Annotated in this window: 50 protein-coding genes, 1 pseudogene and 1 riboswitch (1 of these 52 running past the window's edge); of the genes and pseudogenes, 40 read left to right on the top strand and 11 right to left on the bottom strand. The window is 72.0% G+C overall.

All coding sequences use genetic code 11. The features are described from left to right. Together smc and ACFVYK_RS21105 are read left to right on the top strand one after the other, a co-directional pair. Positions 1–3200 carry the 3' portion of a chromosome segregation protein SMC gene (gene smc, locus ACFVYK_RS21110; RefSeq protein WP_389776118.1) on the top strand. 355 nt of this gene lie to the left of the window's left edge, so the window shows 3200 of its 3555 coding nt (coding positions 356–3555); its start codon lies off the left edge, out of view; it ends in the stop codon at positions 3198–3200. 240 nt (positions 3201–3440) lie between these two features. Continuing rightward, positions 3441–4859: a sugar porter family MFS transporter gene (locus ACFVYK_RS21105; protein WP_389776115.1), complete on the top strand. Its 1419-nt coding sequence runs from the start codon at positions 3441–3443 to the stop codon at positions 4857–4859. Positions 4860–4974: 115 nt separating this feature from the next. Here ACFVYK_RS21105 and ACFVYK_RS21100 read toward each other — a convergent pair whose 3' ends face one another. Further along, a complete protein-coding gene (locus ACFVYK_RS21100; RefSeq protein WP_389776112.1) occupies positions 4975–5946 on the bottom strand; it encodes an LLM class flavin-dependent oxidoreductase in 972 nt (323 codons plus the stop codon). Between the two features lie 206 nt (positions 5947–6152). Here ACFVYK_RS21100 and ACFVYK_RS21095 point away from each other — a divergent pair, with 206 nt between their 5' ends. Continuing rightward, positions 6153–6599, top strand: a complete 447-nt coding sequence (locus ACFVYK_RS21095) for a hypothetical protein (RefSeq protein WP_389776109.1) — start codon at positions 6153–6155, stop codon at positions 6597–6599. 231 nt (positions 6600–6830) lie between these two features. Further along, positions 6831–8036 (top strand): signal recognition particle-docking protein FtsY, encoded by a 1206-nt coding sequence (gene ftsY / locus ACFVYK_RS21090; RefSeq protein ID WP_389776107.1) that lies wholly within the window; start codon positions 6831–6833, stop codon positions 8034–8036. A 260-nt stretch (positions 8037–8296) separates the two neighbouring features. Here the strand turns inward: ftsY and ACFVYK_RS21085 are convergent, their stop codons facing one another. Then, on the bottom strand, positions 8297–8953 hold the full coding sequence (locus ACFVYK_RS21085) for a bifunctional DNA primase/polymerase (RefSeq protein WP_389776104.1): 657 nt from the start codon (positions 8951–8953) through the stop codon (positions 8297–8299). Positions 8954–9422: 469 nt separating this feature from the next. Between ACFVYK_RS21085 and ACFVYK_RS21080 the strand changes: the two genes are divergently transcribed. The 6 genes from ACFVYK_RS21080 (at position 9423) to ftsH (ending at position 19100) form a co-directional block, all read left to right on the top strand. Further along, entirely contained in the window at positions 9423–10907 is a 1485-nt protein-coding gene (locus ACFVYK_RS21080) for a hypothetical protein (protein ID WP_389776102.1), read from the top strand. A gap of 329 nt (positions 10908–11236) precedes the next feature. Further along, on the top strand, positions 11237–12580 hold the full coding sequence (locus tag ACFVYK_RS21075) for an ammonium transporter (protein WP_389776099.1): 1344 nt from the start codon (positions 11237–11239) through the stop codon (positions 12578–12580). Further along, positions 12577–12915 carry a P-II family nitrogen regulator gene (locus ACFVYK_RS21070; RefSeq protein ID WP_003997576.1) on the top strand — a complete coding sequence of 113 codons (339 nt, stop codon included), beginning with the start codon at positions 12577–12579 and terminating at the stop codon, positions 12913–12915. Before ACFVYK_RS21075 ends, ACFVYK_RS21070 begins: the two co-directional genes overlap by 4 nt. 25 nt (positions 12916–12940) lie before the next feature. After that, positions 12941–15388, top strand: coding sequence for a [protein-PII] uridylyltransferase (locus tag ACFVYK_RS21065; protein ID WP_389776096.1), 2448 nt, complete (start codon positions 12941–12943; stop codon positions 15386–15388). 122 nt (positions 15389–15510) lie between these two features. Continuing rightward, on the top strand, positions 15511–17061 hold the full coding sequence (gene ffh, locus ACFVYK_RS21060) for a signal recognition particle protein (RefSeq protein ID WP_329414052.1): 1551 nt from the start codon (positions 15511–15513) through the stop codon (positions 17059–17061). A 95-nt stretch (positions 17062–17156) separates the two neighbouring features. Beyond that, positions 17157–19100 (top strand): ATP-dependent zinc metalloprotease FtsH, encoded by a 1944-nt coding sequence (ftsH, locus tag ACFVYK_RS21055; RefSeq protein ID WP_389776093.1) that lies wholly within the window; start codon positions 17157–17159, stop codon positions 19098–19100. A gap of 60 nt (positions 19101–19160) precedes the next feature. Here the strand turns inward: ftsH and ACFVYK_RS21050 are convergent, their stop codons facing one another. Then, complete coding sequence (locus ACFVYK_RS21050; RefSeq protein WP_389776090.1) at positions 19161–20018, bottom strand: SAM-dependent methyltransferase; 858 nt, start codon at positions 20016–20018, stop codon at positions 19161–19163. A 201-nt stretch (positions 20019–20219) separates the two neighbouring features. On the opposite strand from ACFVYK_RS21050, the gene proS reads away from it, so the two are divergent. The 18 genes and pseudogenes from proS (at position 20220) to ACFVYK_RS20960 (ending at position 35198) form a co-directional block, all read left to right on the top strand. Then, positions 20220–21635, top strand: coding sequence for a proline--tRNA ligase (gene proS, locus ACFVYK_RS21045; protein ID WP_389776087.1), 1416 nt, complete (start codon positions 20220–20222; stop codon positions 21633–21635). A 260-nt stretch (positions 21636–21895) separates the two neighbouring features. Then, positions 21896–22492, top strand: coding sequence for a hypothetical protein (locus ACFVYK_RS21040; protein ID WP_389776085.1), 597 nt, complete (start codon positions 21896–21898; stop codon positions 22490–22492). A gap of 393 nt (positions 22493–22885) precedes the next feature. Further along, the gene (gene rpsP, locus ACFVYK_RS21035; protein ID WP_389776082.1) at positions 22886–23305 is read left to right on the top strand and encodes a 30S ribosomal protein S16; all 420 of its coding nucleotides are present in this window, start codon (positions 22886–22888) and stop codon (positions 23303–23305) included. A 5-nt stretch (positions 23306–23310) separates the two neighbouring features. After that, on the top strand, positions 23311–23550 hold the full coding sequence (locus tag ACFVYK_RS21030; RefSeq protein ID WP_005479813.1) for an RNA-binding protein: 240 nt from the start codon (positions 23311–23313) through the stop codon (positions 23548–23550). 133 nt (positions 23551–23683) lie between these two features. Beyond that, a complete protein-coding gene (rimM, locus tag ACFVYK_RS21025) occupies positions 23684–24247 on the top strand; it encodes a ribosome maturation factor RimM (RefSeq protein ID WP_389776079.1) in 564 nt (187 codons plus the stop codon). Further along, positions 24247–25080, top strand: a complete 834-nt coding sequence (gene trmD / locus ACFVYK_RS21020) for a tRNA (guanosine(37)-N1)-methyltransferase TrmD (RefSeq protein ID WP_389776076.1) — start codon at positions 24247–24249, stop codon at positions 25078–25080. The genes rimM and trmD overlap by 1 nt, the downstream gene beginning before the upstream one ends. A gap of 137 nt (positions 25081–25217) precedes the next feature. After that, positions 25218–25568 carry a 50S ribosomal protein L19 gene (gene rplS, locus ACFVYK_RS21015; protein WP_152892233.1) on the top strand — a complete coding sequence of 117 codons (351 nt, stop codon included), beginning with the start codon at positions 25218–25220 and terminating at the stop codon, positions 25566–25568. A 45-nt stretch (positions 25569–25613) separates the two neighbouring features. Then, complete coding sequence (lepB, locus tag ACFVYK_RS21010; protein WP_389776074.1) at positions 25614–26345, top strand: signal peptidase I; 732 nt, start codon at positions 25614–25616, stop codon at positions 26343–26345. Then, positions 26338–27435: a signal peptidase I gene (lepB, locus tag ACFVYK_RS21005; RefSeq protein ID WP_389776071.1), complete on the top strand. Its 1098-nt coding sequence runs from the start codon at positions 26338–26340 to the stop codon at positions 27433–27435. Before lepB (ACFVYK_RS21010) ends, lepB (ACFVYK_RS21005) begins: the two co-directional genes overlap by 8 nt. Continuing rightward, complete coding sequence (gene lepB, locus ACFVYK_RS21000; protein WP_389776068.1) at positions 27323–28300, top strand: signal peptidase I; 978 nt, start codon at positions 27323–27325, stop codon at positions 28298–28300. Before lepB (ACFVYK_RS21005) ends, lepB (ACFVYK_RS21000) begins: the two co-directional genes overlap by 113 nt. A 110-nt stretch (positions 28301–28410) precedes the next feature. After that, positions 28411–29193 carry a signal peptidase I gene (lepB, locus tag ACFVYK_RS20995; RefSeq protein ID WP_389776065.1) on the top strand — a complete coding sequence of 261 codons (783 nt, stop codon included), beginning with the start codon at positions 28411–28413 and terminating at the stop codon, positions 29191–29193. Next, positions 29183–29719, top strand: a complete 537-nt coding sequence (locus ACFVYK_RS20990; protein WP_389776062.1) for an NUDIX hydrolase — start codon at positions 29183–29185, stop codon at positions 29717–29719. Before lepB (ACFVYK_RS20995) ends, ACFVYK_RS20990 begins: the two co-directional genes overlap by 11 nt. A gap of 56 nt (positions 29720–29775) precedes the next feature. Beyond that, positions 29776–30084 (top strand): DUF2469 domain-containing protein, encoded by a 309-nt coding sequence (locus tag ACFVYK_RS20985; protein ID WP_055510545.1) that lies wholly within the window; start codon positions 29776–29778, stop codon positions 30082–30084. A gap of 162 nt (positions 30085–30246) precedes the next feature. Continuing rightward, a pseudogene (locus tag ACFVYK_RS20980) lies at positions 30247–30653 on the top strand (YraN family protein). Between the two features lies 1 nt (position 30654). Then, positions 30655–32280, top strand: coding sequence for a YifB family Mg chelatase-like AAA ATPase (locus ACFVYK_RS20975; RefSeq protein ID WP_389776059.1), 1626 nt, complete (start codon positions 30655–30657; stop codon positions 32278–32280). Then, positions 32277–33437 carry a DNA-processing protein DprA gene (dprA, locus tag ACFVYK_RS20970; protein ID WP_389776056.1) on the top strand — a complete coding sequence of 387 codons (1161 nt, stop codon included), beginning with the start codon at positions 32277–32279 and terminating at the stop codon, positions 33435–33437. Before ACFVYK_RS20975 ends, dprA begins: the two co-directional genes overlap by 4 nt. A gap of 263 nt (positions 33438–33700) precedes the next feature. Then, entirely contained in the window at positions 33701–34546 is an 846-nt protein-coding gene (gene whiG / locus ACFVYK_RS20965) for an RNA polymerase sigma factor WhiG (RefSeq protein WP_389776054.1), read from the top strand. A gap of 94 nt (positions 34547–34640) precedes the next feature. Beyond that, on the top strand, positions 34641–35198 hold the full coding sequence (locus tag ACFVYK_RS20960; protein WP_389776147.1) for a helix-turn-helix domain-containing protein: 558 nt from the start codon (positions 34641–34643) through the stop codon (positions 35196–35198). A 268-nt stretch (positions 35199–35466) separates the two neighbouring features. Here ACFVYK_RS20960 and ACFVYK_RS20955 read toward each other — a convergent pair whose 3' ends face one another. Further along, positions 35467–36066, bottom strand: coding sequence for a peptidoglycan DD-metalloendopeptidase family protein (locus ACFVYK_RS20955; protein ID WP_389776052.1), 600 nt, complete (start codon positions 36064–36066; stop codon positions 35467–35469). 279 nt (positions 36067–36345) lie between these two features. Here ACFVYK_RS20955 and rpsB point away from each other — a divergent pair, with 279 nt between their 5' ends. The 11 genes from rpsB to ACFVYK_RS20900 all read left to right on the top strand — a co-directional run bounded on the left by rpsB (position 36346) and on the right by ACFVYK_RS20900 (position 48563). Next, complete coding sequence (gene rpsB / locus ACFVYK_RS20950; RefSeq protein WP_389776049.1) at positions 36346–37287, top strand: 30S ribosomal protein S2; 942 nt, start codon at positions 36346–36348, stop codon at positions 37285–37287. A gap of 156 nt (positions 37288–37443) precedes the next feature. Next, a complete protein-coding gene (gene tsf / locus ACFVYK_RS20945) occupies positions 37444–38280 on the top strand; it encodes a translation elongation factor Ts (RefSeq protein WP_389776047.1) in 837 nt (278 codons plus the stop codon). Between the two features lie 189 nt (positions 38281–38469). Further along, complete coding sequence (gene pyrH / locus ACFVYK_RS20940; RefSeq protein WP_389776045.1) at positions 38470–39228, top strand: UMP kinase; 759 nt, start codon at positions 38470–38472, stop codon at positions 39226–39228. A 173-nt stretch (positions 39229–39401) separates the two neighbouring features. Continuing rightward, the gene (gene frr, locus ACFVYK_RS20935; protein ID WP_389776042.1) at positions 39402–39959 is read left to right on the top strand and encodes a ribosome recycling factor; all 558 of its coding nucleotides are present in this window, start codon (positions 39402–39404) and stop codon (positions 39957–39959) included. Beyond that, the gene (locus ACFVYK_RS20930) at positions 39959–41155 is read left to right on the top strand and encodes a phosphatidate cytidylyltransferase (RefSeq protein ID WP_389776039.1); all 1197 of its coding nucleotides are present in this window, start codon (positions 39959–39961) and stop codon (positions 41153–41155) included. The genes frr and ACFVYK_RS20930 overlap by 1 nt, the downstream gene beginning before the upstream one ends. A gap of 145 nt (positions 41156–41300) precedes the next feature. Continuing rightward, positions 41301–41750, top strand: coding sequence for an SRPBCC family protein (locus ACFVYK_RS20925; protein ID WP_389776036.1), 450 nt, complete (start codon positions 41301–41303; stop codon positions 41748–41750). Between the two features lie 886 nt (positions 41751–42636). Further along, on the top strand, positions 42637–43743 hold the full coding sequence (gene rlmN, locus ACFVYK_RS20920; protein WP_389776033.1) for a 23S rRNA (adenine(2503)-C(2))-methyltransferase RlmN: 1107 nt from the start codon (positions 42637–42639) through the stop codon (positions 43741–43743). Positions 43744–43765: 22 nt separating this feature from the next. After that, a riboswitch (TPP riboswitch) is annotated at positions 43766–43874 on the top strand. 78 nt (positions 43875–43952) lie between these two features. Next, on the top strand, positions 43953–45035 hold the full coding sequence (locus ACFVYK_RS20915) for a thiamine ABC transporter substrate binding subunit (protein ID WP_389776031.1): 1083 nt from the start codon (positions 43953–43955) through the stop codon (positions 45033–45035). Continuing rightward, positions 45011–46681, top strand: coding sequence for an ABC transporter permease (locus tag ACFVYK_RS20910; protein WP_389776028.1), 1671 nt, complete (start codon positions 45011–45013; stop codon positions 46679–46681). Before ACFVYK_RS20915 ends, ACFVYK_RS20910 begins: the two co-directional genes overlap by 25 nt. Next, positions 46681–47703 (top strand): ABC transporter ATP-binding protein, encoded by a 1023-nt coding sequence (locus ACFVYK_RS20905; RefSeq protein ID WP_389776026.1) that lies wholly within the window; start codon positions 46681–46683, stop codon positions 47701–47703. Before ACFVYK_RS20910 ends, ACFVYK_RS20905 begins: the two co-directional genes overlap by 1 nt. A 23-nt stretch (positions 47704–47726) precedes the next feature. Then, complete coding sequence (locus ACFVYK_RS20900; protein WP_389776023.1) at positions 47727–48563, top strand: maleylpyruvate isomerase N-terminal domain-containing protein; 837 nt, start codon at positions 47727–47729, stop codon at positions 48561–48563. Positions 48564–48617: 54 nt separating this feature from the next. Here ACFVYK_RS20900 and ACFVYK_RS20895 read toward each other — a convergent pair whose 3' ends face one another. The 7 genes from ACFVYK_RS20895 to ACFVYK_RS20865 form a co-directional block, all read right to left on the bottom strand. After that, positions 48618–49355: an LAETG motif-containing sortase-dependent surface protein gene (locus ACFVYK_RS20895; protein WP_389776020.1), complete on the bottom strand. Its 738-nt coding sequence runs from the start codon at positions 49353–49355 to the stop codon at positions 48618–48620. 163 nt (positions 49356–49518) lie between these two features. Next, positions 49519–50649, bottom strand: a complete 1131-nt coding sequence (locus ACFVYK_RS20890; RefSeq protein ID WP_389776018.1) for an LOG family protein — start codon at positions 50647–50649, stop codon at positions 49519–49521. An 87-nt stretch (positions 50650–50736) separates the two neighbouring features. Beyond that, the gene (locus ACFVYK_RS20885; RefSeq protein WP_389776016.1) at positions 50737–51156 is read right to left on the bottom strand and encodes a VOC family protein; all 420 of its coding nucleotides are present in this window, start codon (positions 51154–51156) and stop codon (positions 50737–50739) included. 207 nt (positions 51157–51363) lie between these two features. Beyond that, on the bottom strand, positions 51364–52788 hold the full coding sequence (locus ACFVYK_RS20880; protein ID WP_389776014.1) for a hypothetical protein: 1425 nt from the start codon (positions 52786–52788) through the stop codon (positions 51364–51366). After that, positions 52770–53513: an ABC transporter ATP-binding protein gene (locus ACFVYK_RS20875; protein ID WP_389776011.1), complete on the bottom strand. Its 744-nt coding sequence runs from the start codon at positions 53511–53513 to the stop codon at positions 52770–52772. Before ACFVYK_RS20875 ends, ACFVYK_RS20880 begins: the two co-directional genes overlap by 19 nt. A gap of 193 nt (positions 53514–53706) precedes the next feature. Next, positions 53707–55071, bottom strand: a complete 1365-nt coding sequence (locus tag ACFVYK_RS20870; protein WP_389776008.1) for an aspartate aminotransferase family protein — start codon at positions 55069–55071, stop codon at positions 53707–53709. 19 nt (positions 55072–55090) lie between these two features. Continuing rightward, positions 55091–55609, bottom strand: coding sequence for an Lrp/AsnC family transcriptional regulator (locus tag ACFVYK_RS20865; RefSeq protein WP_389776005.1), 519 nt, complete (start codon positions 55607–55609; stop codon positions 55091–55093). A gap of 178 nt (positions 55610–55787) precedes the next feature. Here ACFVYK_RS20865 and ACFVYK_RS20860 point away from each other — a divergent pair, with 178 nt between their 5' ends. Further along, complete coding sequence (locus ACFVYK_RS20860) at positions 55788–57236, top strand: gamma-aminobutyraldehyde dehydrogenase (protein ID WP_389776003.1); 1449 nt, start codon at positions 55788–55790, stop codon at positions 57234–57236. The last annotated feature ends 435 nt before the right edge of the window (positions 57237–57671 follow it).

The raw sequence follows: 57671 nt of genomic DNA, 5'->3' as shown, positions 1-57671 counted from the left end.
GCCGCCTCCTGGACATCCAGGACCTGCTGTCCGACTCCGGCATCGGCCGCGAGATGCACGTCATCGTCGGCCAGGGCCAGCTCGACTCCGTCCTGCACGCCGATCCGATGGGCCGCCGCGCCTTCATCGAGGAGGCCGCGGGCGTCCTCAAGCACCGCAAGCGCAAGGAGAAGGCGCTGCGCAAGCTGGACGCGATGCGGGCCAACCTCGCACGCGTGCAGGACCTCACCGACGAACTACGGCGTCAGCTCAAGCCGCTGGGCCGCCAGGCGGCCGTCGCCCGCCGTGCCGCCGTCATCCAGGCCGACCTGCGCGACGCCCGGCTGCGCCTCCTCGCCGACGACCTCGTACGGCTCCGGGAGGCCCTGCGGACGGAGGTGGCCGACGAGGCCGCCCTCAAGGAGCGCAAGGAGGCCGCCGAGCAGGAGCTGCGCAGGGCGCTGCAGCGCGAGGCCGTCCTGGAGGACGAGGTCCGCCGGCTCACCCCCCGCCTGCAGCGCGCCCAGCAGACCTGGTACGAGCTGTCCCAGCTCGCCGAACGGGTCCGCGGCACGATCTCCCTCGCCGACGCGCGCGTGAAGAGCGCCACCTCCGCGCCCCCCGAGGAGCGGCGCGGCCGCGACCCCGAGGACATGGAGCGCGAGGCCGCCCGGGTCCGTGAGCAGGAGGCCGAGCTGGAGGCCTCCTTGGAGGCGGCCCGGCACGCGCTGGACGACACCGTCGCCCACCGCGCCGACCTGGAGCGGGAGCTCGTGGCCGAGGAACGCCGGCTCAAGGACGTGGCCCGGGCCATCGCCGACCGCCGTGAGGGACTCGCCCGGCTGAACGGGCAGGTCAACGCGGCCCGCTCGCGCGCCGCCTCCGCCCAGGCCGAGATCGACCGCCTGGCCGCCGCCCGCGACGAGGCCCGGGAGCGCGCGGTCGCCGCGCAGGAGGAGTACGAGACGCTGAAGGCGGAGGTGGACGGCCTCGACGCCGACGACCACGAACTGGGGGAGCGGCACGAGACGGCCAGGCGGCGGCTCGTCGAGGCGGAGGCCGGCCTCACCGCGGCCCGCGAGGCCGCCACGGCGGCCGAGCGCAGCCGCGCCGCGACCCAGGCCCGTCGCGATGCACTGGCGCTGGGCCTGCGCCGCAAGGACGGCACCGGCGCGCTGCTCGGCGCGCGGGACCGGCTGAACGGTCTGCTCGGCCCGGCCGCCGAACTGCTCACGGTGACCCCGGGGCACGAGGTCGCCCTCGCGGCGGCCTTCGGGGCGGCGGCCGACGCGATCGCGGTGACCACGCCCGCTTCGGCGGCCGACGCGATCCGCCTGCTGCGCAAGCAGGACGCCGGCCGCGCCGCGCTGCTGCTGAGCGGCGCGGCGGACGATCCGCCCGAGGAGGGGCGCGGCGACGGGCCGCCCCGGGCCGCCGACCTCGTCCGGGGTCCCGCCGAGCTGATGCCCGCCGTGCGTCGGCTGCTGCGGGGGATCGTCGTCGTCGGCACCCTGGAGGACGCCGAGGAACTCGTCTACGGCCGCCCCGAGCTCGTCGCCGTCACGGCCGAGGGCGATCTGCTGGGGGCGCACTTCGCGCACGGCGGGTCGGCCGGGGCGCCCAGTCTGCTGGAGGTGCAGGCCTCGGTCGACGAGGCCGAGGCCGAACTGGACGAGCTGGCGGTGCGGTGCGAGCGGCTGGCGCTGGCGCAGAGCGCGGCGGGGGAGCGGCGCAAGGAGTGCGCGGCGCTCGTCGAGGAGTTGGGGGAGCGGCGGAGAGCGGCCGACCGCGAGAAGTCGGCCGTGGCCCAGCAGCTCGGGCGGCTGGCGGGACAGGCGCGCGGCGCCGCCGGTGAGGCCGAGCGGTCCACGGCGGCCGCGGCGCGGGCGCAGGACGCGCTGGAGCGGGCCGTCGAAGAGGCCGAGGAGCTGGCCGAACGGCTGGCCGTCGCCGAGGAGACGCCGGTCGAGGAGGAGCCCGACACCGCCCTGCGGGACCGGCTCGCCGCCGACGGGGCGAACGCCCGGCAGACCGAGATGGAGGCGCGGCTGCAGGTCCGCACGCACGAGGAGCGGGTCAAGGGGCTCGCGGGGCGGGCCGAATCGCTGGACCGGGCCGCGCGCGCGGAACGCGAGGCACGCGCGCGTGCCGAGCAGCGGCGGGCGCGGCTGCGGCACGAGGCGGCCGTCGCGGAAGCCGTGGCCTCCGGGGCCCGGCAGCTGCTCGCGCACGTCGAGGTGTCCCTCGCACGGGCCGAGGCGGAGCGGGTCGCCGCCGACGCCGCGAAGGCCCGCCGGGAGCAGGAGCTGGCCGGTGCGCGCACCGCGGGACGCGATCTGAAGGCCGAACTCGACAAGTTGACGGATTCGGTTCACCGGGGCGAGGTACTAGGAGCGGAGAAGCGACTGCGGATCGAGCAGTTGGAGACCAAGGCCCTGGAGGAGTTCGGTGTCGAACCGGCGGGGCTCGTGTCGGAGTACGGCCCGCATCAGCTGGTGCCGGCCTCGCCCCCCGCCGAGGGCGAGGAGCTGCCGGAGGACCCGGAGCACCCGCGCAACCGGCCGAGGCCGTTCGTCCGGGCCGAGCAGGAGAAGCGGCTCAGGGCCGCCGAGCGCGCCTACCAGCAGCTCGGCAAGGTCAACCCGCTCGCCCTGGAGGAGTTCTCCGCGCTGGAGGAGCGTCACCAGTTCCTCAGCGAGCAGCTGGAGGACCTGAAGAAGACCCGCACCGACCTGCTGCAGGTGGTCAGGGAGGTCGACGAGCGCGTCGAGCAGGTCTTCAGCGAGGCCTTCCGGGACACCGCCCGCGAGTTCGAGGGCGTGTTCGGCCGACTCTTCCCGGGCGGGGAGGGACGGCTGATCCTGACCGACCCCGACAACATGCTCACCACGGGTGTGGACGTCGAGGCGCGGCCCCCGGGCAAGCGGGTCAAGCGGCTGAGCCTGCTCTCCGGCGGCGAGCGTTCGCTGACGGCCGTGGCCCTGCTGGTGTCGATCTTCAAGGCCCGCCCCAGCCCGTTCTACGTCATGGACGAGGTCGAGGCGGCTCTCGACGACACGAACCTGCAGCGGCTGATCCGGATCATGCAGGAGCTGCAGGAGGCCTCGCAGCTGATCGTGATCACGCACCAGAAGCGCACGATGGAGGTCGCCGACGCGCTGTACGGCGTGTCCATGCAAGGTGACGGCGTGTCGAAGGTGATCAGTCAGCGGCTGCGCTGACGACGAGCCGGAGAGTCGGCCGAGGAGCCGTTCCCGCGGCCGCGAGCGCAGGCCGTGACGTCACGCTGCCTTCAAGAGGTGAACGCATGTCACTGGATCTTGTCTCAGTTCTCACATTTTTCCGCGTTTGATTTTGAAACTTGAAGGCATAAGGTCAGGAACGTTGGATTTACCTTCAGGTGCCACCTACCTGGGGGGCTGACCACACCGGCGACGTTGCCGGTGGCCCGAGGAGTTCACGTGACCAGCACAGCGCAGGCACCCCAGTCAGGAGCCCGGACGGCTCACCCCGATCATCTCGGGCATGTCATCTTCATCGCCGCGGCGGCCGCGATGGGCGGCTTCCTCTTCGGCTACGACAGCTCCGTGATCAACGGCGCCGTCGAGGCCATCCGGGACCGCTACGACGTGGGTCCGGCGGCCCTGGCCCAGGTCATCGCCATCGCCCTGATCGGCTGCGCCATCGGCGCCGCCACCGCCGGCCGGATGGCGGACCGCATCGGCCGCATCCGGGTCATGCAGATCGCCGCCGTGCTGTTCACGGTCAGCGCCGTCGGCTCGGCCCTGCCCTTCGCGCTGTGGGACTTCGCCATGTGGCGGGTCGTCGGCGGCTTCGCCATCGGCATGGCCTCCGTCATCGGCCCCGCCTACATCGCCGAGGTCGCCCCGCCGGCCTACCGCGGCCGGCTCGGATCCTTCCAGCAGGCCGCGATCGTCATCGGCATCGCGATCTCGCAGCTGGTCAACTGGGGTCTGCTCAACGCGGCGGGCGGCGACCAGCGCGGCGAGCTCATGGGCCTGGAAGCCTGGCAGGTCATGCTCGGCGTGATGGTCGTCCCGGCCGTCCTGTACGGCCTGCTCTCCTTCGCCATCCCGGAGTCCCCGCGCTTCCTGATCTCCGTCGGCAGGCGCGAGCGGGCCCGCGACATCCTGGAAGAGGTCGAGGGCGACAAGATCGATCTGGACGCCCGCGTGGCCGAGATCGAGCACGCGATGAAGAGCGAGCACAGGTCCACCTTCAAGGACCTGCTCGGCGGCTCCTTCTTCTTCCTGCCGATCGTCTGGATCGGCATCGGCCTGTCGGTCTTCCAGCAGTTCGTCGGCATCAACGTCGCGTTCTACTACTCCTCGACGCTGTGGCAGTCGGTCGGCGTCGACCCGACGGACTCGTTCTTCTACTCCTTCACGACGTCGATCATCAACATCATCGGCACCGTGATCGCCATGATCTTCGTGGACCGCGTCGGCCGCCGGCCGCTCGCCCTCATCGGCTCCGTCGGCATGGTCGTCGGCCTGGCCCTGGAGGCCTGGGCGTTCTCCTTCGACCTCGTCGACGGCAAGCTCCCGGCCACCCAGGGCTGGATCGCCCTGATCGCCGCCCATGTGTTCGTCCTCTTCTTCGCCCTGTCCTGGGGCGTCGTCGTCTGGGTCTTCCTCGGCGAGATGTTCCCCAACCGGATCCGTGCCGCCGCCCTGGGCGTGGCCGCCTCGGCGCAGTGGATCGCCAACTGGGCCATCACCGCGAGCTTCCCGTCGCTGGCCGACTGGAACCTCTCCGCGACCTACGTGATCTACACGGTCTTCGCCGCGCTCTCCATCCCGTTCGTCCTGAAGTACGTCAAGGAGACGAAGGGCAAGTCGCTGGAGGAGATGGGCTGAGCCACGCGGCAGGGCCGAGTCGTGCGACGAGGCCCACCAGCCCCCTGAACTCGAGGAGCGGGGCCGAGTCCCCGCCGCCCGCTCCTCGACACCCGTAGGAACGCGCTGCCCCGGCTCACCCCCCGAGCCGGGGCAGCACGCGTTCGCAGAACAGCCGCAGACTGCGCCACCCCTCGGCCACCGGCATCCCGCCCGCCAGCGGATGCAGGACGAGGTTGTCGAGCTCCTGGGCCACGCACTCGTCCGGCGTGAGGATCCGGTACACGCCCTCGTCCCGGAGCTCGTCGACCGTGAGCGCCCCCGACCGCACCGCCGAGCGGATGTCCCCGGACTGCCAGGACGCGTAGGTGCGGGCCTCGTGCAGGAAGTGCTCGCCGTGCTCCGCCCAGGCCCGGTCCGGATCCTCGGCCAGGTGCAGCAGCGGGGTCTCGGCGCCGGGCATCATCGTCCACCCCTGAGTGCCGTACTCCACCAGCCGCTCCTTGTAGTACGCCTCCAGCTCCGGCAGGTGTGCGCTGGGGAAGAAGGGCAGACCGAGGCGGGCGGCCCGGCGGGCGGCGGCCTGCGAGGATCCGCCGACCAGCAGCAGCGGGTGCGGCGCGGTCCCCGGGCGCGGGGTGACCCGTACCGTGCGGCCGCGGTACTCGAACTCCTCGCCGGTCCAGGCCCGCAGCACGGTCTCCAGCAACTCGTCCTGGAGCCGGCCCCGGCGCTTCCACTCCACGCCGGCCCGGGCGTACTCCTCGGGCCGGTAACCGATCCCGGCGACGGTGACCAGCCGGCCGCCGCTCAACAGGTCCAGCACCGCGATGTCCTCGGCGAGCCGCAGCGGGTCGTGCAGCGGGCCGATGACGGCGGAGACGGTCACCGCCAGCCGCCGGGTCGCCCCGAGCACCGCGCCCGCGAAGGTGAACGGCGACGGCAGCCAGTTGTTCTCGACGCCGTGATGCTCCTCGGTCTGCACGGTCGTCACCCCGTGCTCGTCCGCGTAGGCGGCCATCTCCAGCGCCGCCCGGTACCGGACGCCCAGCTCGGCGGGGGTCGCACCGGGCGCGACGAGATTGAAACGGACGACGGTGACGGGCATGCGGACCCCCTTCGGCGGATGTGGAGGGACGGTAACTGACGATGCGTCAGATAGCCATGCCCGGGGGCCCGCAGGGCGTATGCCTGCTCGCGGACTTCCCGCCGACCGCTCGGCAGGCGGCGCATGCGCCAGGATTGTTCCGCACGCCCCTTCGAATCGGCTGTCGTCGCCTACAAGTCGGACGACCTCACGCCAGGAGACGCCCGATGACGTACGTAGACCCCGAGACCCGGGCCAAGGCCGCCGCATACGGTCACCCGTTCGCTTCGGAGGAGATCATCGCCGCTGGGCACGACCTGGCAGCCCGAGTCTGCCGAGAGCTCCAGCGGGCCGGTCTCCCCGCTCATGTCCGGCGTCCGCAGGAGCCGAGCCGTCCCGGCGCTTCGGTGGAGGTCGAGAACCAGGGTGAACACGCCGGAGGCCTCCATGTCCGATGGAGCGCCCCGGAACTGGGCGTGGCCGGTCTGCGGGCGGCGGCAGAACGGCAGGACCCGGCCGCGCCGGAGTGGAAGCGCTATGGCGAGGTCGTCGTGCTCATGCAGACGGCACTGATCGGGGTCCTGCGGCTGGCCGGCTTCTCCGTCGTGCCGGCCGAGGAGGTCGACGACCTCGCCGAGGGCGATGTGTACGTCCACGCCCACAGGCCCTCGTGAGGTGGCGGCCGCCGGGGCCGCCGATGACGAGGGTGCGGGTCCGGCGAGTGGGGCGCCTCGGGAGGCGGTGCGGAGGTGAGGACGGGGGCGAGGACCGACGCCGGTGACGGTCGCGCCGGGCGCCTCCACGCCGACCACGTCCGGGGGGTCGGTCGGGAGTCGTGATCGGGGCACGGGTGACCGGGTCGCCGTCCGTCCCGGCGTGGAGGGGTCGCGCATACTGGGTGCGTTATGGAAACCGTCATCCTTGCTGTAGTCATCGCCGTGGTCGTGCTCGCGGTGCTCGGCGGGCTCGTCGTCGGCAGTCGACGGCAGAAGTCGCTGCCCCCGCCGCCCCCCACCACGCCCGACATCACCGCCCCGCCGACCGAGCCGCACGTCGGCGACGAGGCCGAGACGCCGCGCGACGAACCGCGCCGCACGATCGAGGAGGTGGACCTCCCCGGCGGCGGCGCGACCGGCACCGCCGTCGAGGAACCGCCCGCTCCCGAGGTCCCCGCACTCGAGATCCCGGAGCCGACAGAGGGCCGGCTGATCCGCCTTCGCGCCCGGCTCTCCCGCTCGCAGAACGCCCTCGGCAAGGGGCTGCTCACGCTGCTGTCGCGCGAGCACCTCGACGAGGACACCTGGGAGGAGATCGAGGACACCCTGCTCACCGCCGACGTCGGCGTGCAGCCCACCCAGGAACTCGTCGAGCGGCTGCGCGAGCGGGTGCGGGTGCTCGGCACCCGCACCCCGGAGGAACTGCGCGCCCTGCTGCGCGACGAACTCCTCAAGCTGGTCGGCACGGACGTCGACCGGACGGTGAAGACCGAGCCCGCGGACCGCAAGCCGGGCATCGTGATGGTCGTGGGGGTCAACGGCACCGGCAAGACCACCACCACCGGCAAGCTCGCGCGCGTGCTCGTCGCCGACGGGCGCACCGTCGTGCTGGGCGCGGCCGACACCTTCCGCGCCGCCGCCGCCGACCAGCTCCAGACCTGGGGCGAGCGCGTCGGCGCCCACACCGTGCGCGGCCCCGAGGCCGGCGACCCCGCCTCCGTCGCGTTCGACGCGGTGAAGGAGGGCAAGGAGATGGGGGTCGACGTCGTCCTCATCGACACGGCCGGCCGGCTGCACACCAAGACCGGCCTCATGGACGAGCTCGGCAAGGTCAAGCGGGTCGTCGAGAAGCACGCGCCACTCGACGAGGTGCTGCTCGTCCTCGACGCCACCACCGGGCAGAACGGCCTCGTCCAGGCCCGTGTCTTCGCCGAGGTCGTGGACATCACCGGCATCGTGCTGACCAAGCTGGACGGCACGGCCAAGGGCGGCATCGTGGTCGCGGTCCAGCGCGAGCTGGGCGTCCCGGTCAAGCTGGTGGGGCTCGGCGAGGGCGCCGACGACCTGGCGCCGTTCGAGCCGGAGGCGTTCGTCGACGCCCTCATCGGCGACTGAGAAGCCCGAGGAGTCCGAGGAGTCCGAGGAGTCCGACGAGCCCGGCGAGTCGGAGAAGTCCAGGAGCGCGAGGGGCCGAGCGAACGTCGGCCGCCCCTCGCCCGGCCGCGAGAAGCGCCCGCTTCCAGGTGCAGTGGGAGCGGGCGCTTCGCCGTGTACGCCGCCGCACGCGTCACACGCGGTGCGCCCGTCGTGCTCGCGCACGCGCCGTACGGTTCGCGCGGCCGGACGCGGCGTACCGCTCGTGCGGCGGCCCCGCCTCAGGCGCGTGAGCGGTGGGCCAGGTAGGCCAGGGTGCCCAGCAGCAGCCGCGCCTCCGGCGGGCGGGTGGCCGAGTCCAGCGCGGGCGGGCGCAGCCAGCGTGCCGGGCCGAGGCCGCCGCGGTCGCTGGGCGGGGCCGTGATGTGGGTGCCGGGACCGAGGCCGCGCAGGTCGAGGGCGGTCGGGTCGTCCCAGCCCATGCGGTAGAGCAGGCCGGGCAGCTCCGCTGCGGCTCCGGGGGCGACGAAGAACTGGGCGCGTCCCTGCGGGACGGCGACGACCGGGCCGAGGGGCAGCCCCATGCGTTCCAGGCGGACCAGGGCGCGACGCCCCGCGTGCACGGCGACGTCGATCACGTCGAACGCGCGCCCCACCGGCAGCATGATCGCGGCACCCGGGAACTCCGACCAGGTCCGGCTCACGTCGTCGAGGGTGGCTCCGGCGGGGACCCGGGGGGCGAACTTCAGGGGGTGCGCGCCCGGCGCGCGGCAGTCGGCGCGCCCGCAGGAGCAGACGCCCGCCGCGGCCCGTGCGCCCGGCACCGCGTCCCAGCCCCACAGTCCCGTGAACTCGGCCACGGCGGTGCACTCGGACGAGCGACCGCGCCTGCGCGCACCGGATCGGATCTCGCGAATGCCGCCGATCGTGAAGCCCATGCCCCCTCCAACGGGTCCGACTGCCCCCTCCAACAGGTCCCGCGCACCGATGGTTACGCAACGGGCCCGTGCCGTGACTCTGTGTGCTTTCGCTTTCCCCGTGGGCCGTATGATCCAGGCCGCGCGCTGAAGCACCCTCGGTGGTGTGCCCGACGGTGCGCGCCCCTGAGTGCGCCGCTCCGCTGCTTCCGGCCGTCCTGTGTCAAGTGAATCGCGGACCGGCTACCGGGAGTTCGTTCGAAGGGGTGGCGAATGGTGGCGATTCCGGGATCGCCGTGGCTGGAGCGTGATCGTAGGACTACTTTGAGTGTGCGGGTCATGGAGGCACATGCGCTTGTGGGTATGCCGGAGGCAAGTCGCCTTTCCGTTCGAAGGGTGACAAGTGCCCTACGGCGGGCCGTATTTACCGGCATTCTGATAGGGCTTGGCGCACTCGGTGACAAGTGGTCTCACGAATGGGGGCGTTCCAGTGAGCGGCAACGGCGGAAGCGGAACCAACGCTGCGGGCGCGGACAAGCGCCCGAACGAGCTGCTCACTTCCTGGTTCGTGCGCAGCGGCTGGTCGAAGGGCGAACTGGCCCGTCAAGTGAACCGCCGCGCGCGCCAGTTGGGGGCCAATCACATTTCCACGGACACCTCCCGGGTGCGCCGCTGGCTGGACGGCGAGAACCCCCGCGAGCCCATCCCCAGGATCCTGTCCGAGCTGTTCTCCGAACGGTTCGGCTGCGTCGTCTCCGTCGAGGACCTCGGACTGCGCGCCGCCCGCCAGGCGCCCTCCGTGACCGGCGTCGACCTCCCGTGGACGGCCCCGCAGACGGTGGCCCAGCTCAGCGAGTTCTCGCGCAGCGACCTGATGCTGGCCCGGCGCGGCTTCCTCGGGACCTCGCTCGCCCTGTGCGCGGGACCGTCCCTCATCGAGCCCATGCAGCGCTGGCTCGTCCCCTCGCCGCCCGCCCAGCCCGAGGAACCCGGCTCGATGCCGACCAGCCGGGCCCGCGGCCGGCTCTCCCGGCCCGAGCTGGAACTGCTGGAGTCCACCACCGTGATGTTCCGGCAGTGGGACGCCCAGTGCGGCGGCGGTCTGCGGCGCAAGGCGGTCGTCGGGCAGCTGCACGAGGTGACCGACCTGCTCCAGGAGCCCCAGCCCGAGGCCACCGCGAAGAAGCTGTTCAAGGTCGCCGCCGAACTGGCGGAGCTGGCCGGCTGGATGTCCTACGACGTGGGCCTGCAGCCGACCGCGCAGAAGTACTTCGTCCTCGCCCTGCACGCCGCCAAGGAGGCCGGCGACCGGCCGCTCGGCAGTTACGTGCTGTCCAGCATGAGCCGCCAGATGATCCACCTCGGCCGGCCCGAGGACGCCCTGGAGCTGATCCACCTCGCGCAGTACGGCAGCCGGGACTGCGCCGGTCCGCGCACCCAGTCCATGCTGTATGCGATGGAGGCCCGCGCCTACGCCAACATGGGGCAGCCCGGGCGGTGCAAACGGGCGGTGCGGATGGCCGAGGACACCTTCGCCGAGGCCGACGAGTGGGACGAGCCGGACCCGGACTGGATCCGCTTCTTCTCCGAGGCCGAGCTGTACGGCGAGAACAGTCACTCCTTCCGCGACCTCGCCTATGTCGCCGGGCGCAGCCCCGCGTACGCCTCGCTGGCCGAGCCCCTGATGCGCAGGGCCGTCGAGCTGTTCGCGGGCGACCGCGACCACCAGCGGTCCTATGTGCTGAACCTGATCGGCATGGCCACCGTCCATCTGCTGCAGCGTGAGCCCGAGCACAGCGCCACCCTCGCCACCCAGGCCATGCAGGAGGCGAAGAAGGTGCGCTCCGAGCGCGTCAACACCCGTATCCGCAAGACCGTCGACAGCGCCGTACGCGATTTCGGGGATCTCTCCGAGGTCGTGGACCTCACCGAACGGCTCACCATCGAGCTCCCGGAGACCGCCGAAGCGGTCTGACGCGCGCGGCAGACCCCCAGTGCCCCGGCCGCGGCCGGCCCTCCCGAACAGCCCGACTCGGCTCCCCCGTGCCAGGTCATCGGAAGGCCGACCGCGGCCGGTTCTCTCTCCTGCGACGAACGTTGCGCCACGATAACGATCCGCTCGCCGGACATCAGCCAGTTCATCGAGGCGTAACGCACGAGGCGGCTTCGTCACGACGGTGAAACAACGAGGGGCTTCCACCGAAACGGCACTGCGCGAATCTCATGGCGCATAACCGGCCCACCCCTCACGAACCCGCTCTGGCTTCGCCCGCACGGGGCCGTACCTACGACGAGGAGACGCCGATGGCAGCAGCCATCACGCTTGCCGCGGAGGCACCCAAGCTGTCCTCCGCGAACACAGGCTTCATGCTCATCTGTTCCGCCCTGGTGCTGATCATGACCCCGGGCCTCGCCTTCTTCTACGGCGGCATGGTCCGCGTCAAGAGCACGCTGAACATGCTGATGATGAGCTTCATCAGCATCGGGATCGTCACCATCCTGTGGGTGCTGTACGGCTTCTCGCTCGCCTTCGGCACCGACTCCGGCAGCCTCATCGGCTGGAACTCCGACTGGGTGGGTCTCAGCAACATCGGCCTGACGCAGCTGTGGGACGGCTACACCATCCCGATCTTCGTCTTCATGGTCTTCCAGATGATGTTCGCCATCATCACGCCCGCACTGATCAGCGGTGCGCTCGCGGACCGTGTGAAGTTCTCCGCCTGGGCGCTGTTCGTCGCCCTGTGGGCCACGGTCGTCTACTTCCCGGTCGCGCACTGGGTGTGGGGCGCCGGCGGCTGGGCGTTCGAGCTGGGCGTCATCGACTTCGCGGGCGGCACGGCGGTCCACATCAACGCCGGCGCCGCGGCCCTCGGCGTGATCCTCGTCATCGGCAAACGCGTCGGGTTCAAGAAGGACCCCATGCGCCCGCACAGCCTGCCGCTGGTCATGCTCGGCGCCGGTCTGCTGTGGTTCGGCTGGTTCGGCTTCAACGCCGGCTCGTGGCTCGGCAACGACGACGGCGTCGGCGCGCTGATGTTCGTCAACACGCAGGTCGCCACCGCCGCCGCCATGCTGGCCTGGCTCGCCTACGAGAAGATCCGCCACGGCGCGTTCACCACGCTGGGCGCCGCCTCCGGCGCGGTCGCCGGCCTGGTCGCCATCACCCCCTCGGGCGGTGCGGTCTCCCCGCTCGGCGCGATCGCCGTCGGCGCCATCGCCGGTCTGCTGTGCGCCATGGCCGTCGGCCTGAAGTACCGGTTCGGCTACGACGACTCGCTCGACGTCGTCGGCGTCCACCTCGTCGGCGGTATCGCCGGCTCCCTGCTGATCGGCTTCTTCGCCACCGGCAAGGGCCAGTCCACCGCGACCGGCGTCTTCTACGGCGACCACTCCTTCGACCAGCTGTGGAAGCAGTGCGCGGGCGTCTTCGCGGTCCTCGCCTACTCGCTGGTGGTCTCCGCGATCCTCGCCTTCCTCCTCGACAAGACCATCGGCATGCGGGTCTCCGAGGACGACGAGATCGCCGGCATCGACCAGGCCGAGCACGCCGAGACCGCATACGACTTCAGCGGGGCCGGCGGTGGCGCCGCCCGCACGACCGCCCTCCCGACCGCGGTCGCCGGAGCGAGCAAGAAGGTGGACGCATGAAGCTCATCACCGCCGTCGTCAAGCCCCACCGGCTCGATGAGATCAAGGAAGCCCTGCAGGCCTTCGGGGTGCACGGTCTGACGGTCACCGAGGCCAGCGGCTACGGTCGTCAGCGGGGCCACACCGAGGTCTACCGTGGAGCCGAGTACACCGTCGACCTGGTGCCCAAGATCCGCATCGAGGTGCTGGCCGAGGACGACGACGCCGAGCAGCTGATCGACGTCATCGTCAAGGCGGCCCGCACCGGCAAGATCGGCGACGGCAAGGTCTGGTCCCTCCCGGTCGAGACGGCCGTTCGGGTCCGCACCGGCGAGCGCGGCCCGGACGCGCTCTGACGCAGAACAGAACAGGAGTCGCTGGGTGACGAGTACGGACGTGCGCAAGGATGCAGAGGACTCGGGACCCAGCGGCTACGCGGCGGCCCGGCTGCGCCTCCTCACCGAGGGGGCGCGGTCCGGGCCGCCGCGCCGTGCGGCCCTCGCCGAACTGACCGACGAGTGGCTGGCCGGGCTGTTCGCCGCCGGCGCCGAGGACCTGAAGGGCGTGTCCCTGGTCGCCGTCGGCGGCTACGGCCGCGGCGAACTCTCCCCGCGCAGCGACCTCGACCTCCTGCTGCTGCACGACGGCGCCGACGCCAAGGCGGTCGCGGCCCTCGCCGACCGCCTGTGGTACCCCGTGTGGGATCTGGGCCTCGCCCTCGACCACTCGGTGCGCACCCCGGCGGAGGCCCGCAAAACGGCCGGGGAGGACCTCAAGGTCCAGCTCGGCCTGCTGGACGCCCGCCACCTCGCCGGCGACTCGGGCCTCACCGCCGGGCTGCGGACGTCGGTCCTCGCCGACTGGCGCAACCAGGCCCCCAAGCGGCTGCCCGAGCTCCAGGAACTCTGCGCCGAGCGCGCCGAACGCCAGGGCGAGCTGCAGTACCTGCTGGAACCCGACCTCAAGGAGGCGCGCGGCGGACTGCGGGACGCCACCGCGCTGCGCGCCGTCGCCGCCTCCTGGCTGGCCGACGCGCCCCGCGAGGGCCTCGACGGCGCCCGCCGCCGGCTCCTCGACGTGCGCGACGCCCTGCACCTGGCGACCGGCCGCGCGACGGACCGGCTCGCCCTCCAGGAGCAGGACCAGGTCGCGGCCGAGCTGGGCCTGCTGGACGCGGACACGCTGCTGCGGCAGGTGTACGAGGCGGCCCGCGTCATCTCCTACGCGAGCGACGTCACCTGGCGCGAAGTCGGGCGCGTGCTGCGGTCGCGCTCCGTGCGGCCCAGGCTGCGCGCGATGCTCGGGGGCGGCAAGCCCGCGCCCGAGCGCTCTCCGCTGGCCGAAGGCGTCGTGGAGCAGGACGGGGAGGTCGGGCTCGCCCGTGCCGCACGCCCCGAACGCGACCCCGTGCTGCCGCTGCGCGCCGCGGCCGCCGCCGCCCAGGCCGGCCTCCCGCTCTCCCTGCACGCCGTACGCCGCCTCGCCGCCACCGTGCGCCCGCTGCCCACGCCCTGGCCCGCCGAGGCCCGCGAACAGCTGGTCACCCTGCTCGGCTCCGGCCAGCCCACGATCGAGGTCTGGGAGGCGCTGGAGGCCGAGGGCCTGGTCACACAGCTGCTGCCCGACTGGGAGCGGGTGCGCTGCCGGCCACAGCGCAACGCCGTGCACATCTGGACCGTCGACCGGCACCTCATCGAGACCGCCGTGCGCGCCTCCGAGTTCACCCGCCGCGTCAGCCGCCCCGACCTCCTCCTGGTCGCCGCCCTGCTGCACGACATCGGCAAGGGCTGGCCCGGCGACCACTCGGTCGCGGGCGAGATCATCGCCAAGGACGTCGCGGCCCGCATCGGCTTCGACCGCGCCGACGTCGCCGTCCTCTCCGCGCTCGTACGCCACCACCTGCTGCTGATCGAGACCGCCACCCGGCGCGACCTGGAGGACCCGGCCACGGTCCGCTCGGTCGCCGAGGCGGTCGGCTCGCACAGCACCCTGGAGCTGCTGCACGCGCTCACCGAGGCGGACGCGCTCGCCACCGGACCCGCCGCCTGGTCCTCCTGGCGGGGTTCGCTCGTGGCGGACCTGGTCAGGCGGGTCGCGGCGGTGCTCGCCGGGGACGCCCCCGAGGAGCCCGACGCGAGCGCGCCCACCGCCGAGCAGGAGCGGCTCGCCATCGAGGCCGTCGCCACCGGCAGCCCGGTGCTGTCCCTGCGCGCCCAGACCGAGCCGCCCACGGAGGAGCAGCTCGCCGGCGACCCCGAGCCGCTCGGCGTGGAGCTGCTCATCGCGGTGCCCGACCAGGCGGGCGTGCTGCCCGCGGTGGCCGGGGTGCTCGCCGTGCACCGGCTGACCGTCCGCACGGCCGAGCTGCGCGCCCTGGACCTGCCGGCCGGGGTCGAGGGCTCCGTCCTGCTGCTGAACTGGCGGGTCGCCGCCGAGTACGGCTCGCTGCCCCAGGCAGCCCGGCTGCGCGCCGACCTCGTACGCGCCCTGGACGGCTCGCTGGACATCGCCGGCCGGCTCGCGGAACGCGACGCCGCCTACCCCCGCCGCCGGGGCGTGGTCGCGCCGCCGCCGCGCGTGACGGTGGCCCCGGCCGCCTCCCGGCACGCCACGGTCATCGAGGTGCGCGCCCAGGACGCGCCGGGCCTGCTGTTCCGGATCGGCCGGGCCCTGGAGGACGAGGGCCTGCGCGTGCGCAGCATGCACGTCTCCACCCTGGGCGCGAACGCCGTGGACGCCTTCTACGTCACCGGAGCCGACGGCTCGCCCCTGCCCGGCGACGAGGCCGCCTCCGTCACCCGCAAGCTGGAGGAGACGCTGCGCGCGTGAGCGCGGCCGCGCGAGACATCCGTCCAGTCCGCTGAATACAGCAGGCGGGGACGAAGGCCTTGCGCGGCCGGATACCCTGGAAGACGCTCAGACTGCCCCCGACTCCGAGGACCGACGCCGCCGTGTTCGATACTCTCTCCGATCGCCTTTCAGCGACCTTCAAGAACTTGCGCGGCAAGGGGCGCCTGAGCGAAGCGGACATCGACGCCACGGCGCGCGAGATCCGCATCGCACTCCTCGAAGCCGACGTCGCTCTGCCGGTCGTCCGCACGTTCATCAAGAACGTCAAGGAGCGGGCCCTCGGCGCCGAGGTGTCCAAGGCGCTGAACCCCGCCCAGCAGGTCCTGAAGATCGTCAACGACGAACTCGTCACGATCCTCGGCGGCGAGACCCGCCGCCTGCGCTTCGCCAAGCAGCCGCCCACCGTGATCATGCTGGCCGGTCTGCAGGGCGCCGGCAAGACCACCCTCGCGGGCAAGCTCGGCCGCTGGCTGAAGGAGCAGGGCCACTCGCCGCTGCTCGTCGCCTGCGACCTCCAGCGCCCCAACGCCGTCAACCAGCTCAGCGTCGTCGCCGAGCGGGCCGGCGTGGCCGTGTACGCCCCGCAGCCGGGCAACGGCGTGGGCGACCCGGTCCAGGTCGCCAAGGACTCCATCGAGTTCGCCAAGTCCAAGGTCCACGACATCGTGATCGTGGACACCGCCGGCCGCCTCGGCATCGACGCCGAGCTGATGCGCCAGGCCGCGGACATCCGCGACGCCGTCTCGCCCGACGAGATCCTCTTCGTCGTCGACGCGATGATCGGTCAGGACGCGGTCAACACCGCCGAGGCCTTCCGCGACGGCGTGGGCTTCGACGGCGTCGTGCTGTCGAAGCTCGACGGCGACGCCCGCGGCGGCGCCGCCCTGTCGATCGCCTCGGTGACCGGCAAGCCGATCATGTTCGCCTCGAACGGCGAGAAGCTCGACGAGTTCGACGCCTTCCACCCTGACCGGATGGCCTCCCGCATCCTCGACATGGGTGACCTCCTCACCCTGATCGAGCAGGCGGAGAAGACGTTCAGCCAGGAAGAGGCCGAGAAGATGGCCTCCAAGCTGGCGTCCAAGAAGGGCCAGGACTTCACCCTGGACGACTTCCTGGCCCAGATGGAGCAGGTCAGGAAGATGGGCAGCATCTCCAAGCTGCTCGGCATGCTGCCCGGCATGGGTCAGATCAAGGACCAGATCGCCAACCTCGACGAGCGGGACGTCGACCGCACGGCCGCGATCATCAAGTCGATGACCCCGGGCGAGCGCCAGGACCCGACCATCATCAACGGCTCGCGCCGCGCCCGCATCGCCAAGGGCTCGGGCGTCGAGGTCAGCGCCGTGAAGGGCCTGGTCGAACGCTTCTTCGAGGCCCGCAAGATGATGTCCCGGATGGCGCAGGGCGGCGGCATGCCGGGAATGCCGGGGATGCCGGGCATGGGCGGCGGCGCCGGCCGGACGAAGAAGCAGCCGAAGCAGGCCAAGGGCAAGCAGCGCTCCGGAAACCCGATGAAGCGCAAGCAGCAGGAGCTGGAGGCGGCCCGGCGCCGTGAGGCGCAGGCCCAGGGCGGCAACGCGCTCGGGCTGCCGCAGCAGGGCGCCCAGGACTTCGAGCTGCCGGACGAGTTCAAGAAGTTCATGGGCTGAGTCCGGCAGGGCTCCACAGTCGTCGAGGGCGCTCTCCCGAGCCGGGGGCGCCCTCAGCGCATGCCGTGCCCGGGGCTCTGTCGTAACGTCCAGATATGAGCAATGCCGCTCCGGCGCGTAAGACTCCCGAGCAGCCATGGCGCACCGAGGGCACCCCGGACGACGGAACGCGCCCCCCGGACGGCAGGAGGATGCGCGGCCGCTGGTGGGGGCTGGCCGTCACCGCCGTGATCGTCTTCCTGCTGGTGTACATCGGCCTGAACTACCTCGGCGGCGGAGACGAGCCGACGATCTCCTACACGGAGTTCAGCAGACAGGTCGACGCGGGCAACGTCGACACGATCTACTCCAAGGGCGATGCCATCCAGGGCCGGCTCAAGAAGGCCCGTGACGACCCCGAAGGCGGCGGCCGGTACACCGAGTTCAAGACCCAGCGCCCGGCCTTCGCGGACGACGATCTGTGGCGGAGCCTGGACCGCGAACACGTCACGGTCACCGCCCGGCCCGTCGTCCAGCAGCGCAGCCTGGTGTCCAACCTGCTGCTCTCGCTGGTGCCGATCGTGCTGCTGGCGGCCGTGTGGATCTTCTTCGCCCGGCGCTTCGGCGGCGGTCCGGGCGGTGCGGGCGGCATGCTCGGGCGCAAGACGCCGCCCAGGCCGGTGGATCTGCGGCCCGGCGCCCGGCGCACCACCTTCGCCGACGTGGCCGGCATCGACGAGGTCAAGGGCGAGCTGGACGACGTCGTCGACTTCCTCGAACACCCCGAGCTGTACCGTCGGATGGGCGCGAAGATGCCCCGCGGGGTGCTGCTCGCCGGCTCGCCGGGCACCGGCAAGACCCTGCTGGCCCGCGCGGTCGCGGGCGAGGCCGGCGTGCCGTTCTTCTCCGCCTCGGCCTCCGAGTTCATCGAGATGATCGTCGGGGTCGGCGCGTCCCGGGTCCGCGAGCTGTTCGCCGAGGCCCGCAAGGTGGCGCCGTCGATCATCTTCATCGACGAGATCGACACCATCGGGCGGGCCCGCAGCGGCGGCGCCTCGGTGAGCGGTCACGACGAGCGCGAGCAGACGCTGAACCAGATCCTCACCGAGATGGACGGCTTCACCGGCTCCGAGGGCGTCGTCGTCATCGCGGCGACCAACCGCGCCGACATCCTCGACCCCGCGCTGACCCGGCCCGGCCGCTTCGACCGGGTGGTCAGCGTCTCCCCGCCGGACCGCGGCGGACGCGAGGCGATCCTCGCCATCCACACCCGCGAGATCCCGCTCGCGCCCGACGTGGACCTGACCCGGGTGGCCCGCACGACCCCCGGCATGACGGGAGCGGATCTGGCCAACCTCGCCAACGAGGCCGCGCTGCTCGCGGTGAAGCGCAAACAGGAGCAGGTGACCCAGGCCGACCTGTCCGAGGCGCTGGAGAAGGTGCAGCTGGGCGCCGAGCGCACGCTGATCATGCCGGAGGAGGACCGCCGGCGCACCGCCTTCCACGAGAGCGGCCACGCTCTCCTCGGCATGCTGCAGCCCGGCGCCGACCCGGTCCGCAAGGTCACCATCGTGCCGCGCGGCCGCGCCCTGGGGGTGACCATGTCGACCCCGGAGGTGGAGCGGTACGCGCTCTCCGAGGATTACCTGCGCGGCCGGATCATCGGCGCCCTCGGCGGCATGGCGGCCGAGCAGGTCGTCTACGGCGTCGTCACGACCGGCGCCGAGAACGACCTGGAGCAGGTCAGCAACATCGCGCGCGGGATGGTCGCGCGGTGGGGCATGAGCGAACGGGTGGGCCGCCTCTCCGCCCTCCCCGGCGACGCCCAGCAGGCCTACGGCCTCGCCGCCGCCCCGGCGACCCTCGACGCCATCGACCACGAGATGCGCCGCATCGTCGACGAGTGCTACGACGAGGCCTGCCGCAAACTCCGCGAGCACCGCGCCCAGCTGGACGCCCTCGCCCTGGCACTGCTGGAACAGGAGACGCTGGAGGAGGCGGACGCGTACCGGATCGCGGGCGTCACCCGGCGGTCGGCCAGGACCGGCGAGGACGCCTGACGGGCCCGGCCCCGCGAGGCCGGGACCGGGCGGGTCGGCGCGTCACGAAGTGCGGGCGCGTCAGGGAGTGCGGGCGATCAGGTACCGGAACACGTTCGGCATCCACACCGTCCCGTCCGACCGCCGGTAGGGGTGCAGCGCCTCCGTCAGCTCCTTGTCGACCTGCGCCTGGTCCGTCGCCGCCACCGCCGCGTCGAACAGTCCCGTGGACAGCAGCCCCCTGAGGGCGCTGTGCAGGTCGGCGTACCCGAACGGACAGGCCACCCGACCCGATCCGTCCGGCCGCAGACCGGCCCGCCGGGCGACCTCCTCCAGGTCGTCGCGCACGGCCGGACGTAACCGCACCGTGCCGCGGTCCTGGTCCGCCAGCTTCGCCGCGACCCGCAGCACCGCCGTGGTGGCGCAGCGCTCGGGCGGGCCCCAGCCCACCAGCACCACGGGCGCGCCACGCCGGGCGAGCGGCGTCGCGGCCGCCAGCGACGCGGTCAGTTCCTCCGTGTCGCCCGCCACGCGTCCGATCGGCTCGAACGCCGTCACCACGGTGTACGCGGACGTTCGTCCGCCCGGCCGTTCCATGGGCAGCCGGTCGGTGAGCCGGACGTCCACCCGCGCGCGGGCCCCCCGGCTCTCCCCGAGCAGCCGCTCGCGGGCGAGGGCCAGCCGCGCGGGGGAGGAGGACTCGACCCCGGTGAGCGCCGCGCCCCGGGAGGCCGCCATCACCAGGGCGAGCCCGGAGCCGCAGCCGAGGGAGAGGAGCCGGGTGCCGGGCCCCGTCTCCAGCCGCTCGTGGACGGCCTCGTAGAGCGGAACCAGCATCCGTTCCTGGATCTCGGACCAGTCACGCGCGCGTGCACCCAGATCCGCGTGGGACGCCGGCCCCGCGTGAGGCAGGTGCTGTCGCACGAGCACAGGTGTCATGGAAAAGCGCCCCAATCCGCCGAGAGTCTGCCGCTTAACCCGATCAGGTGGGCCCCCGCGCAGTGCCCTCGCACCGCTCCCGTATGCCAGGTAACTCCCCGTCTGCGGCCGCGTCCAGGGGTTGCGGAGCCCTGGTTGGGGACGGCATGTGCCTGTGGCGAGAATTCACATGACGGCAACGCGGGGCCGTACCATCGCGCCATGGCCAAGGCACCCGTTCTCACCCCGCGGGCGGACGACTTCCCCCGCTGGTACCAGGATGTGATCAGCAAAGCGGAACTGGCCGACAACGGCCCGGTGCGCGGCACGATGGTGATCCGGCCGTACGGGTACGGCCTGTGGGAGCGGATGCAGGCGGAACTGGACGCCCGCATCAAGGAGACCGGCGCCGAGAACGCGTACTTCCCGCTGCTGATCCCGCAGTCGTACCTGACCCGCGAGGCGGACCATGTCGAGGGCTTCGCGCCCGAGTTGGCCGTGGTCACACACGGAGGCGGCAAGGAGCTCGAGGAGCCGGCGGTGGTGCGGCCGACGTCCGAGACCATCGTCAACGAGTACTTCTCCAAGTGGGTGCAGAGCTACCGCGACCTGCCCCTGCTGATCAACCAGTGGGCCAACGTGGTCCGTTGGGAACTGCGGCCGCGCGTCTTCCTGCGCACGTCGGAGTTCCTCTGGCAGGAGGGCCACACCGCGCACGCCACCTGTGAGGAGGCCCGCGACTTCGCCGCGCGCATCCATCGCGAGGTCTACGGGGACTTCCTGGAGAACGTCCTCGCGACCGACTTCGTCGCCGGACGCAAGACGGTCAGGGAGCGCTTCGCGGGCGCCGTCAACACGCTCACCCTGGAGAGCATGATGGGCGACGGCAAGGCCCTGCAGATGGTCACCAGCCATGAGCTCGGGCAGAACTTCGCCAGGGCCTTCGACACCCGCTATCTGTCGAAGGACGGCGTCCAGGAGCTGGTCTGGCAGACCTCCTGGGGCGCGACCACCCGCATGATCGGCGCCCTGGTGATGATCCACGGCGACGACCGCGGGCTGCGGGTGCCGCCGCGACTGGCCCGGATCCAGGCCGTCGTCCTGGCGGTCAAGGGCGACGAGGCGGTTCTGGCCAAGGTCCGCGAGGTCGCCGACCGGCTCGGGGCGGCGGGCGTCCGCGTGCGGACCGACGACCGCACGGACGTCCCCTTCGGGCGGCGCGCCGTCGACTGGGAGCTCAAGGGGGTGCCCGTGCGCGTCGAGATCGGGCCCCGTGACCTGGACGCCGGCACGGCGACGATGGTCCGCCGGATCCCGGGCGGCAAGGAACCGGTGGCGATCGACGCTCTGGCGGCTCTCGTGCCGGCCGTCCTGGAGGAGGACCAGGCGCTCCTGCTGCGGCAGTCCCGTGCGCGCCGCGAGTCGCGGACGGCGGACGTGTCCACGATCGAGGAGGCGGCCGAGGCGGCCGCCGCCGGCGGCTGGGCGCGCATCCCGTGGGCCGTCCTCGGGGCGGAGGGCGAGGCCAGGCTGGCCGAGCGGGCGCTGACCGTACGGTGTCTGGTCGCCGAGGACGGGTCGGTGCCGGAGGACGGAGACGCTCCCGGTAACGTCGCGGTCGTCGCACGCGCCTACTGAGACGGCGCGCTCCGTCGGCGAGAGCGGCCGAAACGCCTCTTGCGCCCCTGCGGAACACCGCACCCCGGCGCGCGGACAGGGTCTACGCGCCGGGTCGTAGCGAGGACTACGCACCAGCTTGGTAGGAGCTGTGAGGCTTCTCCGCAGATCAGCGCACCCGCCCTCGTCCGGACGCATCAGTGCCAACTGACGGGTACGTGCAAATTATTTGAGATGCCCCGGAATAGGAACACGAGGGCACCCCCGCTCGTTGTCATTACGTGAGCACGACACAGACACCACCAGTTCTCGCCGCAGAGCTGGCAGAGGCGTGGGCCGACATTCAGCGGTACCACCCCGAGCTGCCGGATCTCGCCGCGCCAGAGTCCCTGATCGGGGAGTCGTCGTCCGCCTGCGGTCACGAGCTCTCCTTCGAGCGACTGCTTCACGAGGCAGTCCATGGCATCGCCGCCGCCCGCGGCGTCCGCGACACCTCCCGCGCGGGCCGCTACCACAACCGCAGATTCCTCGCGATCGCCGAGGAACTGGGCCTGGACCACCCCGAGGAACCCCATCCGAGCAGCGGGTTCTCCCTGGTGACGCTCAATCCCGAGGCCAAGCGCCGCTACCGGCCCACCATGGAGCGCCTCCAGCGGGCCCTCAAGGCGCACACGGCGGCCACCTCCGCCGACACCTCCCGCACCTTCCGCGGCCCGGCGGCCCGGCACGGCTCCTCGGGCGGAGGCGTCCGGGTCAAGGCCGTCTGCGACTGCGGGCGCAACGTGCGGGTCGTGCCCTCGGTCCTGGCCCAGGCGCCGATCGTGTGCGGGGGCTGCGGCAAACCGTTCCGGATCCCGGAGATCGCCGGCGCGGCGTAACCCCGGGCGGCCCGGCACCGGCATCTCGTGGCTGCCGGTCGACGGCGAGGAGCGGGGCGTCCGCCCACCGCGGCCGCCGTGCCCGCCTCCCCGGCGCCTCGATGGCGCGGGGGTCCGGGCGGGGCGTGCGGGCTGCGGCCGGCGCCCCGCCGCACCGGCCGCACCCGACGCGCGTCCACCACGCCGCCGGGTGCCGAGGCGGTGTGCCCGGGCGCCGGCGGCCCCTCGGCCCGAGGCGACCCGCGGGGTGTGGCACAATGGCTAGCTGTACTCGACAGTCGCACAGGACCCCTCTCTCCTCCGGCTGACGCGTCCATCGGGCACTCGGGTACCGCAACCCCACGCGGCAATCTGCCGTGCCCAATCACGTCAAAACCAGGAGAACCCACTCCAGTGGCAGTCAAGATCAAGCTGAAGCGTCTGGGCAAGATCCGTTCGCCTCACTACCGCATCGTCGTCGCCGACTCCCGTACCCGTCGTGACGGTCGTGCGATCGAGGAGATCGGCAAGTACCAGCCGACGTACCACCCCTCGATCATCGAGGTGGACGCCGACCGTGTGGCGTACTGGCTCAGCGTCGGCGCGCAGCCGACCGAGCCCGTGCTCGCCATCCTGAAGAAGACCGGCGACTGGCAGAAGTTCAAGGGCGAGCCCGCCCCGGCGCCGCTGCTCGTCGCCGAGCCCAAGAAGGCTCGCCCGTCGTTCGAGGCCCTCGGTGGCGACGACTCGGGCAAGGGTGAGGCGATCACCCAGAAGAAGAAGGCTGAGAAGAAGGACGAGGCCGCTGCCGAGTCCGAGTCGACCGAGGCCTGAGCAGCATGCTCGAAGAGGCGCTTGAGCACCTCGTGAAGGGCATCGTCGACAACCCCGACGATGTGCAGGTCGCCTCGCGCGACCTGCGCCGCGGGCGCGTGCTCGAGGTCCGGGTCCACCCGGACGACCTCGGCAAGGTGATCGGCCGCAACGGCCGCACCGCGCGCGCTCTGCGCACCGTCGTGGGCGCCATCGGCGGCCGGGGCGTCCGGGTCGACCTCGTCGACGTGGATCACGTCCGCTGACGCGTTTCGCAGCACCGGCTCGGGCCGGGGAGGGCCACTGGGCCGTCCCCGGCCCGTAGTCGTTCCGGCGCCCGTGACGCCGGGCACGACAGGGCATCACAGGCACGACAGGCACGACAGGAGATCTTGAGAAGTGCAGCTCGTAGTCGCGCGGATCGGCCGCGCCCACGGCATCAAGGGCGAGGTCACCGTCGAGGTACGCACCGACGAGCCGGAGCTGCGGCTCGCGCCCGGCGCCGTCCTGTCCACGGACCCGGCCTCGACCGGCCCGCTGACCATCGAGACCGGCCGGGTGCACAGCGGCCGTCTCCTCCTGCGCTTCGAGGGCGTGCGCGACCGCAACGCCGCCGAAGCCCTGCGCAACACGCTCCTGATCGCCGAGGTCGATCCCGAGGAGCTGCCCGAGGAGGAGGACGAGTACTACGACCACCAGCTGATGGACCTCGACGTGGTCACCAAGGACGGCGAGGAGGTCGGCCGGATCACGGAGATCTCCCACCTCCCCTCCCAGGACCTCTTCATCGTCGAGCGCCCCGACGGCAGCGAGGTGATGATCCCGTTCGTCGAGTCGATCGTCACCGAGATCGACCTGGAGGAACAGCGGGCGGTCATCGACCCGCCGCCCGGTCTGATCGACGACCGCGCCGAGGTCGCCTCCGACCGCGACGCGGCCGAAGCGGCCGGGGACGAGTCCTGATGCGCCTCGACGTCGTCACGATCTTCCCCGAGTACCTCGACCCGCTGAACGTCTCCCTCGTCGGCAAGGCACGCGCGCGTGGCAGGCTCGACGTGCGCGTGCACGATCTGCGCGCGTGGACCCACGACCGGCACAACACGGTCGACGACACCCCCTACGGGGGCGGGCCGGGCATGGTCATGAAGACCGACCCCTGGGGCGACGCCCTCGACTCCGTCCTCGCCGACGGCTACGAGACGGGCGCGCACGCCCCGGCGATCGTCGTCCCGACGCCCAGCGGCCGCCCCTTCACCCAGGAACTGGCCGTCGAGCTCTCCGAACGCCCCTGGCTGATCTTCACGCCGGCCCGCTACGAGGGCATCGACCGGCGGGTCGTCGACGAGTACGCTACCCGCGTCCCCGTCTACGAGGTCTCCATCGGCGACTACGTGCTGGCCGGCGGGGAGGCCGCGGTGCTGGTCGTCACCGAGGCGGTGGCCCGTCTGCTGCCGGGGGTGCTCGGCAACGCGGAGTCCCACCGCGACGACTCCTTCGCCCCCGGCGCCATGGCCAACCTCCTGGAAGGCCCGGTCTACACCAAACCGCCCGCCTGGCGCGGCCGGGAGATCCCGGAGGTGCTGCTCAGCGGGCACCACGGCAGGATCGGCCGCTGGCGACGCGACGAGGCGCTGCGCCGCACGACCGCCAACCGGCCCGACCTGATTGAGCGCTGCGCGCCCGAGGCCTTCGACAAGAAGGACCGCGAGACGCTCTCCATCCTCGGCTGGACGCCCGATCCCGAGGGTGAGCCGTACGGCCGATTTTGGCGCAGGACCGAGACCGTGGAACAATAGGTCGCTGTTGTGCGCCGTCCGGTGTGCGCCCCTGCCGCAGGGGGACACGACGCCCGCCTCGACGGGCACACGGCACTCAATCCTCGAACATCTAGTTCCGTTGATGACCTGTGGCATCAGCGAAGAAAGCAGACGAAATGTCTCACCTGCTCGACTCCGTCGACGCCGCGTCGCTGCGCAGCGACCTTCCGGCCTTCCGCCCGGGCGACACCGTCAACGTCCACGTCCGCGTCATCGAGGGCAACCGCTCCCGTGTGCAGCAGTTCAAGGGCGTCGTCATCCGCCGTCAGGGCGCCGGTGTCCGCGAGACCTTCACGGTCCGCAAGGTCTCCTTCTCCGTCGGCGTCGAGCGCACCTTCCCGGTGCACACCCCGATCGTCGAGAAGATCGAGCTCGTGACCCGCGGCGACGTGCGTCGCGCCAAGCTCTACTACCTCCGTGAGCTGCGCGGCAAGGCCGCGAAGATCAAGGAGAAGCGCGACAACTGAGCACCTTCCGGCGTTCACAGAGGGGCCGGATAGCATCTGGCCCCGATGGACACCGAAGCTCAGCCGACGACGGAGCGCGACCGCTCCTCCCGCCCTTCCGCACCCGAGGACGTCTCCCAGGAGACCCCGGGCCCGGAGGGACCGGAGAGGCGGTCGCGTTTCGCGTTCGCGGGGCGGATCGCCCACTGGATCCCCGGTGGCCGGGTCAGCCTGACCCTGCTGCTCTGCCTGGTGTTTTTGCTGACCCTCAACGCTTTCGTGGCACAACCCTTCCAGATTCCCAGCGGATCCATGGAAAACGGATTGAGGATCGGCGACCGGGTTCTCGTAAATAAGTTGGCGTACCGTTTCGGTGCCGAGCCGCGGCGCGGCGACGTCGTCGTGTTCGACGGCACCGGCTACTTCGGGAACTCCGACTACGTCAAGCGCGTCGTGGGGGTAGGGGGAGACCACGTGGTCTGCTGCGGCAAGGAGGGGAGGATCCAGGTGAACGGCCGGTCGGTCGACGAGTCGACGTTCCTGTATCCCGGCGACAGCCCGTCCACGGTCGACTTCGACGTGGTCGTGCCCGACGGCGCCCTGTTCGTCCTCGGCGACCACCGCGGCCGCTCCAGCGACTCGCGGAACCACCTCGGCTCGCCGGGCGGCGGCATGATCCCGGTGGACGACGTGATCGGCCGCGCCGACTGGATCGTCTGGCCCTACGCGCGCCTGGGCCGCCTGCCCCGCCCGAGCGCCTACGCGCGCGTGCCCGGCGCGGAGGGCGCCCATGGGTAACCGCGGCAGACCGCGTGGCGTGCCCGGCTCCACGGCGGACAACCTGCTGCCCACCGGCGCGCGACGGACCGCCGGCCCCGCGGCCGGGCGCTCGCGGGCGGAGCGACGCAAGCTGCAGCGCAAGGTCAAGCGCAAGCGCAGGCGCTCGGCCGTCCGGGAGATACCGCTGCTGGTCGGCGTCGCCGTCCTGATCGCCCTCGTCCTGAAGACGTTCCTCGTCCAGGCCTTCGTGATCCCGTCGGGCTCCATGGAGCAGACGATCCAGATCGGCGACCGCGTCCTGGTCGACAAGTTCACCCCGTGGTTCGGCTCCAAGCCCGAGCGCGGGGACGTCGTCGTGTTCAAGGACCCCGGCGGCTGGCTCAACGACGAGCAGACCACCGCGAAGAAGAAGGACCCGGTCGTCGTCAAGCAGGTCAAGGAGGGGCTCACCTTCATCGGTCTGCTTCCCTCCGACAACGAGAAGGACCTCATCAAGCGGGTCGTCGGGGTGGGCGGCGACCGCGTCGTCTGCTGCGACGCCCAGGGGCGGGTGACCGTCAACGGCGCGCCCCTGGAGGAGGGGTCGTATCTGTATCCCGGCAACGCGCCCTCCACCATGCCGTTCGACATCACCGTCCCCCAGGGGCGGCTGTGGGTGATGGGCGACCACCGGGCCAACTCCGCCGACTCCCGGTTCCACCAGAACACCGACTACGGCGGCACCGTCTCGGAGGACGAGGTGGTGGGACGGGCCATGGTCATCGCCTGGCCGCTGGGTCACTGGGTGCACCTCAAGGAACCGCAAACTTTCTCCTCCGTGACCGGCTCGGCCGTCACGGCGACCGCGTCCGCCCGGACGTCGCATAGTGTGGCTTCCGGCGATCCGAACGGATCGATTCGACAACTCCCGAGCCCTGCGGAACTCCCGCTCGTTATGGGAGTGGTGGGCCTGCGTCGTACGTGGCGCAGGCAGCGGCACAGAGTGAGGAGTTGGCGTGGGGGATGTGGCGGTTGGCGCACGGTCCGGGCACGACGGCGAGGATCACCGCGGGCACCCCGTGGAAGCCGCCGACCCGGGTCCGGACGACGGCGTGACCTCCGGGGGTGACCCGGCGGGCGGCGAGGGTCCGCCGGCGAGCGAGCCGCCCTGGACCGGCGGCGAGGGCTCGGGCGGCCCGGCGCCGAAGGCGAAGAAGCCCCGCTCCTTCTGGAAGGAGCTGCCGATCCTGATCGGCATCGCACTCGTCCTGGCACTGCTGATCAAGACGTTCCTGGTGCAGGCGTTCTCCATCCCGTCGGCCTCGATGGAGAACACCCTCAAGATCGGCGACCGGGTCCTCGTGGACAAACTGACCCCGTGGTTCGGCTCCGAGCCGGAGCGCGGCGAGGTCGTCGTCTTCCACGACCCCGACGACTGGCTGGCAGGCGAGAACACCGCGAATCCGAACGCCTTCCAGACCGTCCTCAGCTGGATCGGCCTGATGCCGTCGGCGGAGGAGAAGGACCTGATCAAGCGGGTCGTCGGCGTCGGCGGCGACACGGTCTCCTGCAAGGGCACGGGGCCGCTCACGGTCAACGGCAAGGCGCTCAACGAGCCGTACGTGTACCCCGGCAACACCCCGTGCAGCCAGGACGACCAGGGCGGCCAGTTCTCCGTGAAGGTCCCCAAGGGCTATGTCTGGGTCATGGGCGACCACCGGCAGAACTCGCGTGACTCCCGCTACAACCAGTCGGACAAGAACCACGGCATGGTGCCCGTCGACCAGGTCGTCGGCCGCGCCATCGTCAAGGCCTGGCCGATCAGCCACTGGGGCACGCTGCCGGTGCCGGACACCTTCGACCAGACCGGTCTGAACGACCAGTCCGCCGCGTCCACGGCGCTGACGGTCGCTCCGGAGGGCCTCGCTCTGGTCGGCGCCGTGCCGGTCGTCCTGTGGCGTCGCCGGCGTGCCCGGGACGCCGAGACCCGCTGACCTCTCCGTCTGCCGGGAGCAAACCCTTTCCCCACTCGTGACCAAGGCCCAGAAGACCCGGGGCGTCAGGGGCTGACCCGGTTCGGTACCGCCGGGTAGGGTGCGGATCCATGGGTGGCGAGAGCACTACGCGTACGGCCCCGCACAACGGCGGCGGCACCAGCAGTGGCCCGGTGGGCAGCCGGACCGGACAACGTCTGTCCGGTCTGGCCGTCGCACTGGGCCTCGTGCTGTTCCTCGGCGGATTCGGCTGGGGAGCCCTGGTCTACCGGCCGTACACCGTGCCCACCAGTTCCATGAGCCCGACGATCGCCGCCGGCGACCGGGTGCTGGCCCAGCGGATCGACGGCGGCGAGGTGCGCCGCGGTGACGTCGTGGTGTTCACAGACAAGACCTGGGTGAGCGACGCGCCCGTGGTCAAGCGGGTGGTCGCGGTCGGCGGCGACACGGTGTCCTGCTGCACCGACGGCAAGCTGACCGTCAACGGCAAGCAGATCGAAGAACCGTATCTGCCCGCGGGCAGCCTGGCCGAGAACAAGAAGATCCCGACCGTCAAGGTCCCGCAGGGCCGGCTGTTCCTGCTCGGCGACGAGCGGGAGGGCTCCCTGGACTCCTCCGCCCACCTCACCGACGCGGCCCAGGGCACGGTGGCGCGCAGCGCCGTCAAGGCCCGTGTCGACGCCGTCGTCTGGCCGATGAACGGCATGCTGAAGCGGCCCACGGGCTTCGAGTCCCTCGGCTCCCTGTCCCGGCCCGGCCCGCTGGGCGCGATCGGCTGGCTGATCGTCGCCGGGGCGGTACTGGTCCTCGGCGGCGGCGCGTACGGCCCGATCGCCAAGCGGACGTCGGGCCGCGGCGGCCGCGTCCGTCCGGAGCCCGCCGGTGCCCGCTGAGACGGCGGACGAGCCGGCGGGGACGGGCGCCGATTCCTCGCGGGCCGGGTTGCGCAAGGTCGCCCGGGTCGTCCTGCTCGATCCGCAGGACCGCATCCTGCTGCTGCACGGTCACGAGCCGGACGACCCCGCCGACGACTGGTGGTTCACACCCGGCGGCGGTGTCGAGGGCGACGAGACCCGCGAAGAGGCCGCTCTGCGGGAACTCGCCGAGGAGACCGGCATCACCGAGGCCGAACTGGGTCCGGTGCTGTGGCGACGGGTGTGCTCGTTTCCCTTCGCGGGCCGGCGCTGGGACCAGGACGAGTGGTACTACCTGGCCCGTACGACGGTGACGGCGATCGGGGCGACGGCCCTGACCGAGCTGGAGCGGCGCAGCGTCGCCGGAGCGCGTTGGTGGACGTGTCAGGAACTGACCCAGGCACATGAGACGGTGTATCCGACCAGACTCGCCGAGCTGCTGCGCACGCTGCTCGTCGAAGGTCCCCCGGCAGGACCCGTAACCCTGGACACGGAAATCGTCTAGGGCCGCGCGGGACTGGCGCACAATGGGGAGATCGCACGGCTGAAGGGGAACATGCCATGAGCGCCGAGGACCTCGAGAAGTACGAGACCGAGATGGAGCTGAAGCTCTACCGGGAGTACCGCGATGTCGTCGGTCTGTTCAAATACGTGATCGAGACCGAGCGGCGCTTCTACCTCACCAATGACTACGAGATGCAGGTGCACTCGGTCCAGGGCGAGGTGTTCTTCGAGGTGTCGATGGCTGACGCCTGGGTGTGGGACATGTACCGGCCGGCCCGGTTCGTGAAGCAGGTGCGGGTGCTCACGTTCAAGGACGTGAACATCGAGGAGCTGAACAAGAGCGATCTGGAGCTCCCGAGCAGCTGAGCCACCAGGTCGCCCGTCCGCCGCCGTCGTCCCCCCGACGGCGTCGCCCCTCCGACGGCGTCGCCCTGTTCCGGGCTGTGGCCGGCCGGCGACCGTGCGGGTGACGGAGTTCTCCACAGCCGCCGGGTTGTCCACCAAGATCCTTCCCGCGGCGGCGGATGCGTGAGCGTGGGTGCCGGAGGTGGTGCCCGATGAGCACGAACACGGATCTGGCCCGAGGAGCACTCGGCAGGTACGGCGAGGATCTGGCCGCACGGCGGCTCGCCGAGGCCGGACTGACGGTCCTGGAGCGCAACTGGCGCTCCGGCAGGACCGGCGAGATCGACATCGTCGCCCGGGACGGCGACGTCCTCGTCGTCTGCGAGGTGAAGACCCGCAGGGGCGGCGGATTCCAGCACCCGATGGCCGCGGTGACGCCGGAGAAGACCGAGCGGCTGCGCGCCCTCGCCGCGCGATGGATCCAGGAGCACGGGGGAGCCCCGCCGGGCGGCGTCCGCATCGACCTCGTCGGCGTGGTCCTGCCCGTTCGCGGAGCGCCCGTCGTCGAGCACGCGCGGGGGGTGGCCTGAGATGGGCTTCGCGCGTACGTGCTCGGTGGCGCTGGTCGGCGTCGAGGGAGTGGTCGTCGAGGTCCAGGCCGACCTGGAACCCGGCGTGGCGGCGTTCACCCTGGTGGGGCTGCCGGACAAGAGCCTGACCGAGAGCCGGGACCGGGTGCGGGCGGCGGTGGTGAACTCCGGCGCCGAGTGGCCGCAGAAGAAGCTCACGGTGGGCCTCAGCCCGGCCTCCGTGCCCAAGGGCGGATCGGGCTTCGATCTCGCCGTCGCCTGTGCCGTCCTCGGCGCCGCCGAGCGCATCGATCCCCGGGTGCTCGCCGACATCGTGATGATCGGGGAGCTGGGCCTGGACGGACGGGTGCGGCCGGTCCGCGGCATCCTCCCGGCGGTGCTCGCCGCGGCCGACGCCGGATACGAACAGGTCGTCGTGCCCGAGTGCGCCGCCGCCGAGGCCTCGCTGGTGCCGGGCGTCTCCGTGCTCGGCGTGCGCAGCCTGCGCCAGCTGATCGCCGTCCTCGCCGACGAGCCCGTGCCCGAGGAGGAGCCGGACGAGGCGGGCCGCCCCGATCCGCTCCTGGCCGGCCTGCGCATGCCCGGCACCGGCGCCGCCACCGGCATGCACGGCATGGGCGCCGCCCAGCAGGACCAGGGACACGACCTCGCGGACGTGGTCGGACAGCGCTCGGCCCGCACCGCGGTGGAGGTGGCCGCGGCCGGCGGACACCACCTCTTCCTGGAAGGGCCCCCGGGAGCGGGCAAGACCATGCTCGCGGAGCGCCTGCCGGCGGTGCTGCCCCGGCTGAGCAGGCAGGAGTCGCTGGAGGTCACGGCGGTGCACTCGGTGGCCGGGCTGCTGCCGCCGGGCAAGCCCCTCATCGACGTGCCCCCGTACTGCGCGCCGCACCACTCGGCCACGATGCAGTCGCTGGTCGGCGGCGGCCTCGGCGTCGCCCGCCCCGGCGCCGTCTCGCTGGCCCACCGCGGGGTGCTCTTCCTCGACGAGACCCCCGAATTCGGCAGCCACGCCCTCGACGCCCTGCGCCAGCCGCTGGAGGCCGGCCATGTGGTGATCGCGCGCAGCGCGGGCGTGGTGCGCTTCCCGGCGCGGTTCCTGATGGTGCTCGCGGCCAACCCGTGTCCGTGCGGCCGGTTCTCGCAGCGCGACACCCTGTGCGAGTGCCCGCCCTCCGCGATCCGCCGCTACCAGGCACGGCTGTCCGGCCCGCTGCTCGACCGGGTCGACCTGCGCGTCGAGGTCGACGCGGTCAGCCGGGCCGAACTCGCCCACCGCGGCCCCGGCGGCGAGTCCACGCAGACCGTCGCCGACCGGGTCCGGGCCGCCCGGGAGCGGGCCGCGGCCCGGCTGGCGGGCACCCCGTGGCGGACCAACAGCGAAGTGCCGGGCCGTGAGCTGCGCAACCGCTGGCACGCCACGACCGGCGCCATGGACGAGGCGGAGCGCAACCTGGAACGCGGGATGCTGACCGCGCGGGGGCTCGACCGGGTGCTGCGCGTCGCCTGGACCGTCGCCGACCTGGTCGGCCACGACCGGCCGGACGCGATGGACGTGGCCCTGGCCCTGCAGTTGCGCACGGGGGTGCCGCGCGGAGTCCCCATGGCCCTCGGGGCGTCGGCGTGAACGCCGGCGACGCCCCGGCCGACGACCGGCTCGCCCGGATCTTCCTCGGCCGGGTCGTCGAGCCCGGAGACGAGGTGAGCGGCCAGTGGGTGCGGGAACGGGGCGTGCCGGAGGTGGTGCGCCGGTTGCGTGGCGACGGCGAGCCGTTGCCCGGGGTGACCGCTCGACGGTGGGCCGGGCTGCGGGCCCGGGCCGGGCAGGCCGACCCGGAACGCGATCTCGCCCTCGCCCGCGAAGCCGGGGTCCGGTACGTCTGCCCCGGCGACGCCGAATGGCCGGGCACGCTGGACGAGCTGGGGGACGCACGGCCGCTCGGGCTGTGGGTGCGGGGGCGGCCCAGCCTGCGGATGTGGGCGCTGCGATCGGTCGCCGTCGTCGGCGCCCGCGCCTGCACCGAGTACGGCGCCCACATGGCCGCCACCCTGTCCTGCGGCCTCGCGGAACGCGGCTGGGTGGTCGTGTCCGGCGGGGCCTACGGCGTCGACGGAGCCGCCCACCGGGGGGCCCTCGGCGCGGGCGGCGCCACCGTCGCCGTCCTCGCCTGCGGGGTCGACCGGCCCTACCCGAGCGGCCACACGAAGCTGATCGGCCGGATCGCCGAACAGGGGCTCGTGGTCGGGGAGTTGCCGCCTGGCGACCATCCCACGCCGAGCAGGTTCATCCAGCGCAACCGGGTGATCGCCGCGCTCACCCGGGGGACGGTCGTGGTCGAGGCGGCCTACCGCAGCGGTTCGCTGGTCACCGCGAGGGCCGCGCAGCGGCTCGGCCGGCACACCATGGGCGTCCCGGGGCCGGCCACCAGCGGTCTGTCCGCGGGGGTGCACGAACTGCTGCGAGGCGAGGCCGTGCTGGTCACCGACGCCGCTGAGGTCGTCGAACTGGTCGGCGACATGGGCGAACTGGCCCCGGACCGGCGCGGCCCGATGCTGCCGCGCGACCTGCTGGAGCCGGGCGCCCGCCGGGTCCTGGCCGCACTCCCCGCCCGGCGCCCGGCCGCGCCGGACGAGATCGCCCGCGAGGCCGGCACCGCACCGGACGACGCGATCGCCCGGCTGTACGAGCTCAGAGCGCTCGGTTACGTCGAACGACACGGCGACGGTTGGAAGTTGACACGCCAGGCGATGGTCTCCGTTCGAGGGGGTCGGCCCCGATGTTGACCCGGGGGGTTCGGCCGTCCGGGGGAACGTCGAAAGCCTTGGGAATTGCGGTAGTTGACCCGGCGCCACCGTCACCCGCAGCGACCGCCATGACCCTCCGGGGCGCCCAGCGGAACGTATCTGCGCACCGGTCCGGGCATATCCTTCGCTCACCGCGACAGTCCAGTCACGCTACGCTCACGAGGATTCCGGCACAGACCGGACCACTGCACCACGCGGTACCGACCTCACGCACTTCACGGCAGAACGGCACAAGGCGACGAATGCCCCAGCACACCTCCGGGTCCGACCGGGCGGCGGCGATCCCCCCAGCCGCCCGTGACGGTGGCAGCGTGCGGCCGCCCGCCCCCTCGACGCTCGACGAGCTGTGGCGGTCGTACAAGGCGACCGGCGACGAGCGGCTGCGCGAGCAGCTGATCCTGCACTACTCGCCGCTGGTGAAGTACGTGGCGGGACGGGTGAGCGTCGGTCTGCCGCCCAACGTGGAGCAGGCCGACTTCGTCTCCTCCGGGGTCTTCGGGCTGATCGACGCGATCGAGAAGTTCGACGTCGACCGGGAGATCAAGTTCGAGACCTACGCGATCACCCGGATCCGGGGCGCGATGATCGACGAGTTGCGGGCGCTGGACTGGATCCCGAGATCGGTGCGGCAGAAGGCGCGCAACGTGGAACGGGCCTACGCGACGCTGGAGGCGCGGCTGCGGCGGACGCCCACGGAGTGCGAGGTGGCCGCCGAGCTGGGCATCGCCGTCGAAGAACTGCACGCCGTCTTCAGCCAGTTGTCGCTGGCCAACGTGGTGGCGCTGGAGGAACTGCTGCACGTCGGCGGCGAGGACGGCGACGGCCTCAGCTTCATGGACACCCTGGAGGACACCGCCGCCGACAACCCGGTGGAGGTGGCCGAGGACCGTGAGCTCCGACGGTTCCTGGCACGGGCGATCAACACGCTGCCCGACCGGGAGAAGACGGTCGTCACGCTCTACTACTACGAGGGGCTGACGCTCGCGGAGATCGGGAACGTGCTGGGCGTGACCGAGAGCAGGGTCAGTCAGATCCACACCAAGTCCGTGCTCCAGCTCCGCGCGAAACTGGCGAGCTTCGGCCGTTGACCCCGCCGCACGACATCGACGCGGACGGCGTCACTCCCGTCGGAAGCGGCGCGTCCGTACAGTGGTCGACGTGCCAAGGATTCGAGCGGCCTCTGTGGCCGAGCACCGGTCGATGCAGCGTGCCGCCCTCCTGGACGCGGCGCGCACCCTGCTGTCCGAGGGCGGGACGGAGGCGCTGACCTTCCCGGCCCTCGCCGAGCGGACGGGCCTCGCGCGTTCGTCCGTGTACGAGTACTTCCGGTCGCGGGCCGCCGTGGTCGAGGAGCTGTGCGGGGTCGACTTCCCCGTGTGGACGGCCGAGGTCGAGGCGGCGATGGCCGCGGCCGACGGGGCCGAGGGAAAGGTCGAGGCGTATGTGCGACGGCAGCTCGCGCTGGTCGGGGACCGGCGTCACCGGGCCGTCGTGGCGATCTCGGCGAGCGAGCTGGACGCGGGCGCCCGCGAGAGGATCCGGGCCGCGCACGGCGCTCTCGTGACGATGATCGGGGAGGCGCTGGCCGAGCTGGGGCACACGGAGCCCCGGCTGACGGCCATGCTGCTGCAGGGCGTCGTCGACGCGGCGGTGCGGCGCATCGAGCTCGGTGCGGCGGAGGACCCCGCGGTGATCACGGACGCGGCGGTGGCGATGGCGTTGCGCGGAGTGCGGGGCTGAGGAGCGGCCGGTCGGTTCGTGACGGCGGTACGCGGCCGAGGAGCTGACCTGTCGGGTCGTCGCAAAGGACCGGCGGCCCAGGAGCCGGGGGCCGGGGCCGGTCGAGCGGTCGTGGTGGTGGGGTTGGCGGTCGCGGTCGCGGTCGTGGTGGTGGGGTTGGGGGTTGGCGGTCGCGGTCGTGGTGGTGGGGTCGGCGGGCAGGGTGTGCTGGTGCTGGTGCGGGCCGTGGGCCCGGGTGTGGGGGTGGGGTCCGGGTCGGTGGGCCGGGTCACGGCTGGGGGGCGCCCAGGACCGGTAGGAGTCGGGCCGGGCCCCTCCGCCTCAGCCACGGCGGCAGGAGTGACAGCGGGTCCAGATAGGTCTCGCCTCGCAGGAGCCCCCAGTGCAGGCAGCCGCCGGTGCAGTGCGCGCCCACCGGCTCGACCGCGCCGACGACCTGTCCGGCGACCACCCGGTCGCCCTTGCGCACCGACGCCCCTACCGGCTCGTACGTCGTCCGCAGGGGCGGCTCGCCCGTCGCCGTGAGTTCCACCGCGACGACGCCTCTGCCCGCCACCCGCCCCGCGAAGGACACCCGTCCGGCGGCCACGGTCCGCACCGGGGCACCCGGCGCGGCCGCCAGGTCGACGCCCCGGTGACCGCGGGCGTACGGCGTCGCCGGCGGCTCCCAGCCGCGGACCACCGGCGGGCGCGAGCCCACCGGCCAGACCCGGGCCACCGCCGGGACGCCGGGGGCGGACGAGGCGGGAGGAGCGGGCGGGGGCGCGGGGGCTCGGGGCGGGATCGCCGGGGCCGCCCAGCCCACCGACGCCAGCAGCATGATCGTCAGCAGCGGCGCCAGGCCGCCGAGGAGTCGCTTCGCGTACATGCGAGAACCGTTCCGCATCCCGCCCGTCGCGGCCCGGCCCTGTGGATCGCCCGCCGGTTGTGGACATCGGCGTCACCCGGCGCCCCGCGGGTCCCGTACACTTCTCATGGCGATCCGGGTCACCGGGTCGACTTCGCACGCCCCGGTATCGGGGGCCGGCTCCGGCCGGTCTTCGGTGCCCGCGCCCCTCGGTCCTCAGTGGCTCGGCGCATCGCGGGCGTCAGGCGCGGGAGCCGTCCGGCTTCCGCGGCACAACCGAGAAAAACGAGGAGAACGGCCATGGCCGTCGTCACGATGCGGGAGCTGCTGGAAAGCGGCGTCCACTTCGGTCACCAGACCCGTCGCTGGAACCCGAAGATGAAGCGCTTCATCTTCACCGAGCGCAACGGCATCTACATCATCGACCTGCTCCAGTCGCTGTCGTACATCGACCGCGCCTACGAGTTCGTCAAGGAGACCGTCGCCCACGGCGGCACGGTCATGTTCGTCGGCACGAAGAAGCAGGCGCAGGAGGCCATCGCCGAGCAGGCCACCCGCGTCGGCATGCCCTACGTCAACCAGCGCTGGCTGGGCGGCATGCTCACCAACTTCTCGACCGTCTACAAGCGCCTCCAGCGCCTCAAGGAGCTCGAGCTCATCGACTTCGAGGACGTCGCCGCCTCGGGTCTGACGAAGAAGGAGCTCCTGGTCCTCTCGCGTGAGAAGACCAAGCTCGAGAAGACCCTCGGTGGTATCCGCGAGATGTCCAAGGTGCCCAGCGCCGTCTGGATCGTGGACACCAAGAAGGAGCACATCGCGGTCGGCGAGGCCCGGAAGCTCAACATCCCGGTCGTCGCCATCCTCGACACCAACTGCGACCCCGACGAGGTCGACTACAAGATCCCGGGCAACGACGACGCGATCCGCTCCGTCACCCTGCTCACCCGCGTGATCGCCGACGCCGTCGCCGAGGGCCTCATCTCCCGTTCCGGCGTCGCCACCGGCGACAAGGGCGAGAAGGCCGCCGGCGAGCCGCTGGCCGAGTGGGAGCGCGACCTCCTCGAGGGCGACAAGAAGGCCGACGCCGAGAACGCGGACGACGCCGAGAAGCCCGCCGAGGCCGCTGCCGAGGCCCCCGCCGCCGAGGCTCCGGCCGCCGAGGCCGAGGCTCCGGCCGCCGAGGCCCCCGCTGCCGAGGCCCCCGCCGAGGCCGCTCCGGCCGCCGAGGGCGAGCAGGCCTGACTCAGGCCGTGAGCCGTTCGGTCGCCGTCGCGTCCGCACGGCCCCAGGGATGAAGTGACGGCGGGAGGCGCCGAGTGCGCCGCCCGCCGTTCGCCCACAGCCCCCAGATCTTCGTAGATCTTCGAGACTTCGAACTCCGAGAGAGATTCACAGATCATGGCGAACTACACCGCCGCTGACGTCAAGAAGCTCCGTGAGCTCACCGGCGCCGGCATGATGGACTGCAAGAAGGCGCTGGACGAGGCCGAGGGCCACGTCGACAAGGCCGTCGAGGCGCTCCGCATCAAGGGCCAGAAGGGCGTCGCCAAGCGCGAGGGCCGCTCCGCCGAGAACGGCGCCGTGGTCTCGATCATCGCCGACGACAACTCCTCCGGCGTCCTCGTCGAGCTGAAGTGCGAGACGGACTTCGTCGCCAAGGGCGACAAGTTCCAGGCCGTCGCCACCGCGATCGCCGAGCACGTCGCCAAGACCTCCCCGGCCGACCTCGAGGCGCTGCTCGCGTCCGAGATCGAGCCCGGCAAGACCGTCCAGGCGTTCGTGGACGAGGCCAACGCCAACCTCGGCGAGAAGATCGTGCTGGACCGCTTCTCGCAGTTCACCGACGGCTACGTCGCCGCGTACATGCACCGCACGATGCCCGACCTGCCGCCGCAGATCGGTGTCCTCGTCGAGCTGGACAAGCCGAACGCGGAGATCGCCAAGGGCGTCGCCCAGCACATCGCCGCCTTCGCGCCGAAGTACCTCTCCAAGGAGGACGTGCCGGCCGAGGTCGTCGAGTCCGAGCGCCGCGTCGCCGAGGAGACCACCCGCGCCGAGGGCAAGCCCGAGGCCGCCCTGCCGAAGATCGTCGAGGGTCGCCTCAACGGCTTCTTCAAGGACGCCACGCTGCTCGGTCAGCCGTACGCGCTCGACAACAAGAAGCCCGTCCAGAAGGTCCTGGACGAGGCCGGTGTCACCCTGAAGCGCTTCACGCGCATCAAGGTCGGCATCTGAGTCCGTACCGCGATCGACGCGTCGGCCCGATAGGGTCGGGTGCAGTCGTCCGGTACGCCGTCACGCGCACGTGTGACGGACGACAGCAGATCTGACGAGGAGGCCATTGCCGCGCACGGGTTGCCCACGACACCCCACCGGCAGTGGCCTTCTTCGTATGTGCACCACGTGAAAGAGGCGGGATCTCCCATGACCACCAAGGCTCAGAAGAGCGACGACGGCAAACTGCACGGCCGGTTTCTGCTGAAGCTGTCCGGTGAGGCGTTCTCCGGCGGCGGAGGCCTGGGCGTGGACCCCGACGTGGTGCACAAGATCGCCCGGGAGATCGCGGCCGTCGTCCGCGACGGCGCCGAGATCGCCGTCGTCATCGGCGGCGGCAACTTCTTCCGCGGCGCCGAGCTCCAGATGCGCGGCATGGACCGGGCCCGCTCGGACTACATGGGCATGCTCGGCACCGTCATGAACTGCCTCGCCCTCCAGGACTTCCTGGAGAAGGAGGGCATCGACAGCCGCGTGCAGACCGCCATCACCATGGGCCAGGTCGCCGAGCCGTACATCCCGCTGCGGGCCGTGCGGCACCTGGAGAAGGGGCGCGTGGTCATCTTCGGCGCCGGGATGGGCATGCCCTACTTCTCGACCGACACCACCGCCGCCCAGCGCGCCCTGGAGATCGACGCCGAGGCGCTGCTCATGGGCAAGAACGGCGTGGACGGCGTCTACGACTCCGACCCGAAGACCAACCCGGCGGCCGTCAAGTTCGACGCCCTCGGCTACGGCGAGGTCATCACGCGCGACCTCAAGGTCGCCGACATGACCGCGATCACGCTGTGCCGCGACAACAAGCTGCCGATCCTCGTCTTCGAGCTTCTCGCCGAGGGCAATATCGCCCGCGCCGTCAAGGGTGAGAAGATCGGCACGCTCGTGGGTGAGCAAGGCAGCCGGTCCTGACCGGTGCCATCCCGGTTTTCCACGACAACGTCTGACCGGGGGACGGACCCGGGTCGGGGGATGGACAATGTCCTGCCGGTCGGGAACCGTGCAGGAAGAAGACGCGACGCAGCCGGCCGCCGCCCTCACAGGGATCCGGAGCCGGGCCTACTCAAGACACGCAGGAGCAAGTGGTGATCGAAGAGACCCTCCTCGAGGCCGAGGAGAAGATGGAGAAGGCCGTCGTGGTCGCCAAGGAGGACTTCGCCGCGATCCGCACCGGCCGTGCGCACCCGGCGATGTTCAACAAGATCGTGGCCGACTACTACGGCGCGCCGACGCCGATCAACCAGCTGGCTTCGTTCTCCGTGCCGGAGCCGCGCATGGCGGTCGTGACGCCGTTCGACAAGACCGCGCTGCGCAACATCGAGCAGGCGATCCGCGACTCCGACCTTGGCGTCAACCCGAGCAACGACGGCAACATCATCCGAGTGGTGTTCCCCGAGCTGACCGAGGAGCGCCGCCGCGACTACATCAAGGTCGCCAAGAGCAAGGGCGAGGACGCCAAGGTGTCCATCCGCGCGGTCCGCCGCAAGGCCAAGGACGCGATCGACAAGCTGATCAAGGACGGCGAGGTCGGCGAGGACGAGGGCCGCCGTGCGGAGAAGGAGCTCGACGACACCACCGCGAAGTACGTCGCCCAGGTGGACGAGCTCCTGAAGCACAAGGAATCGGAGCTCCTCGAGGTCTGATGAACGACTCTTCCTGGGGTTCACCGCCACAAGCCGGGTCGCGGGCCGGGTACTGGGAGCCCGCCGACCCGGGGCTCGCCCAGGGGGCCGCCCCGGCGGGTCCCGCGTACGATGCGCCTGAGGCGCAGCAGACTCGCCCCATGCCCATCGTCCCCGACGTACCCGCACACGGCGGAAACCAGGATGACGACCGGGGGGCCGCTCGGCTGGGCGGTCCCCTGTTCCCAGACGAGAGCCACGGCCACGCGCCCTACGGCGGCGAGCCCCACGGCCGCGCCGCTCACGGCGACGACACCTCGACGGCACAGCCCCCTGCGGCGATGCCGCAGAATCCGGAGCCCATGCCCGACGCCCCTCACCCGGCGCCCGCGCCCCAGAAGAAGAGCGCGGGCCGAGACCTGGGCGCGGCCATAGGAGTCGGCGTCGGGCTCGGCGCGGTCATCGTCGCGTCGTTGTTCGTCGTCAAGGCCGTGTTCGTCGGCGTGATAGCGGTGGCCGTCGTCGTCGGCCTGTGGGAGCTCACCAGCAGGCTGCAGGAGCGCAAGGGCATCAGGGCGCCGCTCGTGCCGCTCGCGGTCGGCGGCGCGGCGATGGTCGTCGCCGGGTACGTCCGGGGCCCCGAGGGCGCCTGGGTCGCCATGGCCCTCACCGCGCTCGCGGTGCTGGTCTGGCGGATGACGGAACCGCCCGAGGGCTACCTCAAGGACGTCACGGCCGGCGTCTTCGCCGCCTTCTACGTCCCGTTCCTGGCGACGTTCGTCGCCCTGATGCTGACCGCCGACGACGGCGCCCTCCGCGTCCTGACGTTCCTGCTGCTGACGGTCGTCAGCGACACCGGCGCCTACGCGGTGGGCTGGCGCTTCGGCAAGACCAAGCTCGCCCCGCGCATCAGCCCGGGCAAGACCCGCGAGGGTCTGCTGGGCGCGGTGTCGTTCGCGATGGTCGCCGGCGCGCTGTGCATGCAGTTCCTCATCGACGACGGCGTCTGGTGGCAGGGGCTGGTGCTCGGCTTCGCCGTCGCGGCCAGCGCCACGCTCGGCGACCTCGGTGAGTCCATGATCAAGCGGGACCTGGGCATCAAGGACATGGGCACCCTGCTCCCGGGCCACGGCGGCATCATGGACCGGCTGGACAGCCTGCTGCCGACGGCACCGGTGGTCTGGGCCCTGTTCGTCCTGTTCGTGGGGTCCGGCTGACCCGCGCGCGGCACCCCGGCTCCTGCGGGCCCTCGTCCTGATCGACCGGGACGGGGGCCCGCTGCCGTGGTCGTCAGCCCGGGCCGGTGGGACGATTCTGGTGAAGGCCGCACAGGGGGGATCGCCCTGAAAGGGGGCGGGCTGTATGTCCGACTTCCATGAATCGATCGACGTCGACGCCACTCCCGACGATGTATGGGCCTATGTCACCGACCCCTCCCACCTGCCCGAGTGGCAGGCGAGCGCGGTGTCGGCGGAGCAACTCGGCCCCGAGCCGGCCGGTGTCGGCTCCCAGGTGCGGGTCACACGGCACATCGGCAGCCGGGACATGCCGATGACCATGGAGTACACCCACTACGACCCGCCGCACTCCTGGACCCTGCAGGGCGTCGACGGCCCGGTGCGCGGCCACTTCCACGGCGAGATCCTCCCGATCGACGACGGCCGCCGCTCCCGCGTGATCATGGATCTCGACTTCGAGGGCAAGGGCATGGGCAAGATCCTCGTGCCCCTCGTCGTCCGCCGCCAGGTCCGCAAGGAGTTCCCGGTGAACGAGCGACTGCTGAAGGACCGTCTGGAGCACCGGACGGTATGACACCCGCAGGCGGCTGGGCCGCGGCGACGAGAAGATCCCGGTGAGCCCCGGACGCGGCCCGGTGAGCCCCGGACGCGGCCCGGTCGGCCCCGGACGCGGCCCCGGCCGTCTGGTGCGCCCGACCGGCCATGGCCTGAGTGCGACGCCGACCGCGTGATCATGTGCAGGCTCTGGATCGTCCGCGCCGTCGGCGGTACCTTCCCACCATGACCGACAATCGAAAGGGCAATGCCGCGTAGGCGCCCGTCTGCCGTGCGGGACGACCTCCCCGTGCGCGTCTCCCGCCCGTGCCCCCGCCGCCCGTGTCCGCCGATCGACAGGCTGTCCGGGGCATGCGCGGCCCACATCCGCAGGCTGGAAATCAGGCGTTTCTGGCCAGGCGACACAGCCAGAGCCTTTCGGCACTGGGCCGCCTTGGCACACGGCCCGCTCAAGAGGTTGGCTGATCCCTCCACTTCCACCAGGTGTGGCATCCCCGAGTGCGGTTGTGATCCGGGCCACTCCCGCGATCACCTTGAAGCGATCATGCGTGCCTTGCCCAGGAAGTCGGCACGAGAGCTACGCGCGCTGGTCCAGGATCTCGACGCCAAGATCCTCGGACGAGCCCGAGTCGTCCGTGCCCCTTCGCCCGACGTCCCGTGGTGGCGCGATCAGCTCTGAGGACCCGCCGATGGCGCCCGTGCCTCATCCGTTCCCGAGCGTGCGGGGAGCCGCGGGCGACCACGGTGGCAAGCCGGCCCCGAGCAGCGCAACGACCCCACGCGCCCCGGGCCGCCCCTGGGCCGTGCGATGCCGGCCGGCGCCCCAGACGGCACCGACGGGGTGACCACCCCCACCCCGCTCCCGGCCTGGGGCCCCGGCGATGATCTGCCACACTGGACGTGTTATGCCTGCACCCGGAGAACTCACTTTCGTCGCCCCCCGCGGAGCCAAGAAGCCGCCGCGGCATCTCGCCGACCTCTCGCCCGCCGAGCGGAAGGAGGTCGTGGCGGAGATCGGGGAGAAGCCCTTTCGTGCCAAGCAGCTCTCGCAGCACTACTTCGCCCGGTACGCGCACGACCCGGCGGAGTGGACCGACATCCCGGCCGGCTCCCGCGAGAAGCTGCGTGAGGCGCTGCTGCCGGATCTGATGTCGGTCGTCCGGCATCTGTCGACGGACCAGGGGACCACCCGTAAGACCCTGTGGCGGCTGTTCGACGGCACGCTCGTGGAGTCCGTGCTGATGCGGTACCCGGACCGGGTGACCATGTGCATCAGCTCGCAGGCGGGATGCGGGATGAACTGCCCGTTCTGCGCCACCGGACAGGCGGGGCTCGACCGGAATCTGTCCACCGCCGAGATCGTGCACCAGATCGTCGACGGGATGCGGGCGCTGCGCGACGGCGAGGTGCCCGGCGGGCCCGCGCGGCTGTCCAACATCGTCTTCATGGGGATGGGCGAGCCGCTCGCCAACTACAACCGCGTCGTCGGCGCCATCCGCGCGCTGACCGATCCGGCGCCGGACGGGCTCGGGCTGTCGCAGCGCGGGATCACCGTGTCGACGGTCGGGCTGGTGCCGGCCATCCGCCGGTTCTCCGACGAGGGCTTCAAGTGCCGGCTCGCGATCTCCCTGCACGCTCCCGACGACGAGCTGCGCGACACCCTCGTCCCCGTGAACACGCGGTGGAAGGTGCGCGAGGTGCTGGACGCCGGGTTCGAGTACACCGAGCGGTCGGGTCGTCGGCTGTCCATCGAGTACGCGCTGATCCGGGACATCAACGACCAGGCGTGGCGTGGCGACCGGCTCGGCCGGCTGCTGCGCGGCAAGCCCGTGCACGTCAACCTCATCCCGCTGAACCCGACGCCGGGCTCGAAGTGGACGGCGTCCCGGCCGGAGGACGAGAAGGCCTTCGTCGAGGCGATCGCCGCGCACGGGGTGCCCGTGACCGTGCGGGACACCCGTGGCCAGGAGATCGACGGGGCGTGCGGTCAGCTCGCGGCCACCGAGCGGTAGTCTGAGGACCGTACACATCTTCATATTCCGACAGGGGAGCGCCACAGCGCTGAGAGTGCGGCACCCAGGCCCGCAGACCCTCTGAACCTCGCCCAGGTCATTCTGGGTAGGAAGTTCGGTCATCACTCGAGCTGTTGCGCCCTGCCCGGCGTTCCGTGCGGACCCGGGCGGGGCCGCGTCTCTTCCTGGTCAACCCAGGAGGAAAACCAGTGCAGAACAAGACCTTCGTGGCCGTGGCCGTCGGACTCGGCCTGGTCGCTTTGTCCGCGTGCGGGTCGTCGGACGGGAAGGAGACGGCGGGCTCCGCGGGCTCCCGGACCGTCACCCTCGTCAGCCATGACTCCTGGGCCGTGTCCAAGGGCGTGCTCGCCGACTTCGAGAAGCAGTCCGGGTACAAGGTGAAGGTGCTCAAGGACGGCGACGCCGGGCAGGCCGTCAACAAGGCGATCCTCACCAAGGACAACCCGCAGGGCGACGTCTTCTTCGGCGTCGACAACACCCTCCTCTCCCGCGCCCTCGACAACGGGCTGTTCCAGCCGTACGAGGCCAAGGGACTGGCGCAGGTCGGCAGCCAGTACCAGGTGGACGCGGGGAAGCACCGGGTCACGCCCGTCGACTTCGGCGACATCTGCGTCAACTACGACAAGGCGTACTTCGCCGAGCACGAGCTGGCCCCGCCCGCCTCCTTCGACGACCTGGTGAAGCCCGCCTACAAGGACCTCCTCGTCACCGAGAACGCCTCCACCTCCTCGCCCGGGCTCGGCTTCCTGCTCGGCACGGCCGCGCAGTACGGCGACGGGGGCTGGGAGGGCTACTGGAAGAAGCTCAAGGCCAACGGCGTGAAGGTGGTCGACGGCTGGGAGCAGGCCTACAACGAGGAGTTCTCCGGTTCCGCCGGGGGCAGGAAGGCGAAGGCCGACCGGCCGCTCGTGGTGTCCTACGCCTCCTCGCCGCCCGCCGAGGTGATCTACGGCGACCCGAAGCCGGCCACCGCGCCGACCGGCGTCGCTTCCGGCACCTGCTTCCGGCAGATCGAGTTCGCGGGGCTGCTGGACAACGCGGCCGACAGCGAGGGCGGCAAGGCGCTGATCGACTTCCTGATCAGCAAGAGGTTCCAGCAGGACATGCCCCTCAACATGTTCGTGTATCCGGTGGTGAAGGGGGCGGCCGTCCCCGCCGAGTTCACCGCGTACGGGCCCGCCGCCGCGCACCCCGAGACCATGGACCCGGCGAAGATCGCCGACAACCGTGACGACTGGGTCAAGTCATGGACCTCGCTCGTACTGAAGTGACCGGGCGCGGGGCCCGCGCGGGGAGCGCGGCGCGGCTCGGTCTCCTGGCCTTGCCCGTCGCGTTCTTCGCGGTCTTCTTCGCCTACCCGGTCGCGGCCATCGTCGCCCGGGGGCTCCACGTCGACGGCTCGTGGCGCTTCGGGCGGCTGTGGGACGTGCTCGGGCAGTCCGACGTCCGCCACGTGCTGTGGTTCACCGCCTGGCAGGCGCTCGCCTCCACCGCGCTCACGCTGCTGGTGGCGCTGCCGGGCGCCTACGTGTTCGCGCGCCTGGACTTCCCGGGCAAGCAGGTGCTGCGCGCCGTCGTCACCGTGCCGTTCGTGCTGCCCACGGTGGTCGTCGGCACCGCGTTCCTCGCACTCGTCGGGCGCGGCGGGCTGCTCGACGAGCTGTGGGGCGTCCGCCTCGACACCACCGTGTGGGCGATCCTGCTCGCGCACGTCTTCTTCAACTACGCGGTCGTCGTGCGCACGGTGGGCGGGCTGTGGGCGCAGCTCGACCCGCGGCAGGAGGAGGCGGCGCGGATGCTGGGCGCGTCCCGGCTGCGGGCCTGGCGCACGGTGACCCTGCCGGCGCTTGGGCCGGCCGTCGCCGCGGCCGCGCTGATGGTCTTCCTGTTCACCTTCACCTCCTTCGGCGTGGTGCAGATCCTGGGCGGCCCGACCTTCTCCACCCTCGAAGTGGAGATCTACCGGCAGACCTCCGAGATCTTCGACCTGTCCACGGCGGCCGTCCTCACGATCGTCCAGTTCGCGGCCGTCGGCGCGATCCTCGCCGTGCACGCCTGGGCGGTGCGGCGGCGGGAGACCGCGCTGCGGCTGGTGGACGCGGCGGGCACGGCGCGTCGGCCGCGCGGGACCGCGCAGTGGGCGCTGCTGGCCGGGGTGCTCGCGAGCATCGCCGTCCTGCTGGTCCTGCCGCTCGCGGTGCTCGTGCAGCGCTCGCTGGACGCGCCCGGCCTCGCCTACTACCGCGCGTTGACCGGCGACGACGGCAACGTGTTCCTGGTCCCGCCGATCGACGCGATCGGCAACTCGCTGGAGTACGCCGTCGCCGCGACCGCGATCGCCGTGGCTGTCGGCGGGCTCGCCGCGGCCGCGCTCACCCGCAGGGACGCCGGACGGCTGGTCCGCGGCTTCGACGCGCTGCTGATGCTGCCGCTGGGCGTCTCCGCGGTGACCGTGGGCTTCGGGTTCCTCATCGCGCTCGACGAGCCGCCGCTGGACCTGCGCGGCACCTGGATCCTGGTGCCGCTGGCGCAGGCTCTGGTCGGCGTCCCCTTCGTCGTGCGGACCATGCTGCCGGTGCTGCGGGCGGTGGACCATCGGCTGCGGGAGGCGGCGGCCGTGCTCGGTGCGTCGCCCTGGCGGGTGTGGCGCGAGGTCGACCTGCCGATGGTGCGGCGGGCGCTGCTGGTCGCGGCCGGGTTCGCCTTCGCGGTGTCGCTGGGGGAGTTCGGGGCGACGGTGTTCATCGCGAGGCCCGACAACCCGACGCTGCCGGTGGCCGTGGCGCGGCTGCTGGGGCGGGCCGGGGAGCTCAACTACGGCCAGGCGATGGCGCTTTCGACGATTCTGATGGTGGTGTGCGCGGTGGCCCTGCTGGTGCTGGAGCGGCTGAGGACCGACGGGACGGGGGAGTTCTGATGCAGCTGCTCGAACTGGAGCGGGCCACCGTGCGGTTCGGCGGGCGGGCCGTGCTGGACGCGGTCGATCTCGCGGTCGCCGAGCACGAGGTGGTGTGCGTGCTCGGGCCCAGCGGGAGCGGCAAGTCGACGCTGCTGCGGGCCGTGGCCGGTCTGCAGCCCCTGGACTCCGGGCGGGTCCGGCTCGACGGGCGCGATCAGGCGGGGGTGCCCGCGCACCGGCGGGAGCTCGGGCTGATGTTCCAGGACCACCAGCTGTTCCCGCAGCGCGACGTCGGCGGCAACGTGGCCTTCGGGCTGCGGATGCACGGCATGGTCGGGCAGCGGCAGGGCGAGCGGGTGAGGGAGCTGCTCGACCTCGTCGGGCTGCCGGGCGCGGCCGGGCGGGCCGTGGCCTCCCTCTCCGGCGGTGAGCAGCAGCGGGTGGCGCTGGCCAGGGCCCTCGCGCCGCGCCCCCGGCTGCTGATGCTCGACGAGCCGCTCGGCCAGCTCGACCGGTCGCTGCGCGAGCGGCTGGTCGTCGAACTGCGGGAGCTGTTCGGCCGGTTGGGGACGACCGTGCTGGCCGTGACCCATGACCAGGGCGAGGCGTTCGCGCTGGCCGACCGGGTCGTGGTGATGCGGGACGGCCGGATCGCCCAGTCCGGTACGCCGCTGGAGGTGTGGCAGCGGCCGGCGGACGCCTTCGTGGCCCGCTTCCTCGGCTTCGACAACGTGGTGGCGGCCACGGTCACGGGGGAGGTGGCGGTCACGCCGTGGGGCAAGGCCCCGGTGCCGGCCGGGTCCGGTCAGGGGGCGCGCACCCTGCTCGTCCGGCCGGCCGGCGTGCGCCTGGGGGACGCGGAGGACGGTCTGCGCTGCACGGTCGCCGGCCGCACCTTCCGGGGCACGCATGTCGCCCTGCACCTCCAGCCGGAGGGCGCGCCGAGGCTGGAGGCGGCGTGCGCGCTGCGCGACGCGCCGGAGGTCGGAAGCGCGGTGGGGGTGTCCTTCGATCCGGCCGACATCGTGGTGCTGGACTGAGCCGGGGCCCTAGGGTCTTGCGCATGACTGTTCTCACGCATGAGCGGTATTGCGACGAAATCGCCCACCAGGTGGGCGAGTTGAGGACCGTGGTGACCTCTGGGGCGGACCTGGCGGCGACCGTGCCCACCTGTCCCGACTGGTCGCTGGAACAGCTCGTGCGGCATCTGGGCGGCGCCCTGCGCTGGGTCGACGCGCTCGTGCGGACACGGGCGCAGGAGAACATCCCGGACGAGCGGATCGCGTTGCTCGGCGGACCGGACGCCGAGGGCGACCCGGCCGCGCTCGACGCCTGGCTCGCGCAGAGCGCCGAACTGGTCGTCGGCGCGCTGCGCGAGGCCGGCCCGGACACGAAGGTCTGGGGCTGGGCCGGCGTGTTCGACAGCGGCTTCTGGGCGCGCCGGATGACTCATGAGATCACCGTGCACCGCGCCGACGCCGCGCTCGCCGCCGGACTGCCCTACGCGGTGGCGCCCGACGTGGCCGCCGACGCCGTGGACGAGTGGCTGGAGCTCGTGCGGTGGGTGCAGCGCAACGAGCCGCAGCCGGCGGCCGGGGACCTGCCGGCCGCCGACCGCACCATCCAGCTGCACGCCACGGACGCGCCGGCCGAGCCGGACGCCGGACGAGGCGGGGTGACGGTTCCCCCGGGCGAGGCGTGGGGACGGGTGATCGAGCTCACCGAGCAGGGCGTCGTCCGGCGCCCCGGCCATGAGGAGACGGCGGTCACCCTGCGCGGCCCGCTCACGTCCGTGCTGCTCGCCTTCTACGGCCGGCTGCCGCTGGACAGCCCCGGGCTGGAGGTCCTCGGCGAGCGCGAGGTGCTGGAGTCCTGGCTGGCGAAGACGGAGTTCGGCTGAGGGCCTGGCCCGAGGCCGTCCGCGTGCTCGCTGGGCGTCGGTCGGCCGTGCGGGTCAGCGCTGGCTGGATCCGCGGCGGCGCATCCCGAAGAACACCGCGCCGCCGCCGACGGCGACCAGGGCGGCCGCGATGCCGACGATCAGACCGGTGTTGGAGTTGGCGCCGGTCTCGGCGAGGTTGGACTCCTGGGCCGCGGGCGACGGGGCGTTGCTCGCGGGGGCCGGGACCGGGGCCGCGGCGCTGCCGCTCGCCGAGTCGGACGGGGGCGCCGACGGGGTGGCCGTCTCGGCCGGCGCAGCGGTCTGCGACGGGGTCGAGGACGGGGTCGAGGACGGCGTCGAGGACGGGGTGGTGGTCGGGGTCGTCGTGTCCTCGGCCTTGCAGGCCTCGGACGGGGTGGTCACGTTCGGGGCGATGTCCGCGTCGACGAACGTCTTCTTGCCCTTGACGGCCAGGACGTGGACCCGGTAAACGGCGTTCGGCTCCCAGTCCTCGGCGAAGGAGACGGTGACGCCCTTCTTCGAGCCGGTGACCGTCTGTTCCGTGCCGACCTGCCGGAGGTCGGCGCCGTTGTTCTCGAGGAAGACGGTGATGACGGCCGGGACGCGGGTGGCGTCCTTGTCGGTGACGGTGATGACGCCCTTCGTGCCGTCACAGGCGGCAGCGGCGGAGAACTCGGTGATGTCGCAGGCCAGCGCGGTGCCGGCGGCGCTGAGCGCGAGGGCCGCGGAGGCGGCGGTGACTCCGAGCAGGCGCACCGAACGGGCGGCGGTACGGCGGGAAAGGGACACGTTTGTCCTTTACGGGAAGCGCAACTGCGGGGGGTGGAGGGGGAGATGGCGCCCCCGGGTGAGCCGAGTGCGTCACCATCCCCAGCAGGCTCACAGGTCTATAAGCGTTTCATAAGAAGTGTCAATGCGGCGACCCCTCTGAGTGGTTGGCTTTACGAGCTTATTAACCAGCGAGACGTTTCAGCGCCTCCGGCGCCTCCTCGATCCGGTCAACCAGGGCGATACGGGACTCCATCGACCGCTCCCGGGCCAGCGAGCGCAGCAGCGGCCAGGCCGGGAGGCGTTCCGTCCAGTGCGCGCGGTTCACGAGCACCATCGGCGTCGGCTCGCCTCGCGACTCGTAGTAGTTGGGCGTCGCGTTGTCGAAGATCTCCTGGACGGTCCCGGCGGCGCCCGGCAGGAACACCACGCCCGCCGTGCAGCGGGCCAACAGGCCGTCCTCGCGGGTGGCGTTGGAGAAGTACTTGGCGATGTGCGCGGCGAACGGGTTGGGCGGCTCGTGGCCGTAGAACCAGGTGGGGACGGCGACCGAGGGGCCGCCGCCGGGCCAGTTCGCGCGGACCTCGAACGCGGCCCGCGCCCAGTCGGTGACCGACGGGGTGAACTTCGGCGCCTTGGCGAGGATCCGCAGGGCCTCGGTGAGCATCCCGGCCTCGAAGGGGGCCGCGTAGGCGCCGAGGTTGGCCGCCTCCATGGCGCCGGGTCCGCCGCCCGTCGCCACCGTGAGTCCGCCGCGCGCCAGTTCACGGCCCAGCCGGGCCGCACCCGCGTACTCCTCGGTGCCGCGCGCCATCGCGTGACCGCCCATCACGCCCACCACCCGCGCGCCGACGAGCAGTTCGTCGAGGGCGTCCGAGACGGCGTCGTCGTGGATCGAGCGGAGCATCGAGCCGAAGATGTCGCCGTCGGACCTGGTGCGCTGGAACCACGCGTACGTCAGAGCGTCGGGGGTCGCCTCGTACCCCTCGTCGAGGGAGGCGAACAGTTCGTCAGGGGAGTAGACGTAGCCGCGGTAGGGGTCGAAGGACAGGCCCGGGACGGGCGGGAAGACCAGGGCGCCGCGGGCACGCGCGCGGGCGGCCGCCTCGGGATCCATCGGGCAGCCGAGGAAGACGGCGCCCGAGGTGTCGAGGGAGAGCAGGGCGTCCGTACGGTTCGTCAGGTCGACGGACTGGACGCGGAAGTGGGAGAGCGTGCCGTGAGCGGCGACCACCTCGTCGAACTCGGCGAGGGACTCGATCTCACGGTCGTGGGGGGAACCGTCGAAGGGCTGGGCGGGTGTCGTCGGATGCACCCGCCCATGCTAGGCACCGGTGGGCCGGCGATCGGGGCCGTCGCCGGTCTCCGTCTCGGCTCGGCCCCGGTTCGGCGTCGGCGCCGGTCAGCCCTGGACGGCCGACGGGTCCATCCAGACGATCTCCCAGGTGTGCCCGTCGAGGTCGTCGAAGGAGCGGCCGTACATGAAGCCGTGGTCCTGGGTCTCGCCGCTGGGCGAACCGCCCAGTGCGAGCGCCCGGTCGACCAGCTCGTCGACCTTCTCGCGGCTCTCGGCGCTGAGCGCGATCAGCACCTCGCTGGTGGTCGCGGAGTCCGCGATCTGCTTCTTGGTGAAGGTCGAGTAGAACGGCTTGGTGAGCAGCATCGCGACGATCGTGTCGCTGATCACCACGGAGGCCGCGTTGTCGTCGCTGAACTGCGGGTTGATCGAGTAGCCGAGCTCCGTGAAGAACTTCTTCGAGGCGTCGAGGTCGTTCACGGGCAGGTTCACGAAGATCATCTGCTGGTGGCCCGAGGTGCTCATCTGGTCTCTCCCGGAGGATCGCTGCCGCTGTGTGCGTTGTCGGTGGGTAGACCGGGGGTCCGCGCGAAACTCATCGGCCCCGGGAGATCTCTTCTGCGCCGGTCTTCTGCCGGAGTGCTTCGGTGCCGGAGCGCGGTGGTGCCGGAGGGCGGTGGTGCCGGAGTGCTGCGGCGCCGAAGTGTTGGAGTGCGAGGTGCGGCAAGCGGGTCAGCGCAGCAGCGGGAGGGCGGCCAGTTCGGCCACGACCAGGGTGAGCGGGACGAAGAGCGCCAGCAGGGCGGCGGTGCGCAGGGCGGCGGCGCCGCGCAGCGTCTTGGCGGGGGCGCCCAGGCGCAGCAGGGCGGCCGTGGTGTCGGCGCGGGACTGCCTGGCCTCCACGGCCGCGGTCAGCAGGGTGGCCAGGGTGCAGCCGGCCACCACCAGGGCGCCGAGGGTGGTGAGGGGTCCGAAGGAGGGGTCGGCCGGGTCGTACAGCCTGGCCATCGTGTACGCGCCGGAGGCCACCGCGCAGACCACGCCCAACGGACGGCCGATGCGGGCGGCCTCCTGCATCAGTCCGCGCCCTGCGAGGAGGCGCAGGGCACCCGGGCGGGCCGACTGCAGCAGGCGGCCGCACAGATGGGCGAGGCCGGGGCCGGCGAGCGCGAGGCCCACGGCGGTGAGCGTCCACCCGAGCAGGACGGCGGCCGGGCCGGTGGGCAGGCCCCCGGGCAGGGGGAGCCCGCCCACGTCGGGACCGCGGTCGGCGTACGCCTCCACGGCCAGACCGACGGCCAGCAGGGCCGTGCCCCAGGGGAGGGCTGTGGGGTCGGGGGCCGGGACGTCCCGAGGGAGGTCCTGGGGGACGTCCTGAGGCGCTGAACCGTTCACGCAACCGTTCACGGGGCCCGAGGCCGTCTCCACGGGGGCGCCGTTCACCGGGGCGGGGGACGCGTCGTCCGGAGTCGAGGGCGAGCCGTCGGCCGCCTGGGCCCGGACGGTCGCGGCGCCGGCGGCCGCGGTGGGGCGGACGGCCCGGCTGCCGAATCTGCCGTAGGCCCCGAACGTCTCTCCCGGGCCCGCCGTCGCGTACGCCCCGAACCGGCCGAACATCCTGGGCGTCGCCCGGGCCGCCACCCGCGCGTCCCGCGGGCGCAGCATCAGGACCACCGCGACCGACGAGGACACCGGCGCCAGGGCCAGCAGGGTCAGGGCGCCAGGCCATGGCAGCGGCCGGCCGGCCGCCAGGAAGTCCTCGGCCGCTCCGTCGAAGGGCATGCCCGAGAGGTCGCCGCGCAGATGGAGGAAGACCAGCAGTGCCAGCATGGAGCCGAGCAGCGTCGACAGGGCCGTCGTCAACGCCGAGACGGCCATCAGCCGGCCCGGACCCAGGCCGATCGCCGCCAGTCCGGGGCGGGGCCGGGTGCCCGGGTCGGTGCGGGCCACCGCCAGCGCGAGATGGACGGTCGCCGCCAGCGGGACCACGCACCAGGCCAGCCGGAGTGCGGAGGCCGCGGAGTCCTCGGGGTGGATCAGGGCGTGGCCGAGGGTGCTCAGCAGGAGGAAGCCGGTGCCCGCCGACGCCGCCGCCACCAGCAGACGGCGCAACTGGACGGCGGGTCGGGCGCTGCGGGTCAGACGGACAGCGAGCACGCCGCCCCCCGGCCTTCCGACTCCGTGACCGGGGGAAGGTGGACCGTCCTGACCCGGCGCCCGTCCAGCAGCGGCACGGTCCGGTCGGCGAGAGCCGCCGTCTCCGGGTCGTGGGTGGCCAGCACCACCGTGATGCCGTGCGAGCGGGCGGCCGTCGTCAGGGTGCGCAGGACCTGGGCCCGGTCCGCCCGGTGCAGGGGCGCCGTCGGCTCGTCCGCGAACAGCACCGAGGGGGCCGGGGCCAGGGCGCGGGTGATGCAGACCCGCTGACGCTCGGCCTGGGTGAGCTCGTGCGGGCGGCAGTGGGAGCGGTCGCCGATGTCCAGGCGCTCCAGCCACTCCAGCGCGGCGACCTTGGACCGACGGCGGCTGGTGCCGCGCAGCATCAGGGGGAGGGCCGCGTTCTCCCAGACGTTGAGCTCGGGGACGAGGAGCGGCGCAGGGTCGATCCAGCCGAAGCGGTCGCGGCGCAGCCGTTCGCGGGCCATCGGGCCCATCGTGTGCACGGGCACGCTGTTGAACCAGACCTCCCCGCGCTGGGCGGACGCCAGACCCGACAGACAGCGCAGCAGGGTCGTCTTGCCGCTGCCGCGCGGTCCGCTGACGGCGAGGATCTCGCCCTCCCGCACACCCAGCGACACCCCGCCCAGCCCGGGGGAGCCGTCGGGGTGCGAGAAGTGCAGGGAGCGTGCCCAGAGCACGTCGTTGTCCGGCGGGGCCTCCATGGCGTACACCTCGGTTCAGATCTGTGGTTCCCGTGCCGTTCCCCCGTGCGGGGGAACGAGGACAGGGCCGATCGGTCACTGGCACGCTAAGGAGGCGAGGGCGGCCTTCCGGACAGCACGCGGCCCCGGGCCGCCGTTTCTCACTCGAACGGTCGACGCCGGGGCAGGTGTTGATCAGCTGATCAGGCTGACGTCACAGCTTCGTCCACGCCTCCGTGAGGGTGGCGCGCAGGATCTGCTCGATCTCGTCGAAGGTCTCCTGGTTGGAGATCAGCGGCGGGGCGAGCTGGACGACCGGGTCGCCGCGGTCGTCGGCACGGCAGTACAGGCCGTTGTCGTAGAGCGCCTTGGAGAGGAAGCCGTACAGGACGCGCTCGGTCTCCTCGTCGTCGAACGACTCCTTCGTCGCCTTGTCCTTGACGAGTTCGATGCCGTAGAAGAAGCCGTTGCCGCGGACGTCGCCGACGATCGGCAGGTCGTGCAGCTTCTCCAGGGTGGAGCGGAACGCGCCCTCGTTGTCCAGCACGTGCTGGGTGAGGTTCTCGCGCTCGAACAGGTCGAGGTTGGCGAGGCCGACGGCCGCGGACACCGGGTGGCCGCCGAAGGTGTAGCCGTGCAGGAAGGTGTTGTCGCCCTTGTAGAACGGCTCGGCGAGCTTGTCGGAGATGATGCAGGCGCCGATCGGGGAGTAGCCCGAGGTCATGCCCTTGGCGCAGGTGATCATGTCCGGGACGTAGCCGAACTTGTCGCAGGCGAACATCGTGCCGAGGCGGCCGAAGGCGCAGATGACCTCGTCCGAGACGAGCAGCACGTCGTACTGGTCGCAGATCTCGCGCACCCGCCGGAAGTAGCCGGGCGGCGGCGGGAAGCAGCCGCCGGCGTTCTGGACCGGCTCCAGGAAGACGGCCGCGACCGTGTCCGGGCCCTCCATGAGGATCTGCTGCTCGATCTGGTCGGCGGCCCAGCGGCCGAAGGCCTCCGGGTCGTCGCCGAACAGCGGGGCGCGGTAGATGTTCGTGTTGGGCACCTTGTGCGCGCCCGGGACGAGCGGCTCGAAGGGAGCCTTCAGGGCCGGCAGTCCGGTGATGGACAGGGCGCCCTGCGGGGTGCCGTGATAGGCGACCGCGCGGGAGATGACCTTGTACTTGGTCGGCTTGCCCTGCAGCTTGAAGTACTGCTTGGCGAGCTTCCAGGCGGTCTCCACGGCCTCGCCGCCGCCGGTGGTGAAGAAGACCTTGTTCAGGTCGCCCGGCGCGTGGTCGGCCAGGCGCTCCGCCAGTTCCACTGCCTTGGGGTGGGCGTAGGACCACACCGGGAAGAACGCGAGCTCCTGCGCCTGCTTGAAGGCCGCCTCGGCGAGCTCCACGCGCCCGTGGCCCGCCTGGACCACGAACAGGCCCGCGAGACCGTCGAGGTAGCGCTTGCCCTTGTCGTCGTAGATGTAGGTGCCCTCGCCCCGGACGATGGTCGGGACCGGCGAGTTCTCGTACGAGGACATGCGGGTGAAGTGCATCCACAGGTGGTCGTACGCGGTGCGGCTGAGGTCCTTGGTGCTCACGGTTATCGGGTCCTCACGGTTATCGGGTTCCCCACATGTAGGTCTGCTTCTTCAGCTTGAGGTAGACGAAGCTCTCGGTGGAGCGCACGCCGGGCAGGGCGCGCATGCGTTTGTTGATGACGTCGAGGAGGTGGTCGTCGTCCTCGCAGACGATCTCGGCGAGGACGTCGAACGAGCCCGCCGTCATCACCACGTACTCGACCTCCGGCATGGCGGTCAGCGCGTCCGCGATGGACTCGACGTCCCCCTCGACGTTGATCCCGACCATCGCCTGCCGGCGGAAGCCCACGGTGAGCGGGTCCGTGACGGCGACGATCTGCATCACGCCCTGGTCGAGCAGCTTCTGGACGCGCTGGCGCACGGCCGCCTCGGACAGGCCCACGGCCTTGCCGATCGCGGCGTACGGCCGACGGCCGTCCTCCTGCAACTGCTCGATGATGGCGAGGCTCACGGCATCCAGGTGAGGGGTGCTGCCGTTCCTGGACTCGCGGGAGTCCCTGTGCTCTGCGCTTCGACTGGCCACGGCCACACTGTGCACGACGTCTCGACAGTTCCGCAAGGTCGAGGCGATGAAATTCGTTGTTTACGTGTGTGAGATCTGCGGATTCCGCAGCCGTCACGCGATCGGGGGTGTTGAAAACGCGGGCGCGCGGATTAGGGTGGTGTCTCAGTCCATGGACACCCCCAGCAGTAAGAAACCGATCAGGAGGCCGGCAGTGAGCACCGAGCTGCGCCGGATGCGCAAACTACGGAATTACATCGCCGGCGAGTTCCGGGACGCCGCCGACGGACGGACCACCGAGGTGGTCAACCCGGCGACGGGTGAGGCGTACGCGACCGCGCCGCTGTCCGGCCCGGCGGACGTCGACGCCGCCATGGCGGCCGCCGCCGAGGCCTTCCCGGGCTGGCGCGACACCACCCCGGCCGAGCGCCAGAAGGCCCTCCTCAAGATCGCGGACGCGTTCGAGGAGCGCGCCGAGGACCTCATCGCGGCGGAGGTGGAGAACACGGGCAAGCCGATCGGCCTGACCCGCTCCGAGGAGATCCCGCCGATGGTGGACCAGATCCGCTTCTTCGCGGGCGCGGCCCGGATGCTGGAGGGGCGCTCGGCCGGCGAGTACATGGACGGGATGACCTCGATCGTCCGCCGTGAGCCGGTCGGCGTCTGCGCGCAGGTCGCGCCGTGGAACTACCCGATGATGATGGCGGTGTGGAAGTTCGCCCCGGCGATCGCGGCCGGCAACACGGTGGTGCTCAAGCCGTCGGACACCACCCCGGCCTCCACCGTCCTGATCGCCGACATCATCGGCTCGATCCTGCCCAAGGGCGTCTTCAACGTCGTCACCGGAGACCGGGACACCGGCCGGCTGATGGTCGAGCACCCGACCCCGGCGATGGCCTCCATCACCGGCTCGGTCCGCGCCGGCATGTCGGTCGCCGAGTCCGCGTCCAGGGACCTCAAGCGGGTCCACCTGGAGCTCGGCGGCAAGGCGCCGGTCGTCGTCTTCGAGGACACCGACATCGCCAAGGCCGTCGAGGACATCTCCGTCGCGGGCTACTTCAACGCCGGCCAGGACTGTACGGCCGCCACCCGCGTGCTGGTCCAGGAGTCGATCCACGACGAGTTCGTGGCCGCGCTCGCGAAGGCCGCCTCCGAGACGAAGACCGGGCAGCCGGACGACGAGGACGTGCTGTACGGGCCGCTCAACAACCCCAACCAGCTCCAGCAGGTGGCCGGCTTCATCGAGCGGCTGCCCGCCCACGCCAAGGTCGAGGCGGGCGGTGAACGGGTCGGCGACAAGGGCTACTTCTACGCCGCGACCGTGGTCAGCGGGCTCAAGCAGGACGACGAGATCATCCAGAACGAGGTCTTCGGCCCGGTCATCACCGTGCAGTCCTTCACGGACGAGAACCAGGCCGTGGAGTGGGCCAACGGCGTCGACTACGCCCTCGCCTCCTCGGTGTGGACGAAGGACCACGGCCGGGCGATGCGGATGTCCAAGAAGCTCGACTTCGGCTGCGTGTGGATCAACACCCACATCCCGCTGGTCGCCGAGATGCCCCACGGCGGCTTCAAGAAGTCCGGCTACGGCAAGGACCTCTCGGGCTACGGCTTCGACGACTACACCCGCATCAAGCACGTCATGACGTCCCTGGACGCGTAGCGCTCCGCGGGTTCGGCCGCAGACGGGCACGGCGGTTCTCCGCCGTGCCCGTCGCGTTCGCGGGCCGGCGCGTCCCGCGGGCCCGCGGACTGCGACCCTGTCGGCGGCCCGTCGCCGGCACAGGGCGGCCGCGGGGCGCGCCTCGTGCGAGGGGCAGGGTCGCTCCCGGGCCGGGACACCTCGACCGCCGCGCCCGCGCCCGCGCCCCCGCCGATTCCGAGCGGTGCGTCACCGGGACCGGGAGAGGACGGGCGAACGTGGCCCGTCCGCCCGTCCGCCCGTCCGCCCGTCCGTCCGTCCGGCTGTCCGCCTGTCCGCCCGCCGGTCCGTCCGTCCGCCCGCCTGTCCGCCTGTCCGTCGGTCCGCCCGTCCGTCCGTCGGTCCGTCCGTCCGTCGGTCCGTCCGGCCGTCCGTCGGTCCGGCCGTCCGTCGGTC

The sequence above is a fragment of the Streptomyces sp. NPDC058291 genome, assembly GCF_042880855.1.
In the GTDB taxonomy this organism is placed as follows: domain Bacteria; phylum Actinomycetota; class Actinomycetes; order Streptomycetales; family Streptomycetaceae; genus Streptomyces.
Note: the sequence above shows the minus strand (reverse complement) of the source record. Positions and strands in the feature narration are given on the sequence as shown.

Coding starts and splice junctions, on each gene's coding strand:
- ACFVYK_RS21100 (WP_389776112.1), bottom strand. CDS start 5,946: ATGCCCGTCACCGTCGTCCGTTTCAATCTCGTCGCGCCCGGTGCGACC.
- ACFVYK_RS21095 (WP_389776109.1), top strand. CDS start 6,153: ATGACGTACGTAGACCCCGAGACCCGGGCCAAGGCCGCCGCATACGGT.
- ftsY (WP_389776107.1), top strand. CDS start 6,831: ATGGAAACCGTCATCCTTGCTGTAGTCATCGCCGTGGTCGTGCTCGCG.
- ACFVYK_RS21085 (WP_389776104.1), bottom strand. CDS start 8,953: ATGGGCTTCACGATCGGCGGCATTCGCGAGATCCGATCCGGTGCGCGC.
- ACFVYK_RS21075 (WP_389776099.1), top strand. CDS start 11,237: ATGGCAGCAGCCATCACGCTTGCCGCGGAGGCACCCAAGCTGTCCTCC.
- ACFVYK_RS21070 (WP_003997576.1), top strand. CDS start 12,577: ATGAAGCTCATCACCGCCGTCGTCAAGCCCCACCGGCTCGATGAGATC.
- ftsH (WP_389776093.1), top strand. CDS start 17,157: ATGAGCAATGCCGCTCCGGCGCGTAAGACTCCCGAGCAGCCATGGCGC.
- ACFVYK_RS21050 (WP_389776090.1), bottom strand. CDS start 20,018: ATGACACCTGTGCTCGTGCGACAGCACCTGCCTCACGCGGGGCCGGCG.
- proS (WP_389776087.1), top strand. CDS start 20,220: ATGGCCAAGGCACCCGTTCTCACCCCGCGGGCGGACGACTTCCCCCGC.
- ACFVYK_RS21030 (WP_005479813.1), top strand. CDS start 23,311: ATGCTCGAAGAGGCGCTTGAGCACCTCGTGAAGGGCATCGTCGACAAC.
- trmD (WP_389776076.1), top strand. CDS start 24,247: ATGCGCCTCGACGTCGTCACGATCTTCCCCGAGTACCTCGACCCGCTG.
- rplS (WP_152892233.1), top strand. CDS start 25,218: ATGTCTCACCTGCTCGACTCCGTCGACGCCGCGTCGCTGCGCAGCGAC.
- lepB (WP_389776074.1), top strand. CDS start 25,614: ATGGACACCGAAGCTCAGCCGACGACGGAGCGCGACCGCTCCTCCCGC.
- lepB (WP_389776071.1), top strand. CDS start 26,338: ATGGGTAACCGCGGCAGACCGCGTGGCGTGCCCGGCTCCACGGCGGAC.
- lepB (WP_389776065.1), top strand. CDS start 28,411: ATGGGTGGCGAGAGCACTACGCGTACGGCCCCGCACAACGGCGGCGGC.
- ACFVYK_RS20985 (WP_055510545.1), top strand. CDS start 29,776: ATGAGCGCCGAGGACCTCGAGAAGTACGAGACCGAGATGGAGCTGAAG.
- ACFVYK_RS20975 (WP_389776059.1), top strand. CDS start 30,655: ATGGGCTTCGCGCGTACGTGCTCGGTGGCGCTGGTCGGCGTCGAGGGA.
- whiG (WP_389776054.1), top strand. CDS start 33,701: ATGCCCCAGCACACCTCCGGGTCCGACCGGGCGGCGGCGATCCCCCCA.
- ACFVYK_RS20955 (WP_389776052.1), bottom strand. CDS start 36,066: ATGTACGCGAAGCGACTCCTCGGCGGCCTGGCGCCGCTGCTGACGATC.
- rpsB (WP_389776049.1), top strand. CDS start 36,346: ATGGCCGTCGTCACGATGCGGGAGCTGCTGGAAAGCGGCGTCCACTTC.
- tsf (WP_389776047.1), top strand. CDS start 37,444: ATGGCGAACTACACCGCCGCTGACGTCAAGAAGCTCCGTGAGCTCACC.
- pyrH (WP_389776045.1), top strand. CDS start 38,470: ATGACCACCAAGGCTCAGAAGAGCGACGACGGCAAACTGCACGGCCGG.
- ACFVYK_RS20930 (WP_389776039.1), top strand. CDS start 39,959: ATGAACGACTCTTCCTGGGGTTCACCGCCACAAGCCGGGTCGCGGGCC.
- ACFVYK_RS20925 (WP_389776036.1), top strand. CDS start 41,301: ATGTCCGACTTCCATGAATCGATCGACGTCGACGCCACTCCCGACGAT.
- rlmN (WP_389776033.1), top strand. CDS start 42,637: ATGCCTGCACCCGGAGAACTCACTTTCGTCGCCCCCCGCGGAGCCAAG.
- ACFVYK_RS20910 (WP_389776028.1), top strand. CDS start 45,011: ATGGACCTCGCTCGTACTGAAGTGACCGGGCGCGGGGCCCGCGCGGGG.
- ACFVYK_RS20905 (WP_389776026.1), top strand. CDS start 46,681: ATGCAGCTGCTCGAACTGGAGCGGGCCACCGTGCGGTTCGGCGGGCGG.
- ACFVYK_RS20900 (WP_389776023.1), top strand. CDS start 47,727: ATGACTGTTCTCACGCATGAGCGGTATTGCGACGAAATCGCCCACCAG.
- ACFVYK_RS20885 (WP_389776016.1), bottom strand. CDS start 51,156: ATGAGCACCTCGGGCCACCAGCAGATGATCTTCGTGAACCTGCCCGTG.
- ACFVYK_RS20875 (WP_389776011.1), bottom strand. CDS start 53,513: ATGGAGGCCCCGCCGGACAACGACGTGCTCTGGGCACGCTCCCTGCAC.